Origin of the sequence: Rhizobium sp. NRK18, from assembly GCF_024385575.1 — a bacterium.
In the GTDB taxonomy this organism is placed as follows: domain Bacteria; phylum Pseudomonadota; class Alphaproteobacteria; order Rhizobiales; family Rhizobiaceae; genus JANFMV01.
In genome coordinates this window covers 228,046-285,716 of record NZ_JANFMV010000004.1, presented here as the reverse complement: position 1 = coordinate 285,716, position 57,671 = coordinate 228,046, and the positions used below count along the sequence as shown (strand labels likewise).

Below are 57,671 nucleotides of genomic sequence, written 5' to 3'. Positions count from 1 at the left end.
GTTACCGACATTTCCTTCAAGGTGGCGGCAGGCGAGATCGTTGCGTTGCTCGGCCCAAGCGGTTGCGGCAAGTCGACGGTTCTCAGGGCTATTGCCGGCCTCATTCAACCCAGGAGTGGTCTCATCGAACTGGGCGGGCAAAATCTCGCCCGCATGTCCGCCCGTTCGCGGGGGATCGGCATGGTGTTCCAGAACTATGCCCTGTTTCCGCATCTGACGGTTGCGGAGAACGTTGCCTATCCGCTTGCCTGCCAAAGGGTGCCGCGCGCCGAACGCCTCGAACGGGTGCACGAAATGCTTTCGCTCGTACAATTGAAAGGTTTCGCTGACCGTTTGCCCCGCGAGTTGTCGGGCGGCCAGCAGCAGCGGGTCGCCGTGGCGCGCGCAATTGCAGGGCGACCATCCCTGCTCCTGCTTGATGAGCCGTTTGGCGCCCTCGACAGGGCACTTCGCTTCGACCTTCAGGTCGAACTCCTGCATCTCCAGAAAACGCTTGGCATCACCACGTTGATCGTCACCCACGACCAGGAAGAGGCTCAAAGCCTGGCGGGCCGCCTCGTGTTGATCAACAAGGGCAATGTCGAGCAGATCGACACCCCCATGGCGGTCTATGATCGTCCCAGGACGCTGTTCGTCAACACGTTCATCGGTCAGGCCAACCTGCTTCGTGGCACGGTGGACACGCTGGGGGACGAAAGCACATCCATCCTTCTCGATAGCGGTAAAGCCGTCATCCTCCCGCGTCGCCTGAACTTCAAGGCCGGATCCAGGGTGACGATCACCGTCCGACCGGAGGATGTGCGGCTCACGACTGCGCCCAGCGACGCCTCATTGCCGGCACGCCTTACCGTTTCGGTTCCCCTTGGCCCAACGCTTGTTCACGACCTCGTTCTGAACGACGGCACGGGCCTGCGGACATCCGAGGTGAGGGGGGCTTCCACCTCAATTCCCGAACCGGGAGCCGAACTCTTCGCAGAGATTGACACCAGCCGGTGTCACGCCTTTCCGAGCGAACCGGAAATTTCCAGCAACTGAAAATCAACAGAGGTGAACGACATGACAGACCTTCAAATCACGCGCCGCCATTTCGGAATGCTCGCTGCCGGTGCAGCGGCAGCGGCGACGCTGCCATTTGCCGCCCGGGCAGCCGGCGAAACGGCTATCGCCGCAACCTTTCCCGGCAATTGGGAGGATGGCTACCGCACTGTCCTGACCCCGCTGGTCAAGGAAGCCGGCTATGATCTCACCATTGCCCCTGCTCTGGCTCAGGATCAGCTGGCCAAGATCATGGCGAGCCCCGGCAACCCGCCTTACGACACGTTGTTGATGTCGCCAGGTCAGATGGCCGTGGCCATCGACAACGATCTGATCGAGAAGATCGATCCGTCGAAACTGAAGAACTGGGACAAGCTCGATGCCTCCTTCCAGGGTGAATATGGTCCGACGGTAACGATCGAGGTCAACGGTATCGCTTACAATCCGGATCTCGTTCCGCGCCCGAAGGGTTATCGCGACCTGTTCGAAAACCCGGCCTACAAGGGGCTGGTTTCCTGGACCGGCTTCGATTCCAACACCGCCGTCATGGCTTACACCGAGATCGCCAAGATTTACGGTTCCGGTCCCGAGGACATGGATGCCGTCTTCAAGCTGTTCAAGGATCATCCCGAACAGCTCCGCGGCGTCGTCGACAGCACCAATCATCAGATGACGCTCTTCCAGCAAGGTGAAATCGCCGTGTTCATGTGCTCGACCGGCAATGTCGCGAGGCTGAAGAGCCTCGGTCTCAAGGCCGAATATGTCGCACCCGAAACAGGTTCGCCGGCCGCTCCGGTCAATATCCACCTGACCAAGGGGGCCAAAAACGTGGATGCAGCTTATGCCTACATGGATGCCGCCATATCCAAGGCCGCCCAGGACAAGCTGAAAATGCCGCCGACCGAAATGTTCCCCACCAACAAGGATGTGGAACTGACGCCGGGCATCGAGGCCTACGTGACCCGCGATCAACTTTCGAGCATGGTCTATCCTGACTGGGCGATGATCAACAAGCATCGCTCGGACTGGATTCGTCAGTTCGACGAACTCGTCGCCGGCTGAGCCTGTCCCATGAAGGCGAGCGGTTTTCCTTACGTGATCCCGATGCTGGTGCTGTCGGTGGCATTCTTTGCGACGCCGCTCGCGGTTCTGATCGGCTACAGCTTCTTCGGTTCTCAAGGTGCTTCCCTTGAGAACTACGGACGTTTCTTCGGCGACGCGTTCAATTTTCACGTCCTGATCAACACGGCCCGACTGGGACTCGAAACAGTGATCGGCACGACCATACTGGGCGTGCCGATCGCACTCTTCTACTGGCACGGCGGTCGCAATGCCCGGCAGGTCATCATTTTCCTGACGCTCATCCCCATGCTGACAAGCAATGTGGTGCGGACCTTCGCCTGGATCGTCATTCTCGGACGCCAGGGCCCCATCAGCGAAGCCCTGATGGCGCTTGGCCTGACGGGAAGCCCGATCAGCCTGATGTTTACCGAGCTTGGCCTGGTGATGGCCATGTGCCAAATCGATCTGCCGCTCATCATCCTGCCGCTGATCGCCATACTCTCGCGGACCTCCGTGCAGTTTACCGAGGCCGCCCAGGTCTCTGGTGCCGGGCCGTGGCGGATCCTTCTGACGGTCCTTCTTCCCATGATACTGCCCGGTCTGCTTGCCGGATGGATCCTCGTCTTTGCCAGCACCAGCAGCTCATTCGTCACCCAGGCCGTGATCGGTGGCGCCCGCAATGTCTATGTGCCGCAATTGATCTACCGCGAAGTCGGTACGCTTTTCGATTGGCCGATGGCTTCGGCGATTGCGGTCGTACTGTTGCTGTCAACCGGTCTCCTCCTGGTCGCCATGGCCATGATTTCCCGTCACAGGAGGCTCATCGGCCATGCGTAGTCATCGTGAAAATCCGATCCCCAACGTCCTCTATCGGGCATTCGTGTTCGGCTTCGGCGGTCTGGGCCTCGTCTATCTGGTGATGCCGATCGTTATTGCCCTGACCATGTCGTTTACCTCGGGACAAACGTTGAAATATCCCCCCGAGGGGTTCTCGCTGCGTTGGTACGAGGCGCTTCTGGACCCGGTCCGCTCCGGAACCGAGCATATAGCGGCCGCAAACTCGCTCAAGATCGCGGGGCTTGCGGTTCTTGGCTCCCTGCTTTTTGCCGTACCGGCCACCATCGGCATGGCCCGTATGAAGCGCAGCGCTGTCAATTCGATTGAACCGCTGCTGCTGGCGCCTCTGGTCCTGCCGAGCCTCGTCTATGGTCTCGCAGCCTTGATCGTCGCCAATTTTGTCGGCTTTCATCCGTCGCTCTGGCTCAACGTGGTTGGTCATGTGGTCGTCTTCGGGCCGCTGATGTACCGGGCAGCCTCCGTGGTGGCCCAGGGCATCAACCCCTCGCTTGCCGAGGCCTCCACCATCATGGGCGCCGGCTGGTTCACGACGCTGAGGCGCGTGACCTTGCCGCTGCTGACACCCGGCATCCTGGCCGGCGCCTTTCTGGTCTTCATCCAGTCGCTCGACAATGTTTCCGTCTCCCTCTTTCTCGCCGACGCCCAGACCACGGTGCTGCCGCTGCGCATGTTCGCGCTGATCGAGGAATCGCTTGATGTCAGGGTTGCCGCCATGTCGGGAATTCTGATCGGTTTGACACTGGTGGTGATGCTGGTCGCCCGGAAGGTGCTGGCGCCGTCGCGGTCTGGCTGATCCACAAACAAATTTCTGGAAGGAACACCCAATGAACTCAACTGCCAATATGGCTGGCGCCTATCGCATCGGATCGCAGCTCGCCGATTTCCAGCCGGACTTCGACTTCAATCCGCCCTTGCCCCTGCCGGTCGAGGAATTCGAGGAACGGCTTCGCCGCATCCGGCGTCAGGCCGTGGAGGCTGGCCACGATGCGCTGATCGTGCATGCCGGAGGGGTTGGCTGGTTTCACACCTCGAACCACTATCTGCGGTATATCTGCGACTGGATGCGCGAAGGCGTCCTGATCATCCCCACCGACAATGACAAGCCTCTGACGCTGCTCTCGTTCTTCACCCAGTCCGTACTCCTGCCGCCGGGCGGCGAGCCGGTGCTGGTCGAAGACATCTGGCAGATCGGTCCGATCGGACGCGAATATGCCGACCGCCCTGGGGATAGCGTGGTGAAGACTGCGGAAAAATGCGCCGAACTGCTTGCTGACATGGGGCTTTCGAAGGCGCAGATCGGTCGGATAGGTGATCGCACGTCGCTCACCTTCTGGTCCGCGCTTGATGAGTTCATGCCGAAGGTGAAATTCATCGCCGAAAATGCCATTCTCGACCGCATGCAGAAGGTGCGTTCGCCGCGCGAAATCGAGATGTTTCGGGCTGCGGCGCAACTAGTAAGCATCGCCACGCAGGCCGCCTATCACGTCGCAAAGCCGGGTGTAACCGACCACGAGATCTATGCTGCCTTCACTCAGGCGCAGCTTGCGCTCGGAGGGGAGACCGGTGACGGCTACCAGATCGGCATCAACGAATTTGGCACCCATTGCGGCAAGCCCTATGGCCACGTCGTCAAACCGGGCGACCTGATCAATCTCTACGTCTCCAACATCACCTATCGCGGCTACACGGCGCAGACGGCGCGCATGATTGCGGTTGGCGAGATCACCAGGCGACAGGAGGACGTACTGGCCGCCTGCACCGAAGGCGTCAAGCGGGCGGAAAAGCTGATCCGTCCAGGTGCGTTGATGCGTGACGTCAATAACGCCGCCTTCGAACCGATGATCGAACGCGGCATGCTGGTCTCAGCGGAGGCCCGCAGCATGCCCTATAACTGGGCGCCGATGGAGGATGGAAGTGCACGTCTCATCCCCCGCCAGTATGTGAAAAATGTCGATTGGGAAGCGCAGGGCCGGCGACTGATGCATGTCTACCCGGCGACGCATGGTCCGCATAACCCCAATCTCGGGCATTCCGTCGGTATGGCCGGCGGGCAGAACAGCTTCAATATCTCCTCGCACAATTATGACCGGATGGAAGAGGGCATGGTGTTCGTATTGCATGCCCAGTGGCTTGAGCCGCTCTCGGCAGGCTGCAACGTCGGCGACATGTACGTCGTCACCAAGGATGGTTTTGAAAACCTCTCCCGGCACACGCCACTCGAAACCCACCGTATCCCAGCCGAGGCATGACATGACCGAGCATACCCATTTTGACTTCGCCAGACTTGATGAACGCCAGCGCTACAAGATCCTGATCGGGACCGTCATACCGAGACCGATCGCGCTTGTGACCACTGTTGACAGGCAGGGTCGGCCGAATGCGGGGCCGTTCAGCTTCTTCAACGTGCTGACGCACGATCCGGCGATCGTCGCTATCGGTGTCGAGAATTATTCTGACATGCGCTTCAAGGATACCGCCCGCAATATTCGCGAGACCGGCGAATTCACCGTCCATATCTGCGACAACGCGCTTGTCGATCGGATGGAAGTTTGTGCCATCAAATTCGACCCCGGCGTGGACGAAATGGAGGAAGCCGGGCTGGAGACAACCCCCGGGCTGATGGTGGCAAGTCCGCGCATCCTCGCTGCGCCTGCCGCTCTCGAATGCCGCCGGCACACCACACTTCAGGTGGGGCCTGCCCGCGAGATTATTCTCGGTGAAGTGGTTGGCGCCTTCGTCCGCAGCGATGCGGTAAACGCCTCGAACCTGCATATCGACCAGCAGCTGATGGACGCCGTCGGGCGCATGGGCGGGCACACCTATGCGCGAACCCGAGACCAGTTCGATATCAAGACACTCTCACCGGTAGAATGGGAAAGCCGGAAAAGCGGGCATGCAAAGGCTGCAGAATGATGATGCCCTGATAACTCTTGACGACCGGCGGGCCTCCCACCGCAGGATCCAGATCCTGCCCCGCAAGGCCGTCTGCCGGCTAAACGAGGCCCGGGCCGAGGCTGGCGACAAAAGGTAGCTTAGCGCCTGCTTACTGTTCGGTCTGATGCCTGCTTCGTGGATACCGAGTCGAGATGTATTCAATAAGGCTGGAGCGCAATAATGAAACGAAGGAAGTTCAGCCGAAAGAAAGTACAGGTTCGAAGCAGTAAAGTTGGTGCGAGAGCGGGGCAGCGTTGCATGGGCATCCCGCAATCTGGATTTTCTTGAAAACGTTTGGCAAAAATGGGCCAGGCAGTACGCGTTGGACCAGGCGAGGGCGCTTTCTGGTCAGGGGCAGATGAAGCAAGACGGGTTTTCAAAGCAAAAACCACTTCTCAACGAGAAATCTCTTGTCAGGTGAATACTATCAGGTCGGCGTCCGCTTAGAGGAGCCCTTTTCATCGTGACGTATTAGGCCATCACAGTATTGAAGCCCTGTCACTTTTTTGAAGGCGGCCAAGTTTAAAATATCCGCCAACGCCGCCGATGTCGTGCTGTCTGTAGCCATTATTTTGTCAGGCCTGCCCGCAAATGCTGGCAGGCCTGACAAGCAACGGCCCTTTGTCAGGGACGGACGGACTTGACGTCGTCTTCCGCCACCGATGGCGCCGAATTGCCCCAAGCGCCACGCAGGAAGGTTTCGAGCGTTGCGATGTCGGCATTCGACAGCCGGTCGGCGTAGGCCGGCATCTTCAGCCGCTCGGGCCGCTTTTCTGTGGACGGCATTGCGGCGCCATTCAGGATGACCTCAGTCAGCCCCTTCGTCGTCGCGGCCGTCACCAGCGAATTGCCGGCGAGCGCCGGGAAGACGCCTGGCGCGCCCTGACCGTCCGGCATGTGGCAGGCACTGCAGTTGTTGAGATAGAGCAGCTCTCCATCGCTGAGGTCCTTCGCCGCCTTGAGCTTGGCCGTCGTCGGATCGTCAGCAGCATCGAGGCGATCCGTAGTGCGCTGGTTCGCTACTGGCTGCGGTCTCGGACTAGGCTTTGCGTCCGAAATCGCCCGCAGGTAGGCAACCATCGCGTCGGCATCCTCGTCCTTCATGTACTGAAGCGAGTCGCCCACAACGAGCTGCATCTCACCAGTAACCGCCGAATGGGCGTTGCGGCCGGTGGTGAGATAGTCCTTCAGGTCCTGATCGGACCAGGTCTGAAGAGCCGACTTGGCTGTGCGCAGATCCGGCGCTATCCAGCCGTCTATTTCGCCACCGGTCAGGAAGGCAGGATCGTCGACACTTTTCCCGTCCTCGGCCATGAACTGATCGCGCGGGCTGTGACAGGCCGCGCAATGGCCGAGCGCCTGCACCAGATAGGCGCCTCTTGCCAGAGCATCGCTCTCGGATGCCTTGCCGTCCGGATGGAAGCCGGGCTTGTCGAGCGCCAGCCAGTTCCAGAGGCGGATGCCCCAGCGCTGGTCGAACGGAAAGGCGAGTTTCGTCTCCTTCACCGGGTTGTCGACCGCCGCGACATCGTTGTGGACGTAATCCCAGATGGCGCGGATATCCTCTTCCTTCAGGTGCCGATAATTCTCATAGGGCATGGCCGGGTAGAGATGCACGCCGCCGGGTGCGATGCCATCGACGAGGGCGGCATGGAACTGCTCGTAGGTCCAGTTGCCGATACCGGTCTTTGGATCGGGGGTAATGTTGCTTGACCAGATCGTGCCCATCGGGCTTTCGATTGCGCGGCCGCCGGCAAACGGCTTGCCGCCTTCGGCGGTGTGACAGGCCTGACAGTCGGCCATCTGCGTGGCGTACTGCCCCTCGCCGGCAGCCGGTTTCCAGTCTGCGGCAACAGTGCCGTCCGGCTTGGTGAGAAAGGGCGGCACGAAGATGATCGCCGCCAATGCCACCAGACCGAGGACGACGAGTGCGAAAATGATGCGAATTAGCGTTTTCATGATCCGCACTCCTCACATCAACGGTCTTGGGTTGGGCAAGTAGTCCTTGCGCAACGCCTCGAGCGCCCAGTAGGCGAGACCGCCGACCGCGCCCGTCGGGTTGTACTGCAGGTTCTGGGGGAAGGCAGAGGCGCCCATGACCCAGACGTTATGACAGTCCCAAGTCTGGAGATGCCGGTTGATCGCCGAAGTCTTCGGGTCGATGCCCATGATCGCGCCGCCGACATTGTGGGTCGACTGATAGGGGCGGACATCATATTGCGCGCCGTCGCCCTTGTAGCCGGAGGCCATGGCATCCGGGTTCATGCTCTTGGCGATTTCCTCGATCCTTGCCTTCATGAACTGGGTCATCTTGATGTCGTTGTCCTTCCAGTTGAAGGTCATGCGCATCAGCGGACGGCCGTGGCGGTCCTTGTAGGTCGGGTCGAGATCGAGACAGGTATCGCGATAGGCCATGTTAGAGCCGTGCGAGCCGATCGAGAGATTGTGGCCGTACCATTCTCCCACGGCCGCTTTCCAGCCGGCCCCCCAGCCGGGTGTGCCCGGCGGAAGCGACATCTGCTGGATCGGGCGACCGCCAGTGTGACCACAGGTGATGTAGCTGCCGCCGATGAAGCCTTCCTTGCCGAAATCGATCTGCGACATCGAGAAGTCGTCGATCGTCATGCCGCCGGCGCCGGTGCCCACGAACGGGTTGAACACCTTGTCCTTGAACCACAGGCCGGTCCCCCCGGTCATCTGGTAGGAATAGTTGCGCCCGACCACGCCCTCACCGGTATCCGGATTGTAGGGCTGGCCGATTTCGGAGAGCAGCAGAAGGTGGACATTGTGCAGCGAGTAGGCGCAGACCAGCACGAGATCGGCCGGCTGGAAGACCTCCTCGCCGGTATTGTCATCGAAATAGGTCACGCCTGTCGCGGTCTTGCCGTCGGCGGCCTTTTCGATCTTCAGCACCTCGCATTTGGTCTTGTAGCTGAAGTTCGGCTTGCGTTTCAGCGCATCGAGAATGCAGACCTGCGGCGACGACTTCGAATAGTTGTTGCAGCCGAAACGCTCGCAGAAGCCACAATAATTGCAGGGGCCGAGTTGCATGCCGTAATCGTTGACATACTGCATCGATGCATTGGCCGAGGGGCGCGGGAAGGGGTGATACCCCATCTTGCGGGCGGCATCGGCGAAGAGCTCCGAATCCCACGTGTTTTTCAGCGGCGGCATCGGATAATCGGCCGAGCGCGGCGCCTCGAACGGATTGCCACCCTCCTGGATCTGGCCATTGATGTTGCCGGCCTTGCCGGCAATGCCGGCGACGCTCTCGAACTTGGTGAGGAAGGGCTCCATCTCCTCAGCCGTCACACCCCAGTCCTGAAGCTGCATGTCTTCTGGAATGATGTCGGCGCCGAAGGTCTCCTCGACATAGGAGCGCAGCCGGTATTCGACCGCCTGTGGCCTCCAGGTCTGGCCGTTCCAGTGAACACCGGCGCCGCCGACGCCATCTCCCGGCAGGAACGAGCCGAGTTGACGATAGGGCAGTGCCGTCTCCTGCGTATTGTGACGCACGGTCAGCGTGGAGTTGACGGGCTTCTGCATCAGGCCGTAGCGCACGCCGTACTTCAACTCGTCGAAGGTGTTGGGATATTGGAAATCGGGAACCGTATTGCGGTCCTCTCCGCGCTCGAGCGCGAGGATTTCAAGGCCTTCGCCGGCCAGTTCCATGCCCATGATCGCGCCGGTCCAGCCAAGCCCGATAATGACGACGTCCTTCTTGGGATCCGTTCTCGTTGCCATGGTCTACGCCCTCTCCCCGTTGATCGCGACGGGACCCAGCGGATACTGCGCGTTCTCGCGGCCCGGCCAGGAGGTGAAGGCGCCACGCGCGCCCGGGAAGCCGATATAGACCCAGGCCTGCATGCCGTGATTGCCGCCATAGCCCGGATCGGCAAAATAACCTTCCTTCGTGTTGGCCAGCAGGAAGGAGAAGAAGTCCCGAAGCTCGGGATCGAGCGGCACTTCACCCTTTTGCAGCGAGGTCAGTGCGGCGTCCTGTTTTGCAGGTTCGAGGGCTTCGAAACTGCCGCCATGGGTCTTGTTGCACCAGTCCTGAAACGCCGGAATTGCCTTGCGGTAGATTTCCGCCGGCGTCAGCGGGCTCTGAAAGCCGAGCGTGGGCGTGGCGGCGGGGTCAAACGGGCCCTGCATGTACCAGTCCGAAGCCTTGCCGAAGTCGCCTGCGAGCTGCCGGTCGATGAAGACCGGCACCCGACATTCGATCGCGCCGGGCCCGTCGCCGTCGGAGGGAATGAGGCGGGCGCAAGCGGCCATCACGAATGCCCACTCCGCATCGTTGAGATAGACCCGCTCGTACTGATCGAGCGGCGGCGGAGCTTCCTTTTCCTGGGCTTGCGCACTTGCCGTACCGGCAAACGAAGCAATTGCCACCCCCGCAGCGCTCCCCTTGAGGAAGCCGCGCCGGGATGGGCGTCCTGGCATATCTCTCATGATGTCTCCCTTTCGCCGGCGGATGCCGGGCTGACCTCTCCTGCCGGTGCCGGCTCCCGAAATGGCAGCTGCTTGATCGCATCCGAGGGCACCAAAAAAGCATCTGTGTCATCATCCATGATTTTCAACGCCTGCGTGCGCCGACGCCAGCCGAAGTTTGGTGATCAAGCCTTGGGAGCCCCGTCAAATAGGGTGCCAGTCGAGGTGCTACGTCCTCAGGTCTCGGCGCAACACCCCAACAACCGAGAAATTGAAAACGGCTGATGCCATTTCGATTTCCGGTTCAGACATCCTCAATGAGAATGGCATGATGAACTTAACCTGCGCGAGGTAGCGGCAAGCGGCTTGGGCTATCTATTCTCAAATTCGGTTACGTCGACGCCATTGCATAACGGCGTCCGCCAAAGATTTATGCGGCAGCCCGGATTCCAGACATTCTTGTTCACCCGAAACGATCATCAAGGGACTGGAAATCGTTGAGGCCGACGCTTTGGCTATATTCCTGATAAGTCACCATGGCGGATTGCCGGGCTTTGGGCGTGCCATCTCGCCGGAGGACTGAAAGTGTGTCCTGAACGGCTCTGACCGCTGAAAACAGCGTCGATACGGCATAGAATATGACCTGAAACCCCATCTCTCCCAGCTGTGCGGCCGTCAGATCGGTTGTTTCGTTGCCGTCAACGATGCTCACCACCTTCGGGCCTTCAACGTGTCTCGCAACCGTTTCGATGTCACGGATGGTTTTGATGCCGTCGACGAAAACGAGATCAACGCCTGCGTCGCGATAAATGTTGGCCCTGCGGATTGCCTCCTCGGCTCCGGAGGCGGGCAAGGCGTCGGTACGTGCGATGACTTGCAGCTTTCCAGTGCCGCGCGCCTCAATTGCACATTTCAGGCGGCGGACATTTTCTTCGGCCGGGATCAACCTTATGCCGGCCAGCTGGCCGCAGCGTTTCGGCTGCTGCTGGTCCTCGAGGTGGATAGCTGCCACACCCGCCTGCATATACTCTTGCACGGTGCGCTGGATGTTGCCCGGTCCGCCGTAACCGGTGTCGGCATCCGCGATGATCGGTATGGTCACCACCCGTGCCATGTTGCGGGCTTGGGTCGTCATTTCGGTCTGGCTCATCAGCCCGAGGTCGGGCAGGCCCAGATGGCTGGCTGTGGCGCCGAACCCTGTCATGTAGACAGCCGGAAAGCCTGCCTGTTCCACCAGGCGGGCCGTCAGCGGATCGGGCGCTCCAGGCGCCATGACGATCTCGCCTCCGGAAATCAGGTTCTTCAAACTGTCGGCAGGGTGCATGTTGATCTCCATGGAATGAGCTCGGCGGTCAAGCCGTGGCGTCGACAATTGGGCTGGGCGGACCGAGATGTCCCTCCTTGAGAGCCCTGATGTAAACGTCGCGTGTTCGGCCGACATGGCGAGACATCGCTGTCTCGAGCTCTGAAAAATCTCCCGCGCCAATCATTTCCGCCATCGCCCTGTGCTCGCCGAAAGACTCCTGTCGGCGGTCGTCGTAGGGCGCAGTGATGTTGGCGCGCAGCGCGGCGATGCGGCCGGCAACCAGACTATAGGCGTCGCGCAGATAGGAGTTGCCGCAGAGGTCGAAGGCCAGTTGGTGAAACGCGGTATCGGCCGTGCCGTAGGCAACGCTGTCTCCGCGTCCGAGTGCGGCCTCCATGTCCTGCAAGATCTGCATCATGCCGGTGAGATAGGCGGCGCGTGCGTGGCTGACCGCTGCCTTGATGCCCTGAAGCTCCAGCATGAGCCGGTAATCGGAAATTTCGCCGATGTCCGTGACATTGGTCTCAAAGACGAACGAACCGCGCTTGGAGCGAACGACGACGAGGCCTTCCTTTGACAGGATTGCCATACAATCGCGGATGGGCGTGCGGCTGATACCCAATTGCCGCGCCAGTTTTTCCTCGGAGATGTTCTCACCGAGGCGCAGCTGTCCGGTGACGATCGCCTCACGCAACTGGGCGGCAGCAATCTCCGCCAGGGAATGCGGCTGCGTAATTTTTTTCATGTCATCCGTCCCCTTTTCAGGCGCATAAAGGCTGGAACAGCCCAGACGACACATACAAGCAGCGCAAGGCCGGCTGCAATCGGCCTCTCGACGAAGACAAGGGGAGCGCCGTCAGCCTTGATCAACGACGTTACCAGATTCCGCTCAACCAGCGGACCCATCACCAGTCCGAGGATCAAGGGTGCAACGGGAAATCCGTTCTCCTCCATGAGATAGGCAAACAGCCCGAGTACAAGCATGATGATGATGCCCGAGGCGGCCGCATTGATCGAATAGGCGCCCACCACGCAAAAGCCGAGGATGAGCGGCGCGAGCACGAGCTTGGGCACCCGCAGCACCTGCGAGGCCTGTGCAATGGCCAGCAATCCGAACGGTACGATGAGGATGTTGGCGAGGAAGAAGGTGACGAAAATCGCCATGACCTCGTTCGGCTTGTTTATGAACACCAGTGGACCGGGGTTGAGGCCCTTCATGTAAAGCACGCCGATCACAATCGCAGTTATGGAATCGCCGGGGATGCCGAAGACGGTCGCCGGAACATAGGCGCCCGACAGGGCCGAATTGTTGGCCGAGCAGGCATCGACCAGGCCCTCCTCCGAGCCTTGGCCGTAGAGCGCGGGCTGTTTCGAAAAGTGTTTGGAGACTGCGTAGGAGATCCAGGATGCGATGTCTGAACCGGCTCCCGGAAGGATTCCGACTGCGGTGCCGATGACCGATCCCCTGAGCAGGTTGGTCTTGTAGCGCCAGAGAACTGCCGCAAGTCCGTCGAACATGCGAAAGGGATTGCCCACGGGAGCCGCTGGCGGTGTCCGCTCGCGGTTGACGAAGGTCCGCACCAGCTCAGGTATCGCAAATACGCCAATCAGTGCGGGCACGAATGCAACGCCGTCCAGAAGCGTGGCAAGGCCGAACGTAAACCGCGGATACCCCGCCGTGGTGTCCATGCCGACCGTCGCGATCATCAGTCCGAACAGCAACGACATCAATGACTTCAGCAGCGAACCCGAACCGAGCATTACTGCGGCGGAGAGACCAAGCAAAGCCAGCCAGAAATATTCGAATGAGGTGAAGTTGAGTGACACCTCGGCCAGTTGGGGTGCGGCCAGCATCAGAATTGAGGACCCGAACAATCCGCCGATCGCCGACGCGACCACGGAGATGCCGAGCGCGCGCCCGACACGACCCTGCAGGGTCAGGCTGTTGAGGTCTCCGATATAGGCCGCTGACGCCGCCGTGCCGGGAATGCGCAGGAGAGCGGCTGGAATGTCGGAGGCAAAGATAGCCATGGCGGCTGTGGTGACGATCGCGGCGATGGCCGGGACCGGTTCCATGAAAAAGGTGATCGGTACCAGAATGGCGGTCGCCATGGTGGCTGACAGCCCAGGTACGGCACCGACAAACAGGCCGAATGCGGAACAGCTGACCATGACGATCAACATGTTCCAGTTGAAGACCAGCGAAATGACGGTATCGAGATCGGCGTACATTAAAGCAGCCCTTTTAAAAGGCCGGACGGCAAGGGAACATAGAGGAGGCGCGTCATGACCAGATGCACCGTCAGCACGAAGACCGCAGAGACGGCGATCCATCTGAGTCCGCGCAGGCCTGACGTGTAGAACAGCGCCGAAAGTAACAGCGTACCCCCGACTGGGAAACCGACCGTCTCGAAGGTGATCCCCAGCAGCAGGGTGCCGAACACCGCCACAGCAACGCAGCCGACACGCGAGCCGATGCGCCAGCCTTCGTGGATCCAGACAAGCTTGCCTCTGGACGTTCTGCGGCCTTGCCAGAAGAGCAGCACGCCCCCGAGGGCGCAGAGACTGCCCAGCATTATGGGGAAAGTCGAAGGGCCGATAGCCTGGCCTGGCATGGCGGGAAAGCCCCGTGCCTGCCAAAGGACCCAGCCGCCAAAGGCAATCAGCAGCAAGCCGATAAGTGAGTCGTGAAGTTTCATGAAAACCTCTCCTGCATGAAGGCGCCCGCCTGCTGAAGCAGGCGGGGCTTGCACGCATTACTTGGCGAGGCCGACCGATTTCAGCGTGTCGCCGAGAGTGGCATCCGATTTTTCCATGAAGTTTTCGAACTGCTCGCCAGGTGTCCACTGCGTGGCATAGCCGCGCTCATTCATGAACGACAGGTAGGCGGGATCGTGGACGACCTTCTCGATGGCTTCCGTCAGCTTGGTCGTCACATCGGCGGGGAGGCCGGCCGGCGCAACGATGCCGCGCCAGGAGCCCATGGCGAAGGCATGTCCTGAGGCCTCTTCAAAGGTCGGAACATCAGGATATTTGTCGAGGCGGGCGGTCGAGAACACCGCCAGGGGCTTGATGCGTCCGGCCTGCATCAATGCCTCGCCTTCCGGCATTGATGCCGTTGCCATGGCGACGCCTCCAGCCGCAAGATCCTGCAGGCCGGGAGCAGCGCCTTCGGATGGTACCCACGCCACCCGATCGACCGGCAGCCCTGCCGCCGCCAGCATGCCGGCGAGTGCCAGATGGTTGACACCACCCTGTGCCGATCCGGACGCCTTGAGTTCGCGATCCGATGCCGCCGAAAGGGCTTTCAGTAGCGCCTGCATGTCGCTGTAGTCACTGTCTGCACGCACGAAAATGGCTGCCGGGTCGGAGTTGTAGAGCCCGATGGGGGTGTAGGCCTTGTAGTCCAGCGTGGTCAGCCCGAGGTGGTGCATGGTGCCGATCTCGAGCGTGGCAACGCCGATCGTGCTGCCATCAGGGGCGGCCTCGGCAATGGCGGAATGACCGACGACACCCGAGCCGCCCGTCCGGTTGACGACGGGGACCGGCACGCCGAGTTGTTTCTGCAGCAGGTTGGCGATCATCCGCGCCGTGGCGTCCGTGCCACCGCCTGCGCCCCAGGGTACGACCATTGTAACTGTGCCCTCAGGCCATTCGGCGAAAGCGGGAGCGGAATACAGGCTGCCCATGACAAGGCTTGCTGCAAGAGCCAGGGCGTGGCGACGTTTGATAGACATGATTTCTCCTCCTTGGGTGCGTGGCAGACGCGTTCATCCTCCTGAACGCGTTTTCTTCAGTCGAAAACCTTTCCGGGATTCAGCAGTCCCTTGGGGTCCATGCAGGACTTCAGCTGTCGCATCAGGTCGATTTCGACCGGACTGCGGCTGAAGCCGAGATAAGGTTTCTTCAGTGTGCCGATGCCGTGTTCGGCTGAAACCGTGCCGCCAAGTTCACGGACGATCCGGTAAACGATGTCGCTGACGGCAGGCAGAGGTTGGGGGGATGCGCCCTTGACCCAGGCGACCACATGAAGGTTCCCATCGCCGACATGTCCGTAATAGACGGAACGGCAACCGAGCGCTTCGGTTAGCGCCACCGACGATCTGCGGGCAAATTCGTCCATCCGCCCGACCGGCAATCCGACGTCAAAGGAAACATGTGGTCCGGCGACATCGGGATTGGCAAATTCGGCCGCGGCGTCCCGTGTCGTCCAGAAGGCCTGGAGATCGGCAAGGCTGCGCGAAACTGCGCCGTCGACGACGGTGCCATCTTCGAACGTGCCTTCGAGCCAGGCGGAAAACCGCCCGCCGTCCACTACCTCGTCCAGACCCTGCATTTCAACGAGCACGACATGGCTGCCGCTGCCGAGCGACACGGGAGGGCGGGCGCCGGGCACATGATCGGCATAAAGCGTCCAGTAGTCAGCCCACATGACTTCGAAGGCGGACATGAGCGGTCCAAGATTGCGCCGGGCACTGCCGAGCAAGGCTAGAACCTGATCGTAGTCCGTCACGACACACAGGGCCGCCTGTACGCATCCGGGCTTGGGATGAAGCCGCAGCACCGCCCTTGTTATGACACCAAGCGTACCTTCGCTTCCGAGAAAAAGCTGCTTCAGGTCGTAACCGGTATTGTTCTTGATCATCCGGTTCATCATCGTCACGACGGTGCCGTCCATGGTCACCACCTCCAGGCCGAGAACCAGATCGCGGGCCATTCCATAACGGATCACGCGATTGCCGCCGGCATTTGTCGACAGGTTGCCGCCGATGGCACAGGACCCCCGCGCACCGAGGTCAAGGGAGAAAAAGAGGCCGGCCTCGTCGGCGGCCTTCTGGATGATCTCCAAAGGCGTGCCGGCGCGGACGGTCATCGTCATGCCGGCAGGATCGATGGCTTCGACGCCGTGCATTCGCTCCAGCGACAGGGCGATACCTCCGTCAAGCGGCCGCGCACCACCACACAGGCCCGTAAGCCCGCCTTGCGGGGTTACCGGAATTCCAGCCTCATGACAGAGCTTCAGGGTTACGGCGACATCTTCGGTGGAGGCTGGACGAACGACGGCCAGCGGATCGGCGTTTGGAAGAAAACTCCAATCGGTGCGATTGCGCTCCGGCAATTCGCTTCCCGACAAAACGGCGTTGGCACCAAGCTCAAGGCGCAAATTGGCCAGCAGTTGATCCCTATTCACCTCTCCCACCGCATCCTCCAAATTTCTGTTGTATGTAACATACAAGAAGAAATTTCGGTTTGGCAATAGCACATTCCTCACTGGGGTGGTGAAGGTACAAGGCAACGGCCCAGCCGCATTCTCTGGTAGGTCTCAATCACTGGCCTCGCAGGACCTTGCGCACCTCGGCCGTAAGCCTCTGCAGGTTGGATGTCTGCTCCGTGAAGAATATTCCGAGTTGGCCAGCGAAGCTTAGGGAGGGTCGTTCTGGCGGGATTGAATGTCCTTGCTCGGCCCGCGGCTGATTACGACGGAGTCTTCCAATCGCGAGTGAGCCGTATTCAGAATACTCAGTTAAACCCAACCAAGGGTTAGGCGCTAAGCCGTTCATCGGGCCAGCGGGCGCTGGAATTTTTCGGGGTTAACGCTCAGATCGGTCGGAGTGCCGACCTGCCGTCAGAAATCTGACACCTTGCCCCAGGACGAGGTTGCGAAACGCGAGGGGTGATAGGGCTTTGGATCGACGATGGGTTCGGCGCCCGAGGCGATGTCGGCGATCAGATGGCCGGCGCCCGGCCCAATGCCGAAGCCGTGGCCGGAAAAGCCGGCGGCGAGTATGAAGCCGGGCAGGCTCTCGATTTCACCAATCCCGGGCACGCCATCCGGCGTCGAGTCGATATAGCCGGCCCAGGTGCCGGTGATCTGTGTGGTCTTCAATGCCGGCAGAAGGTCCAGCGCGCGACTATGGATGAGTTGGAGTGTCGCCTGGTCCGGCTTCGGGTCGAGAGTGCGCATGCGCTCCATTGGCGTGGGCTGGTCGAGCCGCCAGCGGGAAACCGTCTCGTGCCCGCTTTTCATGCCCTCGAAGCCACCTGGCGAAAGCAGTCGCCAGCGCTTGAGGAACATGGGCAGGAATTGTGGCAGGAAGCGCAGTTGCTGGAGCGTGAGATCGACACGGGCGCGGCCGCTGATGGCCAGAGTGTAGTCGCCATTGCTGCGGCTGGTGACCGAAATGTCCTTCGTGTGCAGGGCAGGCGGGATTCCCGCTGCACCGGAAACCGCGACGATGGAGGAGCGGATGGTGGCCTGAGGAAAACGGATGTCGAGCTGCCGGCAGAATGACGAGGCCCAGGCGCCGCCGGACAGGATCGCGATGCGGGTGCGGATCGTGCCGCGTTCGGTCACGACGGCGCTCAGGCGGCCGCCTTCGGTCTCGACGCCGCGTGCCGCGCAGTTCTGAATGACCGTGCCGCCAAGCTTCATGATGGCGCGGGCGACCGCGGGTGCCGCCTTTGAGGGATCGGCGATGCCGTCACTCGGCGAAAACACGCCGCCCTTCCACGAGCGCCCCGTTGCGCGGCCCTTTTCGGCGGCTTCGGTGGCGGACAGCATATGCGTCGTTACGCCGGCGGTCTTGGCAAAGTCGCGCCAGCGCGCCCAGCCATCGATTTCGGCCTCGTTGTTGCTGAGATAAAGCAGGCCGCAGCGGCGGAAGCCGATATCCTCGCCGGTCTCGGCGACGAAACGCTCCCAGAGGTCGAGGCTCTTGGTGGAGATGGGAAGTTCGCGCGCGTCGCGGTTCTGCTGGCGGCACCAGCCCCAGTTCCGGCTCGACTGCTCCGCGCCGATGCGGCCCTTCTCGAGAAGAACCGTCTTCAATCCGCGCTGCGTCAGGAAATAGGCCGTGAATGCGCCGACGATGCCGCCGCCGATGACGACGACGTCGGCCTCTTGCGGCGGGTTGGACGGGGTCTCGATGAGGGTCAACGGCGCGGGCATCGCAATCTCCAAGTCTGTAGCCCACACTAGGCGCTTGTCAGGCGCATCCGGAACCGCAGTTTGCGGGATGACAGCAGAAAATTCCGGTCTCGCCGCGCGCATCGAAATGTTATGCGCCGTTTCACATTTCGCGGCTTGATGGACTGGTGATGCTTCTATGCTAACCTTGTTTCAGGCAGGCGGCAGAATTTTATGCTGCAACAGACGACGGAAGGCGGCGGGCCCATGATGAAACTGGATCGGACGGACATAAAGATCCTCTACGAGTTGCAAAAGAACGGCCGCATCACCAATGTCGAACTCGCCGATCTCGTGCATCTTTCGCCGAGCCCTTGTCTGATGCGCGTCAAACGCTTGCAGGCGGAGGGCTATATCGAGGGCTATTCGGCGCAGATCAATCTCGGCATGCTGGGCCAGACGCTGACCGTCTTCACCGAAATCACGCTGAAGAACCACCGGCAGGTCGATTTCGCCCGCTTCCTCGCTGTGGTCGACAAGATCGACCAGGTGATCGAGTGCCATCTCGTTTCGGGCGGTTACGATTATCTCGTGAAGTTCGTCACCGCCGGGATCGGCGAATATCAGACGATCATGGAACGCCTGACCGACATGGATGTCGGCATCGACAAATATTTCAGCTTCGTCGTGCTGAAATCGCCGATCGTGAAGTCGCATCTGCCGCTGACGAGCCTGTTTCCGGTATAAGGCGAGGCTCACGTCCCGCCATATTGTCTGACCAGTTCCGGCTCCCGGACCAGAGTGTCGAGCCAGGTCGGATCGAGTTTCGGCACCGAAGAGAAGAGCAGCCTGGAATAGGGATGGGTCGGCGACTTCACATTCTCGCGCGTCAGGTGCTCGACCTTCTCGCCCCGATACATGACGACGATCTCGTCGCAGATCGCTTCGACCATCGAGAGGTCGTGGCTGATGAAGATGTAGGACAGGTCGAGTTCGCGCTGCAATTCCTTGAGCAGATCGATGATGGCGGCTGCGACCACGGTGTCGAGCGCGGAGGTGATCTCGTCGCAGATGATCAGCTTCGGATCGGCGGCAAGCGCACGGGCGAAGTTGATGCGCTGCTTCTGCCCACCGGAAAGCTCGGAGGGATGGCGATGACGTAGCGCTCTGGGCAGATGGACCATATCGAGCAGTTCTTCGACGCGCGCGGCGCGCGCCTTGCCTCTCAGACCGTGATAGAAGCTCAACGGCCTACCGAGAATGTCGTCGATCGGCTTGGCGGGGTTCAACGCGGTGTCGGCATATTGAAAGACGATCTGCATTTCGCGCAGCTGCTCGCGCGTGCGCCGGCGGGCGGCGTGGTCGAGTTCCTTTCCGTCGAAGACGATGTTGCCGGCATTGGCGGGCAGGATACCGGCAATGCACCGGGCCAGCGTCGATTTTCCGCAGCCGGATTCGCCGATGATGCCGAAATTGCGGCCCTTTTCGATCGACAGGGTTACCGAGTTGACGGCCTTGATGAAGGGCATGCCGTCAGGCTGGATCGGTCCGTAGCCGGCGATGATATTCTCGATGGAGAGAAGCGCGCTGGGCCTTTCGTGAGGTCTCTCGGCGAATTGCGTTTCCTTCGGCTCGAACGCAGCCAGAAGCTCCTGCGTGTAGGGGTGCTTTGGCGCCGAAAGGATCGATTGGGTCGTCCCTTCTTCCTGCACTTCGCCATCCTTCAGGACAACGATCCGGTCGGCGATCTGCGCGACGACGGCGAGGTCGTGCGAGACATAGACCCCGGCAGTGCCGCCGGTTTTCATGACGGACTTGAAGGCTTTCAGAACATCGATTTGCGTGGTGACGTCCAGTGCCGTGGTGGGCTCGTCGAAAATGACGAGCTGGGGATCGCCGATCAGCGCCATGGCGGCCGCCAGCCGCTGCAACTGTCCCCCAGACACTTGATGCGGATAGCGTCGGCCGATGGTTTCGGGAGAGGGAAGGGACAGCGCCCTGAACAGTTCGATCGCACGCTGTCTTGCCGCTTCCGAAGACATGAGCCCATGGATGCGGGTCACTTCGATGACCTGATCCATGATCGTCTGGGACGGGTTGAAGGCGGCAGCGGCACTTTGCGGCACATAGGCCACTTCCGTACCACGCACGGCGGAGCGCTCGCGCTCGGCAAGCTTCGACATGTCCTTGCCGTCGACCAGGAGCGTACCGGCTGAAATCCGGCAGCCCGGGCGGGTATGGCCCATCAGCGTCAGGGCAATCGTCGTCTTGCCGGAACCGCTTTCGCCGATCAGCGCGACGATCTCGCCCTTGGCGATGTCGATATCGACGCCCTTGATGATCTCGATGCGTCGCCCGGAATCGGTGGTGGCCTCGACATGCAGGTTCCTGATTTCGACAAGCTTGCTCATATCAGGCGCTCCGGTCGCGGATCTTGCGGGGAAGATTGTCGATCAGCAGATTGACGCTGATGGTCAGGCTGGCGATGGCAATCGAGGGGGCGATGACGGCGGACGAGCCGAAGAGGAGCCCCTGAATGTTTTCGTGAACCAGGGCGCCCCAGTCGGCGAGAGGCGGTTGCACGCCGAGGCCGAGAAACGAGAGACCTGACAGGAGCAGCACGATGAACACGAAGCGGAGCCCGAAATCCGCGAGAACCGGCCGGATGATGTTGGGCAGGATTTCCGACACGGCCAGATAGAGCGTGCTTTCACCGCGAACGCGGGCGACCGTCACGAAGTCCATCGTGTTGACGTTTACCGCCAATGCGCGGGCGAAGCGGTAGGAGCCGGGTATGTAGATGACGGCAAGCGTGAGGATGAGAGCGGGCAGTGAGGAACCGACGGCAGCCACGACCACCAGACCGAAAAGCTTGCTGGGAATGGAGATCATCGCGTCCATGAAGCGGCTGAGCGCCGTGTCGAACCAGCCTCCGACGACGGCTGCGGCCATTCCGAGAATGACGCCGCTGGCTGACGCGATCAGAACACCGGCGAGCGCGATGCCGAGCGTGTAGCGCGCACCGAGGATGATGCGCGAGAGCATGTCGCGGCCGAGATAGTCCGAGCCGAGCCAGAACTTGGAGCTCATCGGGCCGAAATAATCCATGTCGACGATCTTGCCGATCGGATAGGGCGCGATGTGCGGACCGAGGATGGCGATGACGGCCCAGAAGAGGATCACCAGAAAGGCGACCATGCCGACGGGGCTGAAGGTGTAGCCGAAAAGCCCGGCTGTGGAGGTCGTTGGGGCGCTATGCGTCATCAGCGGAGCCTCGGATTGGACAGGATGGCGACGATGTCGGCGATCGTGATCAGGATCAGATAGCCGAGACAGAAGATCACGGCGCAGGTCTGGATCAGGGGTAGGTCGCGGGTGGCAACCGCATCGACCATGAGCTTGGCGATGCCGGGGTAATTGAAGATCGTCTCGATGATGATGACCCCGCCGATGAGATAGGAGAGCGACAAAGCGAGTGCATTGACGATCGGTCCCAGCGAATTGGGCAGCGCGTGTTTCAGCACGATCCGGCTGCGCGAGGCTCCCTTCAGCAAGGCCATTTCGGCATAGGGCATGGATAGCGTCTCGATGACGGCGGCGCGGGTCATGCGGATGATCTGGGCCGAGACCACGAAGGTCAGTGTCACGACCGGCATCGTATACATGCGCAGAAGATCGGAGAGCGAATGCACCTCGTTGACAAACGAGATGGCCGGCAGCCACTTCAGATAGACGGCGAAGATCAGCACGGCCGTCGAGGCAACCACGAATTCCGGAACCGAGATCACGCCAATGGTCAGTACCGTGACGATACGGTCGTAGAGTGTGCCGCGCAGGACCGCGGCGGTGATGCCGAGCGTCATGGCCAGGGGCACGGCGACCAGGGTGGTGATGCCGGCCAGTTCCATCGTGTTGACAAAGCGGTATCCGATCAGCTGCGCGATCGGCATGTTGTTGGCGTACGACGTGCCGAGATCGCCTGTCAGAACGCCCATCAGCCAGCGCAGGAAACGCAGCAGTGCCGGCTCGTCGAGATGCATCGCATGGCGAAGCCCAGCGACGGCTTCCGGCGTCGCAGCCTGCCCGAGCAGGATTGTCGCCGTGTCGCCCGGCAGCATGTTGGTGGCAAAGAACACCGCGAAAGACACGATGAGGAGCGTGATCAGGCTCAGTAAAAGCCGCTTTCCGATCATGCCTGCGATTTCGGCGTTCATGAAAGATCTCCAGCCGCGTATTGAAGGTCGACAGCCATACCGCGTTCAGGACCAAGCCAGGCTGCGACGGATTATGCTGCGGACTTGTTTTCCCGGCACGCTGCGCCTCTTATCAAAAAAGGGAGCCTGCTGCTGCCAACCGGCTTATGCAGGGAGTCCTTCCCGGCGCTTGTATGTCGCGTGATCCGGGCGGGCCATAGCCCGCCCGGACCATTTGGGTCTTCTCAGGGTTCCAGCCACACATACTCGGCCATGGCGTACCCCATCATGCCACCAAGGGCGTTGACCTCGAGCCCCTTGACCTTGGCGGAAATGCCGTCGGCGTTTGTCGTGTAGGCCGGAATGATGGTGCCGGCTTCCTCCGAAATCATGGTCTGCATCTCGTTGTAGATCTCGTGACGCTTGGCCTGGTCGAGCAGGCCGCGGGCTTCCAGCATCATCGAGTCGAACTTCGGCGACTTGTACTGGCTTTCGTTCCACGGTGCGTCGGACGCGTACAGCAACGAGAAGTAGATGTCCGGCGTCGGGCGCGGATTGATGTTGCCGAAGTGGATCGGCGCCTTGAGCCAGTACTTGTCCCAGTATCCGTCCGACGGCACGCGCTGGACGTCGAGGTTCAGTCCGATTTCGGCGCCCGAGGCCTGGATGATCATCGCCATGTCGATCGAAAAGTCGGCTGCATCCGACGCGATGACCGGGATCGACTGGCCGAGGACGCCGGCCTTCTCGAAGTAGTGCTTGGCCTTGTCGGGATCGAATTCCTTAGGCTTCAGATCCGGATTGTGGAAGACGTTGGCCTGGGAGATGGGCTGATCGTTGCCGACGTCGCCGAAGCCGCGCAGTGCAGCCGCGATGATCTGTTCGCGGTCGACCAGATACTTCATACCCGTGACAAAGTCGGGCTTGTTCATGTCCAGACGGATGTTGAGGTTCGTGTATTGGCCAACCGTGGACCGCGAAAGGCGGAAGTCCTTTTGGCCGTCGACCAGCTTGGCGGCACGGGGATCGACAGACGAGCAGAACTGGACGTCGCCCGCCAGCAGGGCATTGACGCGTGCTGTTGCGTCGGGGATGGCGAAGAACTCGAAGGAGTCCAGATGAGGCAGGCCGGGCTTCCAGTAGTTCGTGTTCTTTTTCACGATCGAGCGGACACCCGGCTCAAAGGTCTCCAGAACGAAGGCGCCGGTGCCATTGCCCTTGGAGAAGTCGACCGTACCATCCTGCACGATCATGAAATGGTGCAGGGCTAGGATGAACGGCAGGTCGGCGTTCGGAGCATTCAGCACGATCTCGACGGTGTTCGGATCGATGGCCTTGATCTCGCTCATCTGTGCGGCGATCTTGGCGACCTTCGAACCGACTGCCGGATTGAGATGGCGCTTCAGGGCGAAGACCACATCGGCTGAGGTCAGTGTCTTCCCGTCGTGGAAGGTCACGCCCTTGCGCAGGGTGACGGTCCAGGTCTTGGCGTCCTTTGTCTCGAGCTTTTCGGCCAGCTCCATCTGCGGCTCGCCGGTCCCGTCGATGAACGTCAGACGGTTGTAGAGCGAGCAGCAACGGGCATAGTCTGTGCCGAGCGAGGCCTTGGCGGGATCGAGCGTATCGGCATTGGAGGAGGAAATGCCGGCTGCCTTCATGTGTCCACCGGAAACCGGCGTTGCGGCAACCGCCTGCTCGGCTCGGCCGAAGAGGACGCCGCCAGCGGATAGGGCGACGCCGCTCGCCAGCATCATTCTGAGCAGATCGCGCCTTGTGGCGCCGCGACGAATGGCATCCTCGATGCGAGCGTCGTCCGATTTCGTCCAGTTTGTAATCGTGTCGGTCATGGCATTCCCCTTCTTTGCTTTGATTGGGTGAAGCCCGTCTTGCGCGGACTTTTCGGCCCCGGTGAATATTGGCTCGTGACGGCCCATTTTTCGCGCCTTCTCCCGTTGATGCGCCGTGTAACCGGCGCGGGCGCTTGGGCTCTATCTGCGTATTCCGTTTGCCGAACGCTGCTGGGGCTCTCGGTCTTGATGTCTGGCAGTCTGTCACGTCCAGCGTGGCGTATCGTTCGATTTGGTCCGGGACAGCAGCATAAAATTGCGAACTTGCTTCCTGCGGCGATATTTCGGCGAAATGCCGCCGCAGACGATGTCGACCGGTCAGGCCAGCGCTGCCCGGATATCCGGGTCTTCCAGCGTCTGATCGAGCGTCAGGTGGGTCCGTTCGACGATGGCGTCGATATCTTCGTCCGTGCAGCAGAGCGGCGGGGCATAGCCCAGCACGCCTTGCGGGAAGGCGCGGATGACGAGGCCATTGTCCCAAGCGCGGTCAAAAATGCGGCGTGCCGGCTGGGATGCTGCCGGAAGCGGCGTCTTCTTCGCCTTATCGGTCACGAGTTCGACGCCATAGAGCATGCCGCGGCCTCGGATATCGCCGACCAGCGGATGATCGGCCAGGCTTTCCAACCCGGCGCGCAGGCGCGCACCGGCCTTGAGGCCGTTTTCGAGCAGCCCGCCTTCGTAGAGCTTCAGGACTTCAAGCCCCACGGCCGCGCTGACGGGATGAGCGGAATAGGTGAAGCCGTGGCCAACGGCAGCGTCGCCAGCGCCGTTTGCGATCACATCATAGACGGTATCGGCCATGAAGACGGCGCCCATCGGCACATAGCCGGAGGTCAGTCCCTTTGCGACCGTCATCATGTCCGGCGTGATGCCTTCGTCGGCCGAGGCAAAGAGCGGGCCGGTCCGGCCGAAGCCGGTGATGACCTCGTCGGCAATGAAGAGGACGCCATATTGCTTGCAGAGATCGCGCACCGCCTTGATCCAGCCGTTGGGCGGGACGATGACGCCGCCGGAGCCCTGGATCGGTTCGGCATAAAATGCTGCCACGCGATCCGCGCCGATCTCCTCGATCTTTGCCGTCAGCTCCGCCAGCGACGCCGCGATTATCGCCGCATCGTCGGAGCCGACCGGATTGCGATACGGATAGGGGGAGGAGATCTTGTGCTGCCAGTCGAAGGGCAGGCCGAAACCGGCATGGAATGCCGGCAGCGCGGTCAGTCCCGCGCCGACCGTGCTCGAGCCGTGATACCCCTGCTGGATCGAAATGAATTGGTCACGCTGCGGTTCGCCCTTCGCATGCCAGTAATAGCGCACGAAGCGGATCGTGGAATCCACCGCATCCGAACCGCCGAGGGTGAAATAGACGCGGTTGAGATCGCCCGGCGTGCGTTCGGCGAGCTCTGCGGCAAGGCGAATTGCCGGCTCCGAGCCGAGGTCAAAATAGCCGGTCGCGTAGGGCAGTTCGCGCAATTGCCGGGTGGCGGCCTCGACGATGCTTTCATGACCGTAACCGGCATTGACGCACCACAGACCTGCAAACCCGTCGACCAGCTGGTGGCCGTTCGCCTCGGTGACGATTGCGCCGGAGGCGGATTTCAGCACGCGGACGCCCTGGCGCTCATGCCCGCGATAGGACGCCACGGGGTGGATCAGATGGGCGCGATCAAGTTCGATCAGGGAATTGGCGAGCATTCTCAAACTCCAGGCTATTTGAGAGCGCTTCGCGGCCAGTGGGGCCCGCGGATGACGCTCTGAATTGATGAACGTAATGTGCTTTGTCAGTGAGAGGCGCTTCCTCTCTTCGCACCGATGGGGCTAGCCGAGGGCCTGGCTGACGAGGGCAAAGACCTTGCGTTTAGGCTCTCCGGCATCTTCGATCAGCGGACGCCGCATGGCTACGCCGCCGCCGACATGGGCAAGGCCGATCTCGGATAGCAATGGTGCGAGACCCGTTTCGCTTCCCGTATCGATGCGCAGGAAGGAGCCCTGACGGGAAGAGGCGAAGTAGGCGATCAGCGCCCATGCGGTCTCAAGATCGGGCGCGATAACCGGACCGATGACCTCGCCACGCCCGAAGGGACGGATCGCGGCCCACGCATCGACCTCATCGCCCCCATCGCCCTTGCGAACGACGGCGATCTGTCCAAGGTCCAGAAGCGTATCGAGAAGCGCCGAACGGTCGGCATTATAGGCCTCCCGATCGAGCGCCCTCACGGCCTCGACATCGCCAGCCTGCATGTCTTCGACGCCCTCTGGGAGTTCGACCCTGCCAACCTCGCCCTGATGCTGGCGGATCGTGCCGGTGGCGACGAAGCCGAGCTTTTCATAAAGCGGCAGGCCTTCCTTGGTGGCGATGAGGCGCAGCGGCCGCTCCCCCGCAAGTTCAAAGGCACGTTCCATCAGTCGGCGGCCAAGGCCGAGGCCGCGCATCGACTTGTCGACGATGACCATGTTGATCGTCGCATAATCATTGCCGAAAGGGGTCATGAAGGTCGTTCCCGTGACCCGACCATCGCTGTTCGTGGCGACGGCGCCGGCGCTCAACTTCTGGGCCATCGCCCAGTCCTCACGGCGATGCGGCCAGCTCTCGGCGCGCGAAAGCGCAATGGCTTCGTCAATGTGCTCAGGCCCGAAGGCGACGAGGTTGATCTGGTTCTGCATGGACACTTCCTTTCGTGGCCGAAAGTCTCGGTCAGGATGGGGAAGCTATTCGTCTGAATGGCGCGGTCGCCGCGCTATCTTCCGCCGAAGCGCGGCGCGGTCGCCGCATCTTATGCTGCGCTATCGGACGGGTGAGCTTTCGCATCGGGTCGCGATGATCCTGAAGCGATGTCCGGTCTGCAATAGTGTGCCAAACGGGACGTCAGATTAAAAACTTTGTGCTTCCCAGGGAGGGCAATTCGGCCCGCCGACGCGGCATGACCCGTCATATGATCGGATCAACGCAACAGAAAGCCAGAGGAAGAACTTTATGGCCATTCGCCCGAAATACGTGTCCTTCGACTGCTACGGCACGCTGATCAATTTCGACATGGCGGGTGCCGCCCGTGATCTCTATGGCGACCGCCTGGACGAGCAGGCCATGCAGGTGTTCATCAAGAACTTCTCGGCCTATCGCCTGGATGAGATCATGGGCGCCTGGAAGCCGTATGCGGAGGTTGTTCACAATGCCCTGTCGCGTGCCTGCAAGGCCAATGGCGTCACCTTCAAGGATGAGGACGCGCAAATGGTCTATGAGCGCGTGCCGACCTGGGGTCCGCATGCCGATGTCCCGGCCGGGCTTGCCAAGGTGGCGAAGGAAATTCCGCTGGTGATCCTGTCGAACGCCATGAATTCGCAGATCATGTCGAATGTCGAAAAGCTAGGCGCTCCCTTCCATGCGGTCTATACCGCCGAGCAGGCCCAGGCCTACAAGCCGCGCTTCCAGGCATTCGAATACATGTTCGACATGCTGGGCTGCGGTCCGGAAGATGTGCTGCACTGCTCGTCCTCCTTCCGCTACGACCTGATGTCGGCGCACGATCTCGGCATCAAGAACAAGGTCTGGGTCAATCGTGGCCACGAGCCTGCCAACCCGTATTACGGCTACACCGAGATCGCCGACATTTCCGGCCTGCCGGGCGTGGTTGGTCTCTGAAGGAAAGTCCAAGCGATGAAATTCGTCTCCTATTGGCATGACACGGCGCCGGTATTCACGGGCGCCGTCGAAGGTCCGGCCGGCGGGCATTACGACATGGCCATCGTCGGCGCCGGCTTCACGGGGCTTGCGGCCGCGCGGCAGCTCGCCAAGGCGGGGGCAAAGGTCATCGTGCTGGAAGCGGAGCACGTCGGTTTCGGCGCGTCGGGCCGCAATGGCGGCCATCTCAACAACGGATTGGCGCACAGCTATCTCGGCGCCAAGGCGGAACTTGGCAAGGAACGGGCGATCGCGCTCTATCATGCGCTCGACGAGTCCATCGACACAATCGAGGCATTGATCGCGGAAGAGGAGATCGACTGCAATTTCCGCCGCTCCGGCAAGCTGAAGCTCGCGTCCAAGCCGAAGCATTTCGAGGCGATCGCGCGCAATTTCGAAGCCCTGCACGCGGAATGCGACCCGCAGACAGCGCTTCTTTCCCCGGACGATCTGAAACGGGAAGTCGGCTCGCCCTTTCATGGCGCGATGCTGTCGAAGAAGAGCGCCATGATGCATATGGGGCGCTATGTCGTGGGTCTCGCGCAGGCCGCCCGGCGTCATGGTGCGATGATCTTCGAAAAGACGCCCGTGATTGGACATCGGGAGACGAACGGCGTTCACACCTTGAAGACGGCGCGCAGTGACGTGACCGCCGCGGATGTCATCATGGCGACCGGGGCGTATACGACGAAGGATTTCACCTGGTTCCGCCGCCGCATCATTGCTGTCGGCAGCTTCCTGATTGCCACCCGTCCGTTGACGGAAGGGGAAGCGAAGGCCGTGATGCCGGGCAACCGCACATGCGTCAATACCATGAACATCGGCAACTACTGGCGGCTCTCGCCCGACAACCGCCTGATCTTCGGCGGCCGGGCGCGCTTTTCCGCCACGTCGGACCAGCGCTCGGACTCCAGAAGCGGCGAAATCCTGCGCGAAAGCATGGAGCGCATCTTCCCGCAGCTGAAAGGCATTGCCATCGACTATTGCTGGGGCGGCCTCGTCGACATGACGGCCGACCGCTATCCGCGCGCCGGCTATCATGATGGTCTCTGGTATGCCATGGGCTATTCAGGCCACGGCGCGCAGCTCGCCACTCATCTCGGCATGATGGTCGCCGACGCCATCCTTGGCCGCGCCGATCGCAATCCGATGCGGGACTATCCCTGGCCGGCCGTTCCGGGCCATTTCGGCAAGCCCTGGTTCCTGCCGCTGGTCGGCCAATATTACAAGATGCTCGACAGGTTCCAGTGAGCCCTCCCAGCTCAAACTCAAGGCGCGGATTGGAAACAACCCGCGCCTTCTTTTTTATCCGTATCCATGAAAGGAGGGCGGTCGCGAGACCGCCCTTGCCATCGCGTCAGGCAAGCCCGCCCATGTGGAAGCTCTTCGATTCCAGATATTCCTCGATGCCCATCTGTGCGCCCTCGCGGCCGAGGCCGGATTGCTTGACGCCGCCGAAGGGGGCGACCTCCATGGAAATGACGCCGGTGTTGAGCGCGACCATGCCGAATTCCAATGCCTCGGCGACGCGCCAGGCGCGCTTCATGTTTTCCGTGTAGAAATAGGAGGCGAGACCGAAGGGGGTGCCGTTGGCAATCGCGATCGCCTCTTCTTCCGTTTCGAAGCGGAAGAGGGGCGCGACAGGGCCGAAGGTTTCTTCCGAGGCAAGCTGCATGTCGGTGGTCGCACCGGTCAGCACGATCGGGGCGGTGTATTGCGCTCCATCCGGCATGGCGGGCGTTTCGGTGATGATCTTCGCTCCCTTTTCAAGCGCATCGGCGATGTGCCGTTCGATCTTGTCGATGGCCGCGGCGTTGATCATCGGGCCGATCGACACGCCTGGCTCCGTGCCGGGACCCACTTTCATGGCCTCCACGTGGGCCTTGAGCTTGGCGGCGAAGGCATCGTAGACGCCCGATTGCACCAGGAGGCGATTGGCGCAGACGCAGGTCTGTCCACCGTTGCGGAATTTCGACGCCAGCGCGCCTTCGATGGCGATATCGAGATCGGCGTCGTCGAAGACGATGAACGGCGCGTTGCCGCCAAGTTCCAGGCTGAGCCGCTTGACGCTGTCGGCGGCACCGCGCATCAGCAGAGAGCCGACACGGGTCGAGCCCGTGAAGGAGATCTTGCGGACCGTCTCGTTGGCCATGATTTCGTTGCCGATCGCTGTCGGCATGCCGGTGACGATGTTGATCACGCCGGCGGGAATGCCGGCCTTTTCCGCCAGCACGCCAAGTGCGAGCGCCGAATACGGCGTGAACTCCGAAGGCTTGATGACGACGGTGCAGCCCGCGGCAAGGGCAGGGGCCACCTTGCGGGTGATCATCGCATTGGGGAAGTTCCAGGGCGTGATGATGCCGCAGACGCCGACCGCTTCCTTCAGAACCAGGATTCGGCGGTCCGGTGTGGGCGCAGGGATGGTGTGGCCATTGATGCGACGGGCTTCCTCGGAAAACCATTTGACGAAGGACGCGCCATAGCGGATTTCGCCGCGCGCCTCGTCCAGCGGTTTTCCCTGTTCGCATGTCAGGATCATCGCCAGGTCTTCGAGATTTTCGATCATCAGATCGAACCACCTCTCGAGAAGCAGCGCGCGCTCGGCATTGGTCTTCGCCTTCCAGGTCCTGAAGGCAGCATCGGCGGCTGCAATCGCCGCACGCGTCTCCTCGCCGCCCATGTCCGGCACGGTGCCGATAGCGCCTTGCGTGGCCGGATTGATGACGTCGACAACCTTGCCGGAGCGGGCGGCCACCCACTCTCCGTTGATGAGCCCGGCCTGACGCAGCAGGTCCTTGTCCTTGATGTTCAGCATGATTTTATCCTTGAGGAGAGGTGAGGGCATCGATGACCGCAGCCGTGATCGCATCGGTGGAGTCACTGCCGGGAACGGTGCCGATCCCGCGGCCGGTGACCGTTGAAAGAGCGGTCATGATCCTGTCGGCGGCGTCGGTCTCGCCGAGGTGCTCCAGCATCATCGCTCCGGACCAGATCGCGGCCATCGGATTGGCTATGCCTTGCCCGGCAATGTCCGGCGCCGAGCCGTGGACGGGCTCGAACATGGACGGCGCGGAGCGATCTGGATTGATGTTTGCCGAAGCCGCGAAGCCGAGGCCGCCCTGAATGGCGGCGCCCAGATCGGTCAGGATATCGCCGAACAGGTTGGAGGCGACGATGACGTCCAGGCTCTCGGGCGCCATGACCATGCGGGCGGCGAGCGCGTCGACGTGGTAGCTGGTCACCTCGACATCCGGATAGTCGGCGGCAAGCGTCCGGGTGATCTCGTCCCAGAATACCATCGAGTATTTCTGCGCATTCGATTTGGTGACGGAAGCAAGCTTGCCTCGTCTTGCGCGCGCCTGCTCGAATCCGAAGCGGATGATGCGTTCGACGCCCTTTCGGGTGAAGATCGAGGTCTCGACGGCGACTTCATTGTCCATGCCCTGATGCACACGACCGCCCGCGCCGGAATATTCTCCTTCGGTATTCTCGCGAATGCATAGAATGTCGAAGGCTTCCGCTTTCAACGGACCCTGAACACCCGGCAACAGACGATGTGGACGGATGTTGGCGTATTGGACGAAGGCCTTGCGGATCGGCAGCAGCAATCCATGCAGGGAGACCGAATCCGGCACTTCCGCCGGCCAGCCGACCGCGCCCAGAAGAATGGCATCGAAGGGACGCAACGTCTCGATCCCGTCTTCCGGCATCATTCGACCCGTCTCCTTGTAGAAGGCGCAGGACCATGGGAATGTTGTGCCCTCGAGCTTGAAGCCGGAGATGCCGGCGGCGGTCTGCAGGACGCTCCAGGCGGCGTCGGTCACGTCGTGTCCGATGCCGTCGCCAGGGATCAAGGCAATTTTGTAGGTGTTCACGATGCTTACCCCGCTGATCTGGCTCAGTTGACGACGACGTATATCTTCCGGACGGTTTCGATGGTTTTCCAGACGCCGGTGAAGCCCGGCTTCATGATAAAGCTGTCGCCGGCCTTGTACCTGACCGGCTCGCCGCCATCGGGGGTGATTTCGACGACGCCGGAGAGGATGTGGCAGAATTCGAAAGCTTCGCCCTTGATCGACTTCGTCTCGCCGGGTGTTGCTTCCCACACGCCGGTAACAACCTTGCCGTCCTTCGCTTCATCCATCGCCCATGTCTTGAAGGCTGGCGAACCGGCGATCAGCCGCTCGGGTAGGGCTTCGGATTCACGCGGCTCAAAGGTTGGGTTCGGGTCGAGGGTCTTCAACAGTGACATGGGCTTTCCTTTCGAAGGGATTGTAGAATTCAGTAGCCGCGCATCCGGTCCACGAGACCGATGATCTCCTCGCCGGCCAGATGACGCTTGATGTTGTCGATGACGGCACGCGCCGCGGTTTCCGGCTGGGTGACGCTGGCGATATGCGGAGTGAGAATGATCTTCGGATGCGACCAGAGGTCATGACCGGCCGGGAGCGGTTCCGGATCGGTGACATCGATCATCGCCGCGCCGAGACGGCCGCGATCGAGCGCATCGATGAGGGCCGCCTGATCGAGTTGAGGACCCCGGCCGACATGGACGAGCGCCGCGCCCGTCGGCAGCTTTGCAAGAAGATCGGCGTTCAGGAAGCCGCGCGTTTCGTCTGTCAGCGGCAGAAGACAGACGAGGATGTCCGTGGTTGCCAGCATGGCCTCCAGCCCGGCCTCGCCGTGGTGACATGTTACGCCTTCGAGATCGCGCGGACTGCGGCTCCATCCGGCAAGCGGAAATCCGATAGGCTTCAGCCGTTCGAGAACGGCCTGTGCGAGTGTGCCGAGGCCGAGAACGCCGATGCGCCGCCGGTCGGCCTGCATCTGCGCGATCGGCGACCACACGCCTTGCCGCTGCTGCTCAAGATAGGCTGGAATATTGCGATGCAAGGCGAGCGCCGCCAGCAACACGTATTCCTGCATCATCCGTGCGATCCCGTCCTCAACCATGCGGACCAATTTCACATGGTTCGGGATGGAGGCGAGGTCGAACTGATCGACGCCGGCGCCGATCGAAAAGAGAATTTCGAGATTTCGGTAGCGCGATAGATCGGTGGGCGCAGTCCAGGTGATGAGATAGCGCACGGTGTTGGGATTGACGCTTGCGGCGTCCATGGTGAACGCAATATCCGGCAGAGCCTTCGCAAAGGCTTCCGCGAAGATCGCGCCACGCTTGGCATCCGAATTGAAAAGAAACGTCATGGTCCGCTCTCCTCAGGCCGCGCAGCGCGTGCCAAGCGCTTCGATGAAGTGCTGGCAGTCGGCAAGTTCGCTTTCGAGGATGAATTCGTCCGGTTTGTGGGCCCTGTCGATATCGCCGGGGCCGCAAATGATCGCGTCGATCCCCGCCGCCTGGTAGAGACCGGCCTCCGTGCCGTAGCTGACCGCTCCAATCGGGGCCTGGCCTGTCATGTCTTCCAGAAGTTGGGCGAGCGCGCTTTCGGCGGACAATGCAAGCGCCGGATAGGCGCTCACCTCCTCCCATTCCACCTCGAAACCCGCCGCGCGAAGCGCTTCGGCTTTCTCGCGGATCGGTGCGAGCAGGCTGACCGGATTTACGCCGGAGATGGCGCGGGCTTCCAGTTCCAGCGTGCAGAGATCGGGAATGATGTTGATGGCCTTGCCGCCGGCAATCGTCCCGACCTGAAGCGAGGAATAGTGTGGCTGGAAGGTTGCCTCGAAGGGACCGTGGGTCAGCTTTTCGGCCTGTATGATGGCCGCTTCGAGAATGCTTCCCATCGCGTGAATGGCGTTGAGACCGAGGTCCGTCCGCGACGAGTGCCCGGCACGTCCGCGCACCGTGACGCGGGCGGCAGCCTTGCCCTTGTGGGCGAGCACGGCGCGCATGTTGCTGGGTTCGCCGATGATCGCTCCGAGCGGCGGTGCGCAAAGCGTGGGCAGGCGGGCGATCAGGTGCGGCACGCCGCGACAGCCGGCCTCCTCGTCATAGGAAAATGCGAGATGAATCGGACGCTTGAGCCCCGCTTTTGCCAGTTGCGGCGCGGCGGCCAGGGCCGCAGCGAGAAAGCCTTTCATGTCGGTCGTCCCGCGCCCGAAAAGCTTCTCGCCGTCGCGACGCAGACTGAAGGGAGGCGTCGTCCATTCGCCGGCTTCCGCCGGCACGACATCCATATGACCGGAGAGGATATAGCCCGCCCTATCCACCGGGCCGATGGTTGCGAAGAGGTTGCTGCGATCGCCCTCCGGTCCCGCAAACACCGCGACATCGATGCCATGGCCTTGCAGGTAGCTTTGAATCCAGCCGACAATTTCGGCATTTGGCGTGCCGACGACGGACGCAAACGACACCAGCTCTTCCAGAATTTCGGTCGCGTTCATGGATTCCTCGATAAAGGCGCATGCCGCCTGTGAGATTGATTGGCGGCACCTCAGGATGGCTTTTTTCGACAGGATTACATGCTGAACCTGCATGCGTTTCGGACGAATGTTGCGCGCCGACCGGATTTTCGATCAAATTCTGCGGCGGCGTGGTTTTATGCTGTGCGAGCTGTCTCATTTGGTTGCGACAGCTGGTCGTGAACAGTGCGAGGATGGATCGGTGCCCGAGAGCGTGATGCCGAACGAGAAACTTCAGATCGATGCCTTCGCCATGGAGATCGGCGATGTCGCCGATGCCGATCTTGAACAGCTGCATGCGCTGTCGATTTCGGTCGGCTGGCCGCATCGTTCCGAGGATTGGCAATTCCTGCGCGAGGTTGGCAAGGGCGTGGTGGCGACCGACGAAATCGGTCGCATCATGAGCTCGGCCATGTGGTTCAGCCACTCGGCGGAGCTGGCGACCATCGGCATGGTCATCACCTCGCCGCGCCTGCAAACGCAGGGTACCGGGCTCTGGCTGATGGAATATGCGCTGAAGGATATGGGCGGGGTCAATCTTCGCCTCAACGCGACGCGGGCAGCCCAGCGTCTTTACCTGTCGCTCGGCTTCAAGCCGGAAAAGACAGTCTATCAGTGTCAGGGCATTGTGACCCACCCGCCGACCGATCTGCCGCCCTCCGGCGAACTTCGCGCGATAACGGATTCCGATCTGGCGGCGGCGGTGGCGCTGGATGCGGCCGCCTTTGGCGTGGCACGGACGGGACTTCTGGAAAAGCTTTTCCAGTGTTCAAAGGGCTACGGTCTCTTTCGTGACAGCCGTCTAGTGGCCTTCGCGCTTTGTCGCCCTTTCGGTCGGGGACATGTCGTCGGCCCCGTCGTGGCATCGAACGATCAGGACGCCATGTCCGTGGTCGCCCCGAATATCCGGGACCATGAGGGCCAGTTCCTACGCCTCGACACGCATTTCGAAGCGGGGGAATTTGCGCTTCTGGTGGTGCGCAGCGGGCTTGCGGTCTTCGACACGGTGTTGACCATGTCGCTCGGCAAATCGCTCGCGGATTTCACGTCCGACGAGGCGGACGCGCCCGTCACCTATGCGCTGGTCAGCCAGACGCTCGGATAGCGCCATGTAGCCCAATCCTCATCGGGCGATATGAAGTGCGCCCGTCCTTCTTCCAGCAGTCGGCCCGAGCCGGTCGCCGCCTTCAGTCTTTTGCCCTTTGAGCCGCCGCGCTCGAAGGCTGCCATTTTACAGCCCAAGGACATTCCCATGATTGGACGAGAGAACAGCTTCTACATCGATGGCCAATGGCAGGACTTCCCGGATGTCGATCGTTTGCCTGTCGTCGATCCGGCGTCGGAATTGGTGTCGGGCCACGTTGCCGGCGGCAGTGCGCGCCATGTGGATCTGGCCGTTGCCGCTGCCCGCAAGGCATTTCCCGCCTACTCGCAGACGACCGTCTCGGAAAGGATTGCCCTGCTCGGCAGGATGCATGCGCTTGTCAAGGAGCGTGCCGAGCTCTTCGTCGAGGCACTTGTGAAGGAGATGGGGGTGGCGATCAGCTTTGCCCGCGCTTCCCAGGTGCCGTTTGCCGCAGAGCATATCCGCGTGCAGATGGAGGCGTTGGAAAAGTATCGGTTCCTGACCGTCGACGGGACCCGGGCGACCGCCAAGGAACCCATCGGCGTCTGCGCCCTGATCACGCCCTGGAACTGGCCGCTCTACCAGATCACCGCCAAGGTCGCGCCGGCGATAGCCGCGGGGTGCACGATTGTGCTCAAGCCCAGCGAGCTGTCGCCCTATAGCGCGCTCCTGTTTGCTGAGCTGATGCATGACGCTGGAACGCCGCCTGGCGTTTTCAATCTGGTCAATGGCACCGGCGAAAGCGTCGGCGCGGCTCTGTCGAGCCACCCGGAAGTCGACATGATCTCGATTACCGGTTCGACCCGCGCCGGTGTGCTCGTTGCGCAGGCTGCGGCACCGACTGTCAAGCGCGTCGTGCAGGAGCTCGGCGGCAAGTCGCCGAATATTCTGCTCGACGACGCCAATTTTGAAGAGGCGGTCTCAAAAGGCGTGCTGGCGGGCATGCGCAATGTCGGGCAGTCCTGCAGCGCGCCGACCCGGATGCTGGTCCCCGAGGCCCGCCTTGCCGAAGTCGAGCAACTGGCGGGCAACGCCGCTCGGGCGCTGGTTGTCGGCGATCCGCGCGATCCGCAGACGAATATGGGTCCGATCGCCAACCGCGCGCAGTTCGAGCGCGTGCAGACGATGATCCAGGCCGGCATCGATGACGGGGCGAAGCTCGTTTCCGGTGGCCTCGGTCGTCCGAACGGGCTTAACCATGGCTACTATACCCAGCCGACGATCTTCTCCGAGGTGACATCCGACATGCGCATCGCGCGCGAGGAGATCTTCGGCCCCGTTCTGTGCATCATGCCCTACAGGGACGAGGAAGAGGCTGTCGCGATTGCCAACGACACGGAATACGGCCTCGGCGCCCACATTCAGTCCTCCGATCGCGACCGGGCGCGCAAGGTTGCCGCACGCATAAGGGCAGGCCAGGTCCACATCAACTATCCGGCCTGGGACGGCGCCGCCGCCTTCGGTGGCTACAAGCGATCGGGCAACGGGCGCGAATACGGGGTGTATGGCCTTGAGGAATATCTCGAGACCAAATCCATACTCGGGTTTTGACGCCGTCAGCCCTGCAATCAAACAAGATCGACATGAACGGAATGAAGCGGAGATGGAATTGATGGAGCAGACGATGGTCGGGACGATGGCGGCGTCGGAGACGGCAGCAACGCTTGAGACGCTGGAAACACCCTGTCTGGTGCTGGATGCGCAGCGGATGGAGCGAAACATCGCGCGGTTGAGGAGCCGCCTCGACGGGCTCGGCGTTTCGCTGCGCCCGCATCTGAAGACGGCCAAGTCCGCCGAGGTGGCGCGCCGCGTCATGACGACGCCCGAGGGGCCGGCGACCGTCTCCACGCTGAAGGAGGCCGAGCAATTCGCCGCCGCCGGTGTTCGCGACATAATCTATGCGGTCGGGATAACCCCTTCCAAGCTGCCGCGCGTTCTGGAGCTGCGGGCGCGGGGCGTGGATCTCGTGGTCACTCTCGACAATGTCACCCAGGCCCGAGCGGTCGCCGAGGCATCGGTGAAAAGCGGCATGCGCATCCCGGCCATGATCGAGATCGATTGTGACGGCCATCGTTCAGGCGTTGCGCCGGCCAATGAGGCGCTGCTTCTGGAGATCGGACAGGCCCTGGCTGCGGGCGCGGAATTGCGCGGCGTGCTGACCCACGCCGGCGACAGCTACAAGGGTGGTGGTCCGGAAGCGCAAGAGCGTTTCGCCGAAGCCGAGCGGCTGGCCGTTGTCGAGGCCGCACGCTTCCTGCGCGCCTCAGGCCTGCCATGCCCGGTCGTCAGCGTCGGTTCGACGCCGACCGCCCATCATGCGGTAGACCTGTCCGGCGTGACAGAAGTCCGCGCCGGGGTCTTCGTCTTCTTCGATCTGTTCATGGCCGGTGTCGGCATCTGCCAGGTCGACGACATTGCACTCAGCGTCATGGCGACGGTCATCGGCCACCAGCGCGAAAAGGGCTGGATCATCACCGATGGCGGATGGATGTCGCTGTCGCGCGACCGCGGCACAGCCAAGCAGGCTGTCGATCAGGGCTATGGTCTCGTCTGCGACATCGAGGGGAGCCTGTATCCCGATCTGATCGTGTCCGATGCCAATCAGGAACACGGCATCATCGCCGTGCGGCCCGGCTCCACGGGGCAACTGCCTGACCTCGCGGTCGGAGACCGGGTGCGGATCCTCCCGAACCATGCCTGCGCGACGGGTGCCCAGCACGACGCCTATCATGTCGTGCGCGGAAAATCGCATGCCGTCGAGGCTCGCTGGTCGCGCTTCGGAGGCTGGTGATGTCCGGGCATATCGACATAATGACGGATCGGGCGCCGGCCCCGGCAGGCCATTATGTGCAGGCGAAGATGGCCGGTCAGCACCTCTACATTTCCGGCCAACTGCCGATCCGTCCGGATGGCAAGCCGCTCGACAATGACGCGTTCGAGACCCAGGCCGAGCGGGCGATCGACAACATGCTGGCAATTCTGGAAACTGCGGGCGGGACGGTCGCCGATCTGGTCAGGGTGACCGCCTATATTGTCGGTGTCGACAACTGGCCATTGTTCAATCAGGTGTATGCGCGCCGGTTGGGTGACGCGAAGCCTGCGCGCACCGTCGTTCCCGTTCCAGAACTCCATTATGGATACCTGGTCGAAATTGACGCCATTGCCGTTGTCGCGGCATCGTCTTCCGACACGGAATAAAACCCGCGTTCCGGTGAGCCGGGCACTCAGTTGGCGGCGCCGGGGCTTGTCCCGATATCGATGTTCAGCGACGGATACAGGGCGCCGACTGCCGTGGCGTCCGCCCTGAGTTCGGCGATCAACCAGTCTTGCACCTTGCCGACGATCGCGCGCGCCGGCTTGTCACGCAGCCTGACAAGGTGAGATTTCCTTCCCGTGATCATCAGTTGTTCGCGGGCGGGCACCAGCGCCCGGGTCTTCAGCCAGTGGGCGACGACATTGAGCCAGCCGAGCGCCACGCCCTGGCCAAGAAGTGCGGCCTGGACGACGATCGCGTAGTCCGAGAAGATCATCGAATTCAGGGCCTCGCCGTCGGTGGCAGGCATGAACAGCTTTGACCAGTCCGGTTGCGCGTCACTGAGATTGATGGTCGTGTCCGGCACCCGGCTGATGCCGGCACCGGAGCCGGCGTGGCTGTCGATATAGCCGGGGCTGCAGATCGGCAGCAGGATTTCCGGCATCAGGAAGGCCGCCTCGTGCCGGTCGTCCGGTCCATCGACAAACCGCATGCCGAGATCGACGTCGTTGACCGGCCCGGAGAGCGCGCCCATCACCAGCTGGAACCGGAGATCCACTGCCGGGAACTCCTTCTTGAATTCGGCCATGCGCGGCATCATCCAATGGGTCGTGAAACCGGTGGAGACGGAGAGCGAGACCGTCTCGATGCCGGTGCGGCGATCCTCGATCTCGCGCAGTGCGCTCTCGATGCCGGCAAAGCCGCGGGCAATCGCATCGAACAGCAATTGACCGGCCTCGGTCAGCGATACGCCGCCCGGCTGACGAAGAAACAGAGTGGTATCAAGATGTTCCTCGAGGCGCGCCATCATCCGGCTCACCGCTGCCGGTGTGACGTTCAATTCGTCCGCCGCACGGGAGAAACTTCCGCAGCGCGCGGCCGCCTCGAAAGTAAAGAGGCCATTCATGGAGGGAAGGGAACGTCGAAGATATGGCATTACATTATGTAACATGCGCGAGATTTTTTTTCAATTGCGCATCATCATCTTGTTTGGTCTTCTGCCCGTCAACGAAGGCAAGAGACCTTCCGTATTCAAGGGGTAACGTTTTGGACTGAAGGCGTCAGCGACAGAAGTCGCGCTCTGCCGTCGTTCCATCTCCGTTTCTGAAAGACTGAGCTTTCCGGCTTTGGCCTTGTGCCGAAGACGATGAAACTTTGCCGTGGAATCATATGGTTGAACAAATCGACAAGGAACGCGTCGGCGTTTCCATCAGGCAGGCGACGAAGACCTACGGAGGCTTTCGAGCGCTCGACAATGTCAGTCTTGATGTCGCGCCCGGTGAGTTCGTTTCGGTTCTCGGGCCATCCGGCTCCGGCAAGACGACCCTGCTCGGAATCCTCGGCGGCTTCGTGCAGCCGACCTCCGGAGAGATCTGGCTGGGCAATCGTGACATTACATTTGAGCCGCCGCACAAGCGGGAAATCGGTATCGTCTTCCAGAACTATGCGCTGTTCCCGCATATGAGTGTCGGCGAGAACATAACCTTTCCACTGCGGGCGCGCCGCCTGCCGAAATCGACCTGGCCGGAAAAGCTGAAATCCGCGCTCGAAATGGTCGAACTGGCGGGATACGAGAACCGCAAGATCCACGAACTCTCCGGTGGCCAGCGCCAGCGCGTCGCACTTGCCCGTGCAATGATCTTCGAACCCGGGCTGATCCTGATGGACGAGCCGTTGTCGGCCCTCGACAAGCAGCTGCGCGAGACCATGCAGATCGAGCTGAAGCGCCTGCACAAGCGTCTCGGCGCGACGATCGTCTACGTCACGCACGATCAGCGCGAGGCGCTGACGATGAGCGACCGCGTGGCAATTATGAACAAGGGCAAGCTGGAGCAGGTCGATACGCCCGAGCGTCTGCACGACCGTCCCGCCAATGCCTTTGTCGCCGGCTTCATCGGCGAGGCGACCTTGCTGCCGGTCCAACGCGAAAGCGAAGACAGCGTGCGTCTCGACGGTCAGGTGCTCAGGACGGCGCACGGCGTGCCGGGCGGCTCGGCACTGCATCTCGTCGTCCATTCCGAAAAGCTCGTGCAGGCCGACGGCACAGAGCCTGCCGACTGTAACCGGCTTACGGGCACCGTCGCCGAAACGCTTTACCAGGGGGAAAGCGTCCGCGTCTTCGTCAGACTCGATAACGGCCATGAACTGAGTTTCAGGCTGCCCAGCAACCATGCTGGCCGCGCGCAGATGAAATCGCCAGGTGAGGCGATCACGCTGGCGCTCCATCCCGAAGACACCGTCATCGTCCCCGAAGCGGGCTGACGGATTCCGTTCATTGCAGACAACAAGGATGAAAACCATGCAACTCACGCAATTCAAGGTCATGACCTTCGACGTGGTCGGCACTTTGATCGATTTCGAAAGCGGCGTGCTCAACGCGGTCCGCGCGCTGGGCGGCGAAAAGGCCGCCAAGGCGACGGACGACGAAATTTTCGAGCCCTATAAGCGCGGTCGTGACAAGTTCTACGGGCGCTCCTCCTTCGCCATGAAGGACGTCTACCTGTCGCTCGCGGCAGAGACGGGCTTCAAGAGCGACGATGCGACCGCCGACGCCTTCCAGCTCGCCGTTCTGCGCTGGCCGGCTTTCGCTGATTCCGTCGAGGCGCTGGCCCGCCTGCGCAAGAATTTCCGCCTCGTCGCCATGACCAATGCCGACCGGACCGCATTCTCGGCCTATTCCGACACGCTCGGCAATCCGTTCCACGACAGCGTCACCTGCGACGAGACCGGTTGCGCCAAGCCCAATCCGCAGTTCTTCGCCTTCAACAAGGGACGCCAGTCCGCCTTCGGCTTCAAGCAGTCGGAAATCCTGCATGTCGCCCAGAGCCAGCATCACGACATCGGCGTTGCCCGCGAACTCGGCTACACGACCTGCTGGATCGAGCGTCGCCAGGGCCAGCAGGGTTTCGGCGGCACGCCGGAGCCGAAGGTTCTGACCAAGCCCGATTTCCACTTCTCCACGCTCAAGCAGCTGGCCGATGCGGTCGATGCCGAGCTTGCCGCCGGTCCGAAGGCGGTGGCGGCGGCCTGACCGGAAGGGCACAGACCGTCAGCACGAGAACGAGTACGTCCGATGACCGCAAGCAATCCTCCCTATCCCGACATTCAGTCCCTGTGGCAGGAGACGGCGTCCAGCCGTCCGGCCTTTGACCGGCTGTCGGGCGGTCATCGGTTCGACATCGCCATCATCGGCGGCGGCTATACCGGCCTGTCGACGGCCCGCTATCTTGCCCGCCGCGGACTTTCCGCGGTGGTGCTGGAGGCGAACCGGATCGGCTGGGGCGCAAGCGGCCGCAATGGCGGCGTCGTCTCGGGAAAGTTCCGGCTGTCCTTCGCCGAGATCGCCGCGCGCCACGGCATCGACACCGCCCGGCGCATGCACGATCTCGGCATCGAGGCGATCGACCATGTGGGCGAGCTTGTATCGGACTACAGCATTGCGGCCGCGGACTATCAGGCCTCCGGCTCGCTGCGTTGCGCCCACAATCAGGTCTCCCTCGACGGGCTGAAGACGGAAGTCGAGTGGTTGCGCGGAACGCTCGGCGATAACGCCTGCACGATCCTCTCGCCTGCGGAGATGGAAGTCGAGACCGGCTCGCGCGACTTCGTCGGCGGCATGCTCAACACTCATGGCGGTATCATCCATCCGCTGAACTTCGCGCTCGGACTGGCCGCCGGGCTGAAGGCGGAGGGCATCGCCATTCACGAGACGTCGCCGGTGACAGCGATCCGGCGAGACCGGGATGGCGTCGTTCTCGAGCTTCCTGACGGCACGGTGACGGCCCGCCAGGTCGTCATCGCCACCAATTCCTATTCCGATCTCACACCGGCGACGTCAGCCGTCCGCAAATCCATCATTCCGTTCCGTTCGGCGATGATTGCCACAGAGCCGCTGACCGGCACGGCCGGCGAGGGGCTCCTGTCCAAGGGGCGCAGCTACACCGAGACGCGCCGTATGATGCGCTGGTTCCGAAAGGCCGGAGACCGGTTGATGTATGGCGGCCGCGGCGCATTCGGCAAGACCGATTCCGAAAGCGCCTTCGCAGCGCTGCAGACCGCCATGGTCCGGCAGTTTCCGGAGCTTCGATCGGTTTCCGTGACGCATCGCTGGTCCGGTCTGGTGGCGATGACCATGGACAGCATTCCCCATCTCGGCCGCCTTGACGACCGCGTGGTCTACGCCATGGGCTACAACGGCACCGGCGTCGCCATGTCGTCGAACATGGGCCGCCACGTCGCCGCTCTGGTGGCCGGCGAGACACCTGATCTCGGCCTTCTGACCGCGGGTCCTCTGAAACCCGTTCCATTCTATCCCATCAGGGAACCAGCCGTCCGGCTTGTCGCCGGCTGGTACCAGTTCCTGGATGCAATCGGGCGCTAAGACCCGCCAGTCGCATGCCATCAAGGGGCTCGGCCCCGTCAATAATGAGGAGAACGACGCAATGACATACAAGCTTTCCATGATTGCGCTGGCCGCCAGTGCAACAATCTTTTCCGCCGGCATGGCCTCCGCCGAACAGGTCACCTTCGTCTCGCAGGGTGGTGCCTACCAGGAAGCCCAGACCAAGGCCATTCTCGACCCGGTCGCCAAGCTGCTCGGCATCACCGTCAACCAGGACAGCTCGCCGGACGCCTGGCCGGTCATCAAGACCCAGTCCGCTTCCGGCAAGATCATCTGGGACGTTATCGACACGCCCACGAAGGACTGCGTGCGTGGCGGCGAACAGGGCATGATCGAGAAGCTCGACTTTTCCAAGCTGCCGAATGCCGAGAAGATGCCGGCCGAATACAAGACACCGTATTCGGTTGCCTATGAATTCTATTCCAGCGTGCTGGCCTACAACAAGGACAAGTTCGGTGACAATCCGCCGAAAACCTGGGCCGATTTCTGGGATGTGAAGAAATTCCCGGGCACCCGGGCGCTCCGCAACCATCCGCTGGCGACGCTCGAAGCGGCACTGCTTGCCGACGGTGTGCCGGCCGACAAGCTCTACCCGCTCGACGTTGACCGGGCCTTCAAGAAGCTCGAGGAAATCAAGCCCTACATTTCGGTATGGTGGACCTCCGGCGCGCAGTCGGCGCAGTTGCTGGCCGACGGCGAGGCCGACATGGAAATGGCATGGAACGGTCGCGTGTCGGCCATCGTCAAGGAAGGCGCGCCGATCGGCTACTCCTTCAATGAAGGTTTCCTCCAGTATACGTCGCTCTGCATCCTCAAGGGCGCACCGAACCTCGATACCGCCGTCAAGTTCGTCAATGCGGCGCTGACGCCGGACATCCAGGCGAACTTCCCGGCCTATATCGATTACGGTCCGGGTAATCCCGAAGCCTACAAAACCGGCAAGATCTCGCCGGAACGGGCGGCCGAAATGCCGAGTTCGCCGGAGAATGCCGCGCGACAGGTGCTGATTGCCAGCGACTGGTGGAGCTCGCCTGCCGGCGAAGATGCGCAGAAGCGCTGGGCCGATTTCATCCAGCAGTAACCACCGGCGCCCGGAGGGTCTTCGATGACGCAACCGTCTCTAAATCCGTCTGAATTGCACGAGCGGCGCGAGCAGAAACTCATGCTGATCCTGCTGGCGCCGGCCGTTCTTGTCGTCGTCGCGCTGCTGGTCCTGCCGCTTCTGTGGCTGGGTTGGCAGTCGATACGCCAGGACGGTGGCTTCTCGCTCGTCCATTATCAGCGGTTTCTGACGGATGCGGTCTATTGGAAGACCTTCCTGCAAACCTTCCGCATCGCCGCCATCGTCACGCTGATGACGGTGTTGCTCGGCTATCCCGTCGCCTATGTGGCGGCGGGCCTGCCACAGCGCTGGAGTATCCTCGTTCTGGCGATGGTGCTCTTGCCGTTCTGGACCTCCGTGCTGGTGCGCGCCTATGCGTGGCTGATCCTTCTGCAGCGCAACGGCATCGTCAATTCCGCCCTGACCGGTTCAGGCCTGATCGATACGCCGCTGAAGCTGGTCAACAACGAATTCGGCACGGTCATCGCCACGATCCACATTCTTCTGCCCTTCATGGTGTTGCCCCTCTATGCGACGATGAAGAAAATCCCCGGCGAACTGACGCTGGCGGGCGCCAGCCTCGGCGGGACACCGCTGCATGTCTTCATGCGCGTCTTTCTGCCGCTCTCGCTGCCGGGCATGATCGCCGGCATGGTGCTGGTCTTCGTGCTGACTCTCGGCTTCTACATCACGCCGGAACTGCTTGGCGGAGGGCGGACCTACATGGTCTCGATGCTGGTTTCCCGCAACATCGAAGTCTACAACGAGTGGGGCGCCGCCTCGTCGATCAGCGTCGTGCTGATGGTTTGCGTGTTCCTGATCTTCCGCCTGGCGAGCCTGCTTATCCCCTTCGAACGCATCATGGGAACGAGGTGACGCATGAGCTTCCCCAAAATTCTCCTCTACGGCTTCGTGGCCCTCATCCTCGCCTGGCTGATCATCCCAATCCTGATCATCCTGCCGATGTCCTTCTCCGGCGCGCGTTTCCTGGCGTTTCCGCCGCCTTCCTGGTCGTTGCGCTGGTATCAGGAATATCTGACGAGCGCGTCCTGGATGCAGGCGACGCGCGTCAGCCTGACAGTCGCGGTTTGCGCTTCCATCATCGCCACCGTCATCGGCACCGCCGCGGCCTATGCGCTGAACCTCACGCAGTCCCGCCTCGTGAAGAGCATGCAGGCGCTGCTGCTCCTGCCGCTGATCGTGCCGATCGTCATCACCGCGGTGGGTGTCTTCCTCGTCTATGCCCAGGTCGGTCTGCTGGCGACAATGACCGGGCTGATCCTTGCCAATGTCATGCTCGGCCTGCCCTATGTGGTCACCTCCGTGCTCGTCGGCCTGCGCAAATTCGACCATACGCAGGAGATGGTTTCGCGCAGCCTCGGCATGAACCGCTGGCGGACATTCTTCGCCGTCACGCTGCCGCAGATCCGACCGAGCGTGATCTCCGGCCTGCTGTTCGCCTTCATTTCGGCGCTCGACGAGACCGTGGTCTCGCTGTTCATCTCCGGTGGCCAGTATCAGACGCTGACGAAGAAGATGTTCACGGCGCTTCGTGACGAGATCGATCCGACGATTGCGTCGATCAGCTCCATGCTGACGGCCATCTCCTTCATCCTGTTGATGCTGGCGGCGCTGAATGCGCGAACGGCCGAGCGGTCGCGGGGATGACGGACATGATGGTGGACCATCTGATCCTGGGTGGCGGTTCGGCCGGTTGCGTGTTGGCCGCCCGACTTTCCGCCGATCCTAAGCGAACGGTCGTTCTGGTCGAAGCGGGGCGCAATATTTCGGCCGATGACATCCCGGACGAGATTCGCAGCCGGTATCCCGGCAGGGCCTATCTCGACACGCGCAATATCTGGTCGCACCTGACGGCCCTCATGGGCTATTCCCGTTCCAATGTCTCATCCAGATCCTCGCGCCGCTATGAACAGGCCCGGCTCCTCGGCGGAGGTTCCGCGATCAATGCCCTGATGGCCAACCGCGGCGCGCCGGCCGACTATGACGAATGGCAAGCGCTCGGTGCCGGGGGCTGGAGCTGGGATGAGTGCCTGCCCTATTTTCTGAAGATCGAAACGGACCGGGATTTTGACGGGCCGCTGCATGGTCAGGGCGGCCCGCTGACGATCCGCCGCATTTCGGATGACCGGATCTCGCCTTTCGTCGACCGGGTGATGAAGACGCTGGACCGGCGCGGTTATCCGATCCGGGCTGATCAGAACGGTATTTGGGAAGACGGTGCGTTTCGAGGCGCCATTGCCGTCAGCGATCGGGGCGAGCGGCTGCCGACGTCGCTCGCCTATCTCACGCCGGATGTCCGCAAGCGTCCCAATCTGCGCATCATCACGGAGAGCTTTGCCGATCGCATCCTGTTCGACGGCCGTCGCGCCACCGGCGCCGTGATTTCTGGTGGGACAGCCGAGACCATTCTTGCAAACGAGGTGATCGTCTCGGCGGGCGCCATACACACGCCGGCTCTGCTGATGCGCTCCGGCGTTGGGCCCGCCGGCGAACTCGCCTCCGCCGGAATTGAGGTGGTCGCAATGCGCAACGGTGTCGGGCGCAATCTGATGGAGCATCCCTCCATTGCCGTTGCCGCCTACCTGCCGCCGCACATGCGCGTCCGGGACCCCGCAGAGCATCACGAGCAGGCGATCTGGCGCTTTTCTTCGGGGCTGGAGGGAGCGCCTGCCGGCGACATGCATGCCGCAATCCTGTCCCGGTCGGGATGGCACTCCGTCGGCATGCGTCTCGGCAGCCTGTTCTTCTGGGTCAACAAATCCTATTCGCGTGGGTCCGTCCGGCTTTCCCCGTCCGATCCGCACGGCGAGCCCGATGTCGACTTCCGCATGCTCAGCGACGAGCGGGATCTCGTCCGTCTCAAGCTTGCCCTGCGGATGGGTGCCGAAGCGCTGTCCGATCCTCATATGAACGGCCATCGCGGCATCGTCTTTCCGTCCAGCTACTCGCCGCGCGTTGCCAGGGTCGCCGTGCCGGGCCGGTGGAACGCCCTACAGCGTAGTATGCTGTCTGGCCTGCTCGACCTGGCGGGACCGTTCCGCGCGGCGTTGGTGCATTCGGCCATTACCCTCGGCACGACCATGGAAGGGCTGCTCAACGACGATGATGCGTTGACGGAGTTCGTGCGCCGCCATGTCGGCGGTACATGGCATCCTTCGGGAACCTGCCGCATGGGGCACGCTGACGACGATGCGGCGGTGACATCGCCGACCGGGCGTGTCCATGGTGTCGAGGGATTGCGGGTCTGCGATGCTTCGCTGATGCCGTCGATTCCCTGTGCCAACACCAATATTCCGACGATTATGATTGCCGAGCGCGTTGCAGACTTTATTCTGGCGGGCCAATGAAGGGCTTAGCGAACACTATGGACCAGTATCTGAAATTCTACATCGATGGCGCCTGGGTCGAACCGGTTGGCACGTCGCGTCTGCCGGTCATCGATCCGGCGACGGAGCAACCCTTCGCGGAAATCGCCATGGGATCGGCTGCGGATGCCGAACGGGCGATCGCGGCAGCGCGACGTGCCTTCCCAAGCTTTTCGCTAACCTCGCATGCGCAGCGTCTGGCACTCCTCGAGCGGATTCTCGAGATCCTCACCCGTCGCCGTGACGAGCTTGGTGACGTAATCTCCCGGGAGATGGGAGCGCCGCTGCAGATGGCGCGAAACGAGCAGGCCGGCATCGGCATTGCCCATTTTACGCAGACGATCCGCGCCATGCAGGACTTCCCGTTCGAATACATGCAGGGCACGACCCGCATCGTCCACGAACCGATCGGCGTTGTCGGGATGATCACGCCCTGGAACTGGCCGATCAACCAGATCGCCTGCAAGGTGGCGCCGGCGCTCGCCACCGGCTGCACCATGGTGTTGAAGCCTTCCGAGATCGCGCCTGTCAACGCGATCCTGTTTGCCGAAATTCTGCATGAGGCTGGCGTGCCCAGGGGCGTGTTCAACCTCGTCAATGGCGACGGACCGACGGTGGGGGCGGTGCTCGCGAGCCACCCCGACGTCGACATGGTGTCCTTCACAGGTTCGACCCGTGCGGGTATCTCGGTGGCCGAGGCTGCTGCGCCGACGGTCAAGCGCGTGCATCAGGAACTCGGCGGCAAGTCGCCGAATGTCGTGCTCCGGAGCGCCGATCTCGATGCGGCCGTGCGCGCCGGCGTTTCCAGATGCTTCGCCAACTCCGGCCAATCGTGCAATGCGCCGACCCGGCTCTTGGTGCCGGAGGAAAGCATGGACCGCGCGATCGACGTGGCCCGGGAGGCGGCGGACGGTATTCGTGTCGGATCTCCAATGGACGCATCGACCGACATCGGTCCGGTCGTCAGCCAGGTGCAGTTCGACAAGATCCAGACGCTGATCCGCAAGGGCATCGAAGAGGGCGCGACACTGGTCGCCGGTGGCCCGGACCGGCCGGCGCACCTCAACGCCGGCTATTATGTGCGGCCGACAGTCTTCGCCCGCGTCACCAACGACATGACCATTGCTCGCGAGGAGATCTTCGGGCCGGTCCTGTCGATCCTCGGCTATGGCAGCGAGGACGAGGCAGCCGAGATCGCCAACGACACGCCCTATGGCCTCGCCTCCTACATCCAGGGCGAGCCGGAAGAGGCACGCGCCTTCGCCCGGCGGCTCAGAACCGGCATCGTTCGCCTGAACAGCTCTGCCTGGGACGGAGCCGCTCCGTTCGGTGGCTACAAGCAGTCGGGCAATGGCCGCGAATACGGCACGTTCGGCCTGCACGAGTTCACCGAGATCAAGGGCATCGTCGGCTTCGGGGATTGACCTGCCCGGACCGGCGGTCATGTGCGCCGCAGTGCCTTGTTCTGCGACAACCGGATGGATAGTCTCGATGCGCTGCAATGGGGACGCCTGCAGCGGGCTTGCGGTTGGCAGCGAAGGTCAGGTCGCGTCACCCGTGGCCGCGCTCCTACGCTATGTTTGCTGCAGCGAGACCGAGGAGGAGATGACCATGCGCCCTGTAAATCCGCGTCTTCTGAAGGAGGGCCAGGTCTCGGAACTCGTGGTGGCGTCTCGCGATGGGGCATCCATCGAGGTTGTCTACCAGTCGACGGAGCTGATCGAGGCGCCGAACTGGATGCCCGACGGTCAATGGCTGGTCTATAACGGCGACGGCAGGCTCTTTCGCATTTCGCCGGACGGCAAGGTCGGACCATGCCGTATCAACACCGCTCCGATCGAAGACCTGAACAATGATCATCTGGTGTCACCGGATGGGCGGTACTTGTTTGTCAGCGCGAATGACGGGCATCTGTATCGGGTGGATGTGAATGGCGGCGAGCCGCTGAAGATATCCAATGACCACGATCCGGAACGGCACTTCAGGTACTATCTTCACGGCATCTCGCCCGAGGGCGACATGCTGGCCTATGTCGGCCTGGAAATGGAAGCCGGAAGGACCGTCACGAAGATCTGCATGATTCCTTCATCAGGCGGCAACGACAAGGCGCTCACGGACGGGGCCCATCCGGTCGACGGCCCCGAATTCTCGCCCGACGGCGAATGGGTGTACTTCAACTCCGAACATTGTTCTCCCGGACAGGCACAGATTTGCCGGATGAGGCCCGACGGATCGGATGTGCAGCAACTCACCTTCGATGACCGCGTGAACTGGTTCCCGCATCCATCCCCGGACGGCACCCTGATTGCCTACCTTTCATACCCGCCGAGCACGACCGGACATCCGCCGGACCAAGGCATTGTTATCCGAACGATGACCCCCGACGGCCGGAATGTCCGTGACATCGACCGCTTCAACGGAGGACAGGGAACGATCAACGTCGCGTCCTGGTCGCCCGATTCACGCTTCTTCGCCTATGTCCGATATCCTGTGTCGTAAGGCGTGACGTTCGACGCTGCCATCTTTGCCGTGAAGTGCTCGTATCTTCGCCTGATGCCGGGCGTCGGTACGGAGGGCCGGATGCGCTCATGCCGGCCCATATTCAAGCAGGCGGAGTGATGCGCCAAGGATTCACTCTATTCCAAAAAGTTATGATAATTCTTGTTTAAAGCAATTTTACATATGTCTCGCCAGGCGGCAAGTTCCCCTAACTGCTCGAAGGAGGACGACGCTAGTGAACGATTTTCGCCACGTTCGATCGACACAGCCGGCCGATGCACAACGCGCATGCGCCTGTATCGTCCGCCGGGTCCACTTGAGAATTTCAGGCGGCACGGGCAGTTGCCTTCGATTGCCATTTTATGTGGGGCCGGCCTTCTGACCGAACCTATTTCTCAGCCCCCAGTTTCAAAATGCCACGGGGGCTTTATTGAAGACTGTGTCGTCCTGAGGAGAGGCATTCGCAGCTTCAGACATCTCAATGGGAGGAATTCATGAATTTCAAATCCATCTTCGCTGCGTCCGTGCTGGCGACATCCCTGATCGGAGTCCCGGCCATGGCGGAATATCCCGACCGGACGATCGAGAGCATCCTGCCGGCTGGGGCCGGCCCCGCGCTGTCGGTCAGCCAGATCATCGCCGACGCGATGGGCAAGGAGCTTGGGGTGCCGATGACGGTGCTTGCCACTCCCGGCGCCGGCGGCATCAAGGCATTCCAGACGGCGCTCCAAAAGCCTGGCGACGGATATACGATCATCGACGGCTACGTCGCGCCGCTGGTCCTGCAGCCCATTCTCAAGAAGGCGGAATGGAACTTTGACGATTTCATTCCGTTGCATGCCGCCGCTTCGAACGCCTTTGCAATCGGATGGCGTACAGATGAAACGCGCTGGTCGAATTTCGAAGAGATGATGGCCTGGGGCAAGGCCAATCCGGGCAAGCTGCGCTACTCCTCGGGTCAGCGCAACAATCTGCCCCACCTCGTCATGGCGAAGGTCCTGCAATCCTACCAGGTCGTCGCGCAGAACGTTCCTTACAAGTCGCCGCCGGCGGCCAACAACGATGTCAAAAGCGGAATCCTCGATTTCGCCTTCGTCAATGTGGGCAATTACAAGCAGGATCCCGATGCGCTCAAGATCGGGCTCGTCCTGTCGGAGCAAGCCTCAGCCAAGGCGGCCTTTGGTGGAGCGCCGTCCATTGCGGACATCGATGCAGATCTCGGGATCAGCGGGCTTGCGCCGATGGGCTGGGATTGGTGGCTCGTGAAGAAGGATACCCCGCCCGAGCGCGTGGAGACGTTGCGTGCGGCAATGGGCAAGGCGATGAAGGATCCCGATGTGCGCGCCAAGATCGAGCGGATCGGCTTCGTGCCGCTCGACTGGGATCATACCGAGTACGACAAGATCGTTTCAGGCGTGCGTGACCAGCTTTCGACAATGGCCGACGCGATCAAGTGGGAAGAAGATGCGCTGAAGGCGCTGAAATGACCAGCTCGCTTGTTATCGGACGTCGTTTTGCGGAATGGTGTTCCATTGCATTCATGCTTGTCCTGGTGGCTCTGGTCTTCGAGCAGATTCACGACGTACTGGGGCCGGCGGGCATGGCGGAAGGGGGGCCGTATGACAATGCGGCCGCCTATCCTCGCGGTGTGGCGCTGGTGCTTCTGGGGCTCGTGGCGTTGCAGGTCATCGTCCAGTTTGTCGCGCGCAGACCTGAGAATGAGGATGGATTAAGGCTGCATCAGCTCACTCGCCCTGCCGTGGTCATCGCGCTGTTCGGCCTTTATCTGGCGCTCCTTGGAGTTCTCGGCTTTCACCTTGCTTCTGCGCCAATGCTGTTTGCGATTATGGTCGCCTGCGGCTCACGACAGTGGTGGCAGATGATCGTGTTCAGTCTTGCGATCTCCTTTGGCATGGCCTGGTTCTTCGAAAGCCAGCTCGACGTCGTGCTGCCGGGCGGCATCTTCAATCTCAATATTCCCTGGTGAACTGATGTTTGACATGCTTTTACAAGGGGCGGGGCTGGTTGCGAGCCTTTCGACGCTGGCCCTGGTCGGTGCCGGTCTCATCATTGGCCTGCTCGTCGGCGCCTTGCCGGGGCTGGGGCCGCTGATGGGGATCATCCTGTTGCTGCCCTATGCGATTACGTTTCCCCCTGTCCAGGCGATGGGCTTCCTGATCGCCATCTATGTCGGCGGCTCGTGCGGCGGGGCAATCTCCGCGATCCTGTTGCGGATACCGGGAACGCCTCTCGCGGCGGCGACGCTGTTCGACGGCTATCCGATGGCGCAGAATGGACGCGCCGCCGATGCCATCGGCATTGCCATCTCCGCGTCCGCACTCGGAGGCGCCTTCGGTGGCCTGATCCTGATCTTGTTCTCTCCCTCGCTTGCCGCCTTCGCAGCAGGCTTCGGGCCGCCCGAATATGCCCTGCTTGCGATCACCGGACTGACGGCAATCGCGGCGGTATCGGACCAGTCCATGCTCAAGGGATTGATTGCCGGAACGGCGGGGCTGCTGCTGGCAACGGCCGGTACCGACGAATTCACCGCCGCGGAACGCTTCACATTTGGCCTCTTCGAGCTCTCCGACGGCTTCAACATCGTCGCGATCGTGGTCGGGCTCTTCGCCATCTCGGAAATGAGCAATTTGCTGACCGGCGACGACTTGCTTGAACGACCGAATCTCGCCATTGCCCGACCCGGCTTTCGCACTGTCATGCTGGTGTTGACGCGCTGGCCGAACCTGTTGCGGTCCTCCACGATCGGAGCCTGCGTTGGCGCCTTGCCGGGGGCGGGGGGCGTGATCTCGTCCTTTACAGCCTATGCTGTCGCCAAGACGTTCGCCAAGAGCGAAGAGCGTTATGGGGAAGGGGCGGAAGGTGGCATCGTCGCCTCGGAGAGCGCCAACAATGCCACGGCAGGTGGCGCACTGGTGCCCACCCTTGCGCTCGGAATTCCCGGCGATGCGGCCACCGCCGTGCTGATCGGGGTGCTGTTGATCCTCGGCATCTTTCCGGGCCCCACTTTGTTTGCCCAGCACTCGGATATCGTCGGCGGGATATTCCTGGTCTACATGCTTGCGAATATCGCTCTGTTCGTCGTCGGCATTCTCATGACGCCGCTGTTCGTCTACGTGCTGCGCCTGCGCAAGGTGGTCCTGATCCCCACGGTCCTGCTGATGTGTGCCATCGGCACCTATGCGGTCGGCAGCTCGGTCTTCGATCTGTGGGTAATGTTTGCCTTCGGCCTTGTCGGGTTGGTGTTGCGGGCTGGCGGCTATCCGCTGGCGCCCATGGTCATCGGGGTGATCCTTGGGCCGCTTCTTGAAAACAACGTCCGGCGCACGCTGCTTCTGTCGCATGACGGGTTGCGCATCTTCGTCGAGCGTCCCGTCTCGGCCACCTTGTTGTTCATCAACGTGGCCCTGCTGCTCTGCGTGGCCTTCTTCACCCTGCGCCGTCTTTTTGCGGAACGACAGTCGGCGCTGGTGGAGGAAAAGGCATAGGCGGGCGGGGACCCAGTGAACCCATGCCTCTGTGGCGAACGGCTCTCAGATGTCAGTAGGTTGTGCGCTGGTGATCCGACGCAATTCCTCGTTCATCGCCTGAACGGCCGGGATGCCTTGCGAGCTTTCACGCATGTATATGCCGGCTGCCGATCGTCCCAGGGAAGGAGAGACAGGCAGCACGCGCAGGCCCTCGTGGCCGACGACGGTTCGAATTTGAAGCGGAACCTGCATTGCGAGGTTCGAATGCCTGATGAGATGCAGTCCGGCGGTAAAGGATGTTGTTTGCGCAGCGAAACGCGGGACGCCAAGCTGGTGCTGCGAGAAATAGCGCGTCAGTAGCTCGCGGCTGCCGGGGACCTGGCTGTAGCCGACCCAATCCATGTGCATGAGATCGGATGGCAACAGGACATCCTTGCCGGCGCAGGGCAGGTCTTCTGCGACAGCCACCGCCTGCTCGACCTCGAGCAACGGGATGACATGGAGAAGATATTCCGAAGCCAGCGGCTCGACCGTGCCAAGCACGAGATCGAGTTCTCCCGCCACCAGCATGGGCAGCGTTTCGCCGTTGTTGCGCGCGACGAGATCGAGCCTGAGCGTCGGGAAACGTCTGCGAACCGCCGAAAAGGCCTGGGCGACATAGCGGAGATGAAAAAGCGGTCCGGCCCCAACCCGCAGGGTCTCCATGCCGGCATTCTCGAGAATTCCGATTTCCTCGCTCGCCTGGCGGTATTCCTGTTCGATGCGACTGGCATGCCGCAGGTAGATTCTTCCCGCTGCGGTTAGTTCCATACCGCGTGGTTTGCGGTCGAACAGGTTCACGCCGAGGCGTTCTTCCAAGGTCACAAGCCGCTTGGTCAGCGCAGGTTGCGTGATGTTGAGACGCTGCGCGGCCAAGGTGAGGTTGCCCAGCCTGGCGACGGTCATGAACGCTACGAGTTGCCGATCCATAGGCATTCCAAAAAGTTATGAAAATCGCGATCTAAAGCAATTTTACATATACCTTACCGGGTGACAAGGTCCGCCTGCAGATATCAGGGAGGACGACGCGTGCGCACGGAGTTTGCAAAAATCGACTTGTTTCAATGGTCGCCGTTGGGAGGCCAGGCGGTTCATCGGGAAATCAGATTTATGGTGTCTGACGCCATCATCGGCCGCGCGGTAACGGTTTAGATCATGAAGTCAGTATTCGTTCTGTTCGACAGCCTGAACCGCCACATGCTGGGATGCTACGGCGGAAGCCGGGTGCCCACGCCGAACTTCGATCGCCTGGCGGCGCGCGCGCAGGTCTTTGAAAAGCACTATGTCGGCTCGCTTCCCTGCATGCCGGCCCGGCGTGACATGCTGACCGGACATTTGAGTTTCCTTCATCGGTCGTGGGGACCCCTCGAACCCTTCGACAACGCATTCCCCGAATTGCTGAAGGCCAAAGGCGTCCACAGCCATCTGGTGACGGACCACTATCATTATTGGGAGGATGGCGGGGCCACCTATCACAACCGCTACAACACGTTCGAATTCATTCGTGGTCAGGAAAGCGATCCGTGGAAGGCCCTGGTGCAACCGCCGTGGGAGCGCTTGCGTGAGAAATACCATGCCAGTCAGCTCGAATTCATCGACAACGTGCCGAAGCACAAGGCCCATCTGATCAATCGCGAGTATATCCGCGAAGAGAAGGATTTCCCCTCGGTCCAATGCTTCCAGGCGGGCTTCGAGTTTCTCGATGCCAACCGCGATGCGGATGACTGGCTGCTGCAGATCGAGACCTTCGATCCGCACGAACCCTTCTATGCACCCGATCGGTTCAAGGAGCCCTTCGACACCGGCTGGAAGGAAGGCGTTCTCGATTGGCCGCGCTATGGCCGGGTTGAGGATCTGCCGGAAGAAGCAGACGAGCTGCGTGCAAACTATTATGCGGTCGTGGCACTATGCGACGCGCTGCTGGGCCGACTGCTCGACGAGTTCGATGCCCACGACATGTGGAAGGACACGGCGCTCGTCGTCACCACCGATCATGGCTTCCTGTTGGGAGAACATGATTTCTGGGCCAAGAACAGGATGAACATGTATGAGGAAATCGCGCATATTCCTCTCATCTTGCACGATCCGCGCGATCCAGGCGCCCGTCGCGTGGACCGCCTGACCCAATCGACGGATCTGGCCCCGACCTTTCTTGATCTCTGGGGGGTCGAGGCACCGGTCGAGATGCAGGGACAGTCGCTGCTGCGCGCCAGCGAGCGCGAGGCCGTCATCTTCGGTTATTTTGGCGGAGCCATCAATGTGACGGACGGCTTCCACAGCTATCACCGCTTCCCCGCGGATATCGCCGGCCAGGAAATCAATCAGTACACCTTGATGCCCACTCACATCACCTCGCACTTTTCAACGCAGGAGCTGGAGGGAGCAACGCTTGCGCCTCCATTTGACTGGACCAAGAACGTGCCCCTCCTGAAGGTGCCGGTCACCGAGCGTTCGCCGATGTACTACAACTACGGCCCTGGTTGCCTGATCGAGAACGAGACCCGCCTGTATGATCTTGTGGCAGACCCCGGTCAGGAGCGACCGCTTGCCGATCCGTCTCTGGAACGGACGATGGTGACAAAGATGATGCGCCAGATGCATGCCAATGATGCCCCGCGAGAGGCGTATGATCGGCTTGACCTTCTGCCGGAGTCCAAAAAGGTCCTTAGCCCGACCTGAAAGAGACGGATACGCGCGCATTCCGGTCGCGTCGAACAATCGAAAGCGGACCCGCTTGCTTCGGGTCACGCAGGAGGGCGCCAGCCCTTCCATGACATCGCCACCCGCATCTTCCATTGCCGCGGACGAATTCGAGAATGAGCATGATCAACTTGCATAGCGCGGTGAACTGGCGGCAGATGGTCGACGCGGGCTCGCTGCGCAGTGACCTGTTTGCCGCTGTCACCGGAGCGGCGATCGTGCTGCCTCAGGCGATTGCCTTCGCGTCGATTGCAGGTCTGCCGCCGGCCTATGGTCTCTATTCGGCAATGATCACACCGGTGGTGGCAGCATTGTGCGGCTCTTCGCGGATCGTGGTTTCGGGGCCGACAACCGCGGTGTCGGCGCTGGTTTTCGCCTCGCTTGCACCGAGATATGCAGCCGGATCGGCCGAATGGATCGGCGCGGCCTTGGCCCTCACCTTGCTGGTGGGCGCAATCCAGCTCGCAATTGGTCTGGCCCGCCTGGGCCGGTTTCTGACCTTTGTGTCTGCTCCCGTCATCAACGGGTTCAGTGCCGGAGCCGCGATCCTGATTGCAATGAGCCAGATCGGTGATGTTCTGGGCATCTCGATGCCACACCTGGGGGCCGTCGACGTCTTCTTTTCACAGCTGGCTTCGTCTCTCCCGGATGCCGCGCCGGGGGCGATGATCGTTGCCGGCGTCACCTTCTTCACTGCTGTGATCCTCAGATATTGCGCGCCCGGTCTGCCGGGCTATCTCGTGGCGCTGGGGATCGGCGGTGCGGTCAATTGGGGGTTCGGGTTGGGAACGCGCACAGTCGGGGCGATCCCCTCGATCTTTCCGACGCCTGCGGTACCCAGCGTTTCGATGGCCGACGCGATGTCGCTTGCGCAGCCAGCGCTGGCCATCGCCATCGTGGGCTTGATGCAGTCGGTGACCGTCGCTCGGCTCTATGCCCATCGTCGTGACGAGACCCTGAATGGCAATCGCGAGATCATCGGACAGGGGCTTTCCAATCTGGTTGGGCCGTTCTTTTCAGCCTATGCCGGCGCGGGTTCGCTGACGCGTACCGCCGTCAATCAC

General features: G+C 61.7%; 50 protein-coding genes (2 of these 50 only partly in view). 27 read left to right on the top strand and 23 right to left on the bottom strand.

What is annotated here, in order from left to right:
* The 6 genes in view from NN662_RS20550 to NN662_RS20525 are tightly spaced (at most 31 nt apart) and all read left to right on the top strand, a layout consistent with a single transcriptional unit that may run on beyond the window.
* Nucleotides 1-1,035, top strand: the 3' portion of a protein-coding gene (locus NN662_RS20550; protein WP_261932353.1) for an ABC transporter ATP-binding protein. 81 nt of this gene lie to the left of the window's left edge; 1,035 of the gene's 1,116 nt are visible here — the last part of the coding sequence; its start codon lies beyond the left edge, outside the window; its stop codon occupies nucleotides 1,033-1,035.
* Between the two features lie 21 nt (nucleotides 1,036-1,056).
* Entirely contained in the window at nucleotides 1,057-2,097 is a 1,041-nt protein-coding gene (locus NN662_RS20545; protein ID WP_261932281.1) for an extracellular solute-binding protein, read from the top strand.
* 9 nt (nucleotides 2,098-2,106) lie between these two features.
* Entirely contained in the window at nucleotides 2,107-2,934 is an 828-nt protein-coding gene (locus NN662_RS20540) for an ABC transporter permease (protein WP_261932280.1), read from the top strand.
* Nucleotides 2,927-3,748 (top strand): ABC transporter permease, encoded by an 822-nt coding sequence (locus NN662_RS20535; RefSeq protein ID WP_261932279.1) that lies wholly within the window; start codon nucleotides 2,927-2,929, stop codon nucleotides 3,746-3,748. Before NN662_RS20540 ends, NN662_RS20535 begins: the two co-directional genes overlap by 8 nt.
* A gap of 31 nt (nucleotides 3,749-3,779) precedes the next feature.
* Complete coding sequence (locus NN662_RS20530) at nucleotides 3,780-5,204, top strand: Xaa-Pro peptidase family protein (RefSeq protein WP_261932278.1); 1,425 nt, start codon at nucleotides 3,780-3,782, stop codon at nucleotides 5,202-5,204.
* Between the two features lies 1 nt (nucleotide 5,205).
* Nucleotides 5,206-5,868: a flavin reductase family protein gene (locus tag NN662_RS20525; protein WP_261932277.1), complete on the top strand. Its 663-nt coding sequence runs from the start codon at nucleotides 5,206-5,208 to the stop codon at nucleotides 5,866-5,868.
* Nucleotides 5,869-6,513: 645 nt separating this feature from the next.
* Here NN662_RS20525 and NN662_RS20520 read toward each other — a convergent pair.
* From NN662_RS20520 to NN662_RS20475, 10 genes are all read right to left on the bottom strand, one after another.
* Entirely contained in the window at nucleotides 6,514-7,848 is a 1,335-nt protein-coding gene (locus NN662_RS20520) for a cytochrome c (protein WP_261932276.1), read from the bottom strand.
* A gap of 12 nt (nucleotides 7,849-7,860) precedes the next feature.
* Nucleotides 7,861-9,633, bottom strand: a complete 1,773-nt coding sequence (locus NN662_RS20515) for a GMC family oxidoreductase (RefSeq protein ID WP_261932275.1) — start codon at nucleotides 9,631-9,633, stop codon at nucleotides 7,861-7,863.
* Between the two features lie 3 nt (nucleotides 9,634-9,636).
* Nucleotides 9,637-10,344: a gluconate 2-dehydrogenase subunit 3 family protein gene (locus NN662_RS20510; protein ID WP_261932274.1), complete on the bottom strand. Its 708-nt coding sequence runs from the start codon at nucleotides 10,342-10,344 to the stop codon at nucleotides 9,637-9,639.
* A gap of 442 nt (nucleotides 10,345-10,786) precedes the next feature.
* Entirely contained in the window at nucleotides 10,787-11,647 is an 861-nt protein-coding gene (locus tag NN662_RS20505) for an oxaloacetate decarboxylase (protein ID WP_261932273.1), read from the bottom strand.
* A gap of 28 nt (nucleotides 11,648-11,675) precedes the next feature.
* Nucleotides 11,676-12,374, bottom strand: a complete 699-nt coding sequence (locus NN662_RS20500; protein ID WP_261932272.1) for a GntR family transcriptional regulator — start codon at nucleotides 12,372-12,374, stop codon at nucleotides 11,676-11,678.
* Nucleotides 12,371-13,963 carry a tripartite tricarboxylate transporter permease gene (locus NN662_RS20495; RefSeq protein ID WP_261932271.1) on the bottom strand — a complete coding sequence of 531 codons (1,593 nt, stop codon included), beginning with the start codon at nucleotides 13,961-13,963 and terminating at the stop codon, nucleotides 12,371-12,373. The genes NN662_RS20500 and NN662_RS20495 overlap by 4 nt, the downstream gene beginning before the upstream one ends.
* Complete coding sequence (locus NN662_RS20490) at nucleotides 13,861-14,328, bottom strand: tripartite tricarboxylate transporter TctB family protein (protein ID WP_261932270.1); 468 nt, start codon at nucleotides 14,326-14,328, stop codon at nucleotides 13,861-13,863. The genes NN662_RS20495 and NN662_RS20490 overlap by 103 nt, the downstream gene beginning before the upstream one ends.
* Before the next feature lie 57 nt (nucleotides 14,329-14,385).
* Nucleotides 14,386-15,366, bottom strand: a complete 981-nt coding sequence (locus tag NN662_RS20485) for a Bug family tripartite tricarboxylate transporter substrate binding protein (RefSeq protein WP_261932269.1) — start codon at nucleotides 15,364-15,366, stop codon at nucleotides 14,386-14,388.
* 56 nt (nucleotides 15,367-15,422) lie between these two features.
* Entirely contained in the window at nucleotides 15,423-16,841 is a 1,419-nt protein-coding gene (locus NN662_RS20480; RefSeq protein ID WP_410011000.1) for an FAD-binding oxidoreductase, read from the bottom strand.
* A gap of 414 nt (nucleotides 16,842-17,255) precedes the next feature.
* A complete protein-coding gene (locus NN662_RS20475; RefSeq protein WP_261932268.1) occupies nucleotides 17,256-18,578 on the bottom strand; it encodes an NAD(P)/FAD-dependent oxidoreductase in 1,323 nt (440 codons plus the stop codon).
* A gap of 228 nt (nucleotides 18,579-18,806) precedes the next feature.
* Between NN662_RS20475 and NN662_RS20470 the strand changes: the two genes are divergently transcribed.
* On the top strand, nucleotides 18,807-19,283 hold the full coding sequence (locus NN662_RS20470) for an Lrp/AsnC family transcriptional regulator (protein WP_261932351.1): 477 nt from the start codon (nucleotides 18,807-18,809) through the stop codon (nucleotides 19,281-19,283).
* An 8-nt stretch (nucleotides 19,284-19,291) separates the two neighbouring features.
* On the opposite strand, the gene NN662_RS20465 is transcribed toward NN662_RS20470, so the two are convergent.
* The 6 genes from NN662_RS20465 to NN662_RS20440 form a co-directional block, all read right to left on the bottom strand.
* Nucleotides 19,292-20,947: an ABC transporter ATP-binding protein gene (locus NN662_RS20465; protein WP_261932267.1), complete on the bottom strand. Its 1,656-nt coding sequence runs from the start codon at nucleotides 20,945-20,947 to the stop codon at nucleotides 19,292-19,294.
* A 1-nt stretch (nucleotide 20,948) separates the two neighbouring features.
* Nucleotides 20,949-21,800 (bottom strand): ABC transporter permease, encoded by an 852-nt coding sequence (locus NN662_RS20460; RefSeq protein WP_261932266.1) that lies wholly within the window; start codon nucleotides 21,798-21,800, stop codon nucleotides 20,949-20,951.
* On the bottom strand, nucleotides 21,800-22,750 hold the full coding sequence (locus NN662_RS20455) for an ABC transporter permease (RefSeq protein ID WP_261932265.1): 951 nt from the start codon (nucleotides 22,748-22,750) through the stop codon (nucleotides 21,800-21,802). The genes NN662_RS20460 and NN662_RS20455 overlap by 1 nt, the downstream gene beginning before the upstream one ends.
* Before the next feature lie 224 nt (nucleotides 22,751-22,974).
* Nucleotides 22,975-24,576: an ABC transporter substrate-binding protein gene (locus tag NN662_RS20450; protein ID WP_261932264.1), complete on the bottom strand. Its 1,602-nt coding sequence runs from the start codon at nucleotides 24,574-24,576 to the stop codon at nucleotides 22,975-22,977.
* A 318-nt stretch (nucleotides 24,577-24,894) separates the two neighbouring features.
* Nucleotides 24,895-26,268 carry an aspartate aminotransferase family protein gene (locus NN662_RS20445; RefSeq protein ID WP_261932263.1) on the bottom strand — a complete coding sequence of 458 codons (1,374 nt, stop codon included), beginning with the start codon at nucleotides 26,266-26,268 and terminating at the stop codon, nucleotides 24,895-24,897.
* 123 nt (nucleotides 26,269-26,391) lie between these two features.
* Nucleotides 26,392-27,237 (bottom strand): GNAT family N-acetyltransferase, encoded by an 846-nt coding sequence (locus NN662_RS20440; RefSeq protein ID WP_261932262.1) that lies wholly within the window; start codon nucleotides 27,235-27,237, stop codon nucleotides 26,392-26,394.
* Nucleotides 27,238-27,547: 310 nt separating this feature from the next.
* Here NN662_RS20440 and NN662_RS20435 point away from each other — a divergent pair, with 310 nt between their 5' ends.
* Complete coding sequence (locus NN662_RS20435) at nucleotides 27,548-28,213, top strand: haloacid dehalogenase type II (protein WP_261932261.1); 666 nt, start codon at nucleotides 27,548-27,550, stop codon at nucleotides 28,211-28,213.
* A 15-nt stretch (nucleotides 28,214-28,228) separates the two neighbouring features.
* The gene (locus NN662_RS20430) at nucleotides 28,229-29,503 is read left to right on the top strand and encodes an NAD(P)/FAD-dependent oxidoreductase (RefSeq protein ID WP_261932260.1); all 1,275 of its coding nucleotides are present in this window, start codon (nucleotides 28,229-28,231) and stop codon (nucleotides 29,501-29,503) included.
* Nucleotides 29,504-29,609: 106 nt separating this feature from the next.
* Here the strand turns inward: NN662_RS20430 and NN662_RS20425 are convergent, their stop codons facing one another.
* From NN662_RS20425 to argE, 5 genes are read right to left on the bottom strand one after another with little or no spacing between them, the layout of a single operon-like run.
* Nucleotides 29,610-31,067: an NAD-dependent succinate-semialdehyde dehydrogenase gene (locus NN662_RS20425; protein WP_261932259.1), complete on the bottom strand. Its 1,458-nt coding sequence runs from the start codon at nucleotides 31,065-31,067 to the stop codon at nucleotides 29,610-29,612.
* 4 nt (nucleotides 31,068-31,071) lie between these two features.
* Nucleotides 31,072-32,127 carry a tartrate dehydrogenase gene (locus tag NN662_RS20420; RefSeq protein ID WP_261932258.1) on the bottom strand — a complete coding sequence of 352 codons (1,056 nt, stop codon included), beginning with the start codon at nucleotides 32,125-32,127 and terminating at the stop codon, nucleotides 31,072-31,074.
* Nucleotides 32,128-32,150: 23 nt separating this feature from the next.
* Nucleotides 32,151-32,504, bottom strand: coding sequence for a cupin domain-containing protein (locus NN662_RS20415; RefSeq protein WP_261932257.1), 354 nt, complete (start codon nucleotides 32,502-32,504; stop codon nucleotides 32,151-32,153).
* A 29-nt stretch (nucleotides 32,505-32,533) separates the two neighbouring features.
* The gene (locus tag NN662_RS20410) at nucleotides 32,534-33,457 is read right to left on the bottom strand and encodes a 2-hydroxyacid dehydrogenase (RefSeq protein ID WP_261932256.1); all 924 of its coding nucleotides are present in this window, start codon (nucleotides 33,455-33,457) and stop codon (nucleotides 32,534-32,536) included.
* A gap of 12 nt (nucleotides 33,458-33,469) precedes the next feature.
* Nucleotides 33,470-34,594: an acetylornithine deacetylase gene (gene argE / locus NN662_RS20405; protein ID WP_261932255.1), complete on the bottom strand. Its 1,125-nt coding sequence runs from the start codon at nucleotides 34,592-34,594 to the stop codon at nucleotides 33,470-33,472.
* Nucleotides 34,595-34,829: 235 nt separating this feature from the next.
* On the opposite strand from argE, the gene NN662_RS20400 reads away from it, so the two are divergent.
* The 4 genes from NN662_RS20400 to NN662_RS20385 all read left to right on the top strand — a co-directional run bounded on the left by NN662_RS20400 (nucleotide 34,830) and on the right by NN662_RS20385 (nucleotide 38,936).
* Nucleotides 34,830-35,717: a GNAT family N-acetyltransferase gene (locus tag NN662_RS20400; RefSeq protein WP_261932350.1), complete on the top strand. Its 888-nt coding sequence runs from the start codon at nucleotides 34,830-34,832 to the stop codon at nucleotides 35,715-35,717.
* A 147-nt stretch (nucleotides 35,718-35,864) separates the two neighbouring features.
* Nucleotides 35,865-37,289 carry an aldehyde dehydrogenase family protein gene (locus NN662_RS20395; protein WP_261932254.1) on the top strand — a complete coding sequence of 475 codons (1,425 nt, stop codon included), beginning with the start codon at nucleotides 35,865-35,867 and terminating at the stop codon, nucleotides 37,287-37,289.
* A gap of 61 nt (nucleotides 37,290-37,350) precedes the next feature.
* On the top strand, nucleotides 37,351-38,529 hold the full coding sequence (locus tag NN662_RS20390) for a DSD1 family PLP-dependent enzyme (protein ID WP_261932253.1): 1,179 nt from the start codon (nucleotides 37,351-37,353) through the stop codon (nucleotides 38,527-38,529).
* On the top strand, nucleotides 38,529-38,936 hold the full coding sequence (locus NN662_RS20385; protein ID WP_261932252.1) for a RidA family protein: 408 nt from the start codon (nucleotides 38,529-38,531) through the stop codon (nucleotides 38,934-38,936). The genes NN662_RS20390 and NN662_RS20385 overlap by 1 nt, the downstream gene beginning before the upstream one ends.
* 26 nt (nucleotides 38,937-38,962) lie before the next feature.
* Here NN662_RS20385 and NN662_RS20380 read toward each other — a convergent pair whose 3' ends face one another.
* A complete protein-coding gene (locus tag NN662_RS20380) occupies nucleotides 38,963-39,928 on the bottom strand; it encodes a LysR family transcriptional regulator (RefSeq protein WP_261932251.1) in 966 nt (321 codons plus the stop codon).
* 233 nt (nucleotides 39,929-40,161) lie between these two features.
* On the opposite strand from NN662_RS20380, the gene NN662_RS20375 reads away from it, so the two are divergent.
* From NN662_RS20375 to NN662_RS20320, 12 genes are all read left to right on the top strand, one after another.
* Complete coding sequence (locus tag NN662_RS20375) at nucleotides 40,162-41,253, top strand: ABC transporter ATP-binding protein (protein WP_261932250.1); 1,092 nt, start codon at nucleotides 40,162-40,164, stop codon at nucleotides 41,251-41,253.
* 37 nt (nucleotides 41,254-41,290) lie between these two features.
* A complete protein-coding gene (locus NN662_RS20370) occupies nucleotides 41,291-42,022 on the top strand; it encodes an HAD-IA family hydrolase (RefSeq protein WP_261932249.1) in 732 nt (243 codons plus the stop codon).
* Between the two features lie 42 nt (nucleotides 42,023-42,064).
* Nucleotides 42,065-43,372 (top strand): NAD(P)/FAD-dependent oxidoreductase, encoded by a 1,308-nt coding sequence (locus tag NN662_RS20365; RefSeq protein WP_261932248.1) that lies wholly within the window; start codon nucleotides 42,065-42,067, stop codon nucleotides 43,370-43,372.
* Between the two features lie 61 nt (nucleotides 43,373-43,433).
* On the top strand, nucleotides 43,434-44,474 hold the full coding sequence (locus NN662_RS20360; protein WP_261932247.1) for an ABC transporter substrate-binding protein: 1,041 nt from the start codon (nucleotides 43,434-43,436) through the stop codon (nucleotides 44,472-44,474).
* A 24-nt stretch (nucleotides 44,475-44,498) separates the two neighbouring features.
* Nucleotides 44,499-45,371 (top strand): ABC transporter permease, encoded by an 873-nt coding sequence (locus NN662_RS20355; protein WP_261932246.1) that lies wholly within the window; start codon nucleotides 44,499-44,501, stop codon nucleotides 45,369-45,371.
* A 3-nt stretch (nucleotides 45,372-45,374) separates the two neighbouring features.
* Complete coding sequence (locus tag NN662_RS20350; protein ID WP_261932245.1) at nucleotides 45,375-46,163, top strand: ABC transporter permease; 789 nt, start codon at nucleotides 45,375-45,377, stop codon at nucleotides 46,161-46,163.
* A 5-nt stretch (nucleotides 46,164-46,168) separates the two neighbouring features.
* Entirely contained in the window at nucleotides 46,169-47,863 is a 1,695-nt protein-coding gene (locus NN662_RS20345) for a GMC family oxidoreductase (protein ID WP_261932244.1), read from the top strand.
* A 17-nt stretch (nucleotides 47,864-47,880) separates the two neighbouring features.
* Nucleotides 47,881-49,305, top strand: a complete 1,425-nt coding sequence (locus NN662_RS20340; protein WP_261932349.1) for an aldehyde dehydrogenase family protein — start codon at nucleotides 47,881-47,883, stop codon at nucleotides 49,303-49,305.
* Nucleotides 49,306-49,324: 19 nt separating this feature from the next.
* Nucleotides 49,325-50,380 carry a TolB family protein gene (locus NN662_RS20335; RefSeq protein WP_261932243.1) on the top strand — a complete coding sequence of 352 codons (1,056 nt, stop codon included), beginning with the start codon at nucleotides 49,325-49,327 and terminating at the stop codon, nucleotides 50,378-50,380.
* Nucleotides 50,381-50,874: 494 nt separating this feature from the next.
* Entirely contained in the window at nucleotides 50,875-51,867 is a 993-nt protein-coding gene (locus NN662_RS20330; protein WP_261932242.1) for a Bug family tripartite tricarboxylate transporter substrate binding protein, read from the top strand.
* Nucleotides 51,864-52,367, top strand: coding sequence for a tripartite tricarboxylate transporter TctB family protein (locus NN662_RS20325; RefSeq protein WP_261932241.1), 504 nt, complete (start codon nucleotides 51,864-51,866; stop codon nucleotides 52,365-52,367). The genes NN662_RS20330 and NN662_RS20325 overlap by 4 nt, the downstream gene beginning before the upstream one ends.
* A 4-nt stretch (nucleotides 52,368-52,371) precedes the next feature.
* Nucleotides 52,372-53,886 carry a tripartite tricarboxylate transporter permease gene (locus NN662_RS20320; protein ID WP_261932240.1) on the top strand — a complete coding sequence of 505 codons (1,515 nt, stop codon included), beginning with the start codon at nucleotides 52,372-52,374 and terminating at the stop codon, nucleotides 53,884-53,886.
* A 45-nt stretch (nucleotides 53,887-53,931) separates the two neighbouring features.
* Here NN662_RS20320 and NN662_RS20315 read toward each other — a convergent pair whose 3' ends face one another.
* A complete protein-coding gene (locus NN662_RS20315) occupies nucleotides 53,932-54,837 on the bottom strand; it encodes a LysR family transcriptional regulator (protein WP_261932239.1) in 906 nt (301 codons plus the stop codon).
* 225 nt (nucleotides 54,838-55,062) lie between these two features.
* Here NN662_RS20315 and NN662_RS20310 point away from each other — a divergent pair, with 225 nt between their 5' ends.
* Entirely contained in the window at nucleotides 55,063-56,586 is a 1,524-nt protein-coding gene (locus NN662_RS20310; RefSeq protein ID WP_261932238.1) for a sulfatase, read from the top strand.
* A gap of 137 nt (nucleotides 56,587-56,723) precedes the next feature.
* Nucleotides 56,724-57,671, top strand: the 5' portion of a protein-coding gene (locus tag NN662_RS20305) for a SulP family inorganic anion transporter (RefSeq protein ID WP_261932237.1). 816 nt of this gene lie beyond the right edge of the window; 948 of the gene's 1,764 nt are visible here — the first part of the coding sequence; the start codon lies at nucleotides 56,724-56,726; its stop codon lies off the right edge, out of view.

Excerpts from the sequence above, each read along its gene's own strand:
- NN662_RS20545 (WP_261932281.1), top strand. The coding sequence starts at position 1,057 with ATGACAGACCTTCAAATCACGCGCCGCCATTTCGGAATGCTCGCTGCC.
- NN662_RS20540 (WP_261932280.1), top strand. The coding sequence starts at position 2,107 with ATGAAGGCGAGCGGTTTTCCTTACGTGATCCCGATGCTGGTGCTGTCG.
- NN662_RS20535 (WP_261932279.1), top strand. The coding sequence starts at position 2,927 with ATGCGTAGTCATCGTGAAAATCCGATCCCCAACGTCCTCTATCGGGCA.
- NN662_RS20530 (WP_261932278.1), top strand. The coding sequence starts at position 3,780 with ATGAACTCAACTGCCAATATGGCTGGCGCCTATCGCATCGGATCGCAG.
- NN662_RS20525 (WP_261932277.1), top strand. The coding sequence starts at position 5,206 with ATGACCGAGCATACCCATTTTGACTTCGCCAGACTTGATGAACGCCAG.
- NN662_RS20520 (WP_261932276.1), bottom strand. The coding sequence starts at position 7,848 with ATGAAAACGCTAATTCGCATCATTTTCGCACTCGTCGTCCTCGGTCTG.
- NN662_RS20515 (WP_261932275.1), bottom strand. The coding sequence starts at position 9,633 with ATGGCAACGAGAACGGATCCCAAGAAGGACGTCGTCATTATCGGGCTT.
- NN662_RS20510 (WP_261932274.1), bottom strand. The coding sequence starts at position 10,344 with ATGAGAGATATGCCAGGACGCCCATCCCGGCGCGGCTTCCTCAAGGGG.
- NN662_RS20505 (WP_261932273.1), bottom strand. The coding sequence starts at position 11,647 with ATGCACCCTGCCGACAGTTTGAAGAACCTGATTTCCGGAGGCGAGATC.
- NN662_RS20500 (WP_261932272.1), bottom strand. The coding sequence starts at position 12,374 with ATGAAAAAAATTACGCAGCCGCATTCCCTGGCGGAGATTGCTGCCGCC.
- NN662_RS20495 (WP_261932271.1), bottom strand. The coding sequence starts at position 13,963 with ATGGATCGCCGTCTCTGCGGTCTTCGTGCTGACGGTGCATCTGGTCAT.
- NN662_RS20490 (WP_261932270.1), bottom strand. The coding sequence starts at position 14,328 with ATGAAACTTCACGACTCACTTATCGGCTTGCTGCTGATTGCCTTTGGC.
- NN662_RS20485 (WP_261932269.1), bottom strand. The coding sequence starts at position 15,366 with ATGTCTATCAAACGTCGCCACGCCCTGGCTCTTGCAGCAAGCCTTGTC.
- NN662_RS20475 (WP_261932268.1), bottom strand. The coding sequence starts at position 18,578 with ATGCCCGCGCCGTTGACCCTCATCGAGACCCCGTCCAACCCGCCGCAA.
- NN662_RS20470 (WP_261932351.1), top strand. The coding sequence starts at position 18,807 with ATGAAACTGGATCGGACGGACATAAAGATCCTCTACGAGTTGCAAAAG.
- NN662_RS20465 (WP_261932267.1), bottom strand. The coding sequence starts at position 20,947 with ATGAGCAAGCTTGTCGAAATCAGGAACCTGCATGTCGAGGCCACCACC.
- NN662_RS20460 (WP_261932266.1), bottom strand. The coding sequence starts at position 21,800 with ATGACGCATAGCGCCCCAACGACCTCCACAGCCGGGCTTTTCGGCTAC.
- NN662_RS20455 (WP_261932265.1), bottom strand. The coding sequence starts at position 22,750 with ATGAACGCCGAAATCGCAGGCATGATCGGAAAGCGGCTTTTACTGAGC.
- NN662_RS20450 (WP_261932264.1), bottom strand. The coding sequence starts at position 24,576 with ATGACCGACACGATTACAAACTGGACGAAATCGGACGACGCTCGCATC.
- NN662_RS20445 (WP_261932263.1), bottom strand. The coding sequence starts at position 26,268 with ATGCTCGCCAATTCCCTGATCGAACTTGATCGCGCCCATCTGATCCAC.
- NN662_RS20440 (WP_261932262.1), bottom strand. The coding sequence starts at position 27,237 with ATGCAGAACCAGATCAACCTCGTCGCCTTCGGGCCTGAGCACATTGAC.
- NN662_RS20435 (WP_261932261.1), top strand. The coding sequence starts at position 27,548 with ATGGCCATTCGCCCGAAATACGTGTCCTTCGACTGCTACGGCACGCTG.
- NN662_RS20430 (WP_261932260.1), top strand. The coding sequence starts at position 28,229 with ATGAAATTCGTCTCCTATTGGCATGACACGGCGCCGGTATTCACGGGC.
- NN662_RS20425 (WP_261932259.1), bottom strand. The coding sequence starts at position 31,067 with ATGCTGAACATCAAGGACAAGGACCTGCTGCGTCAGGCCGGGCTCATC.
- NN662_RS20415 (WP_261932257.1), bottom strand. The coding sequence starts at position 32,504 with ATGTCACTGTTGAAGACCCTCGACCCGAACCCAACCTTTGAGCCGCGT.
- NN662_RS20410 (WP_261932256.1), bottom strand. The coding sequence starts at position 33,457 with ATGACGTTTCTTTTCAATTCGGATGCCAAGCGTGGCGCGATCTTCGCG.
- argE (WP_261932255.1), bottom strand. The coding sequence starts at position 34,594 with ATGAACGCGACCGAAATTCTGGAAGAGCTGGTGTCGTTTGCGTCCGTC.
- NN662_RS20400 (WP_261932350.1), top strand. The coding sequence starts at position 34,830 with ATGCCGAACGAGAAACTTCAGATCGATGCCTTCGCCATGGAGATCGGC.
- NN662_RS20395 (WP_261932254.1), top strand. The coding sequence starts at position 35,865 with ATGATTGGACGAGAGAACAGCTTCTACATCGATGGCCAATGGCAGGAC.
- NN662_RS20390 (WP_261932253.1), top strand. The coding sequence starts at position 37,351 with ATGGAGCAGACGATGGTCGGGACGATGGCGGCGTCGGAGACGGCAGCA.
- NN662_RS20385 (WP_261932252.1), top strand. The coding sequence starts at position 38,529 with ATGTCCGGGCATATCGACATAATGACGGATCGGGCGCCGGCCCCGGCA.
- NN662_RS20380 (WP_261932251.1), bottom strand. The coding sequence starts at position 39,928 with ATGCCATATCTTCGACGTTCCCTTCCCTCCATGAATGGCCTCTTTACT.
- NN662_RS20375 (WP_261932250.1), top strand. The coding sequence starts at position 40,162 with ATGGTTGAACAAATCGACAAGGAACGCGTCGGCGTTTCCATCAGGCAG.
- NN662_RS20370 (WP_261932249.1), top strand. The coding sequence starts at position 41,291 with ATGCAACTCACGCAATTCAAGGTCATGACCTTCGACGTGGTCGGCACT.
- NN662_RS20365 (WP_261932248.1), top strand. The coding sequence starts at position 42,065 with ATGACCGCAAGCAATCCTCCCTATCCCGACATTCAGTCCCTGTGGCAG.
- NN662_RS20360 (WP_261932247.1), top strand. The coding sequence starts at position 43,434 with ATGACATACAAGCTTTCCATGATTGCGCTGGCCGCCAGTGCAACAATC.
- NN662_RS20355 (WP_261932246.1), top strand. The coding sequence starts at position 44,499 with ATGACGCAACCGTCTCTAAATCCGTCTGAATTGCACGAGCGGCGCGAG.
- NN662_RS20350 (WP_261932245.1), top strand. The coding sequence starts at position 45,375 with ATGAGCTTCCCCAAAATTCTCCTCTACGGCTTCGTGGCCCTCATCCTC.
- NN662_RS20345 (WP_261932244.1), top strand. The coding sequence starts at position 46,169 with ATGATGGTGGACCATCTGATCCTGGGTGGCGGTTCGGCCGGTTGCGTG.
- NN662_RS20340 (WP_261932349.1), top strand. The coding sequence starts at position 47,881 with ATGGACCAGTATCTGAAATTCTACATCGATGGCGCCTGGGTCGAACCG.
- NN662_RS20335 (WP_261932243.1), top strand. The coding sequence starts at position 49,325 with ATGTGCGCCGCAGTGCCTTGTTCTGCGACAACCGGATGGATAGTCTCG.
- NN662_RS20330 (WP_261932242.1), top strand. The coding sequence starts at position 50,875 with ATGAATTTCAAATCCATCTTCGCTGCGTCCGTGCTGGCGACATCCCTG.
- NN662_RS20325 (WP_261932241.1), top strand. The coding sequence starts at position 51,864 with ATGACCAGCTCGCTTGTTATCGGACGTCGTTTTGCGGAATGGTGTTCC.
- NN662_RS20320 (WP_261932240.1), top strand. The coding sequence starts at position 52,372 with ATGTTTGACATGCTTTTACAAGGGGCGGGGCTGGTTGCGAGCCTTTCG.
- NN662_RS20315 (WP_261932239.1), bottom strand. The coding sequence starts at position 54,837 with ATGGATCGGCAACTCGTAGCGTTCATGACCGTCGCCAGGCTGGGCAAC.
- NN662_RS20310 (WP_261932238.1), top strand. The coding sequence starts at position 55,063 with ATGAAGTCAGTATTCGTTCTGTTCGACAGCCTGAACCGCCACATGCTG.